Genomic DNA, 57671 nt, shown 5'->3' on the forward strand with positions numbered 1-57671 from the left:
CTGGCGGCTGCATCGGGGCGCCTGCCCCGGGCCCCGGCTGCTCGCCGCAGGGGCAGACCTCTCAGAGAGCCGGGGGCGCTCAACTCCCGGTCGGCAGGTCTAGCACAGCTACTAAGTGGTTATGCGGCGGGCGATCGGGTGGTTACTTCATTCCCAGTGCGGTGCGGACGGAGTTCGCGCAGCCGTTCCTCGGTCCGGGCGGCTGCGGCTGCCCAGGCGGCGTCGCGAGCGAGCTTGCGTCCCCGTGCTTCGGCGGGTCCCGGCTGCGGCCGCGCACGGCTGCCGGTGCTGCAGCTGGCGGCGCGGTGCGCACGAGCGGCGGTTCGGCCGGCGCCGCGTCGTGGGTGCGGGGGCCGGTTCCGGTGGCGGCGGTGGCCTGGGTGCGGCCCGTTCGGGTCGGGCCAGGCGGGTGTGTTCGTCGGCGAGGGCGCAGCAATGGCGCTGCGACTGGCTGGTCCTGCCGTCTCGCTGAGCAGGTGTGCGGAGATGGGCTTGAGTACGTCGTCGCCGACCGTGAGGCCGCTATCGAACACATCAGGGGAACGTCTTTTGTGTCCCCCCTTTGATCGACTGCGCGCATGACTGGTTGTCGTGTACGAATCATGTGGCAGATTTTCGACTAGGTGAGGATACGTTGATGCGAGGTCGCGCGGTTTCTCTCGGTGTGAGCGCAATAATGGCTGTGGGCTTGATCGGCGTCGCTGGCGGTACAGCGACGGCACAACCCGACCTGGAAGCCTGCGCCATCCTCGAATCGACGATCAGAGGTCAGCTGGAAAATCTGAGCCAGGTGGACCCAGCGGTCTACCCTGAGGTCGCTCCGCAAATTCTCGCCTCGGTTCACGCTATCCGGATGAACATGGAGCAACAGGGCTGCCCTGCCGGGCCTTCGATCGAGTCGATGCTTCTGCCGCCAGCGCCGGAGCAGAAGACCTTCTACGACGCCCCTACGGGGAATCGCCGACCGCCGATTACTGAATCTTGTGAAGCACTGGCCGACTCGCTGGGATCCGGGCCAATTATCAATCCGGCAGATTTCATTATGGATCCGCTCTCCGCCGCCGTCCGCTTCACTTGCGGACAGATCGCGGGGCTGGAGGGAGATGCGGAAAAGCAACGCACAGCAGTGTGCCAGTCCTTGGAAACCCTGATCTGGTCCGTTGTTCCCCTCATTGATGTCCAACAGCTGGACCGCCTGTTCGGCAACCCGGCCACATACTGTCCCTAGAGTCGGCCTTTCGCTGGGTATCGGCCTAGCTTGATCGGCTCGGTCGACTATCGTTGCCATAAATCGAATGCGTTTTCGATTGATTGTGGACGGTTTCTAACTTATCCAAACCCGGTGTCGGGGTCTGCAGCGGCGGTCTCGTCCAGCCAATTTATCGAGGCATGAGGCGAACAGAACTCGGATCGAATGCCTTTCGGCCGCGGGGTGCTGGGTTGAGGTGGACCTCGCACAGTAAATCGACAACTGCGCGCCGAGCGGCCAAGTCGGCGCGGCCGAAGGCCTCAACGGGCGAATGGGCAAGCAGAATTTCTGATGCGGCTGTCCCAGCTGCGAGTCCGATCCGCTCGGCCTCCATGGCCGAGATTGCCGCCTCAGCTTCCCTTCTGATCTCTGCGAAGAACTCGCCGTCGATCAGCTCTGCCTTGTAGTCGGCGCGGGCTCGTTTGATCCGGTCCCGTTCGAGGTTCTCCGCGCGCACCAGGTTTTCGACGCGGCCATCGTCCTGCTGCGAGAGCAGGTTCGCGAGATCGGGCTGCGCGAGTCTGTGCTGCACGAACTGCAGCACGACTTCGTCAATCCGGTCTCGGACGCGCATGATGTGTCCGGCGCACCGGTAACGCGCCCCGTGCGCGCGTACCGGTGCACCGCAGATTCCGCAGCGATACAGCCCGGACCCGAGGTGCTTCCGCTCGGTGCCAGCGCGGTTGCTCTTCCGCCGGGGGTCGTCCAGGCGGCGCTGCACGTCGAGCCAAATGCCGTCCGCGACAATAGGCTCCCATTGACCTCGAACCGGTGCGCCGGTCTCGTCCCGAACGATCTTGCCTTCGAGCATGCTCCATCCCGCGTATCGCGGGTTGCGAAGAATCGAGAGCACCGATGTCGGGTTCCATGGCCGGCCGCTCCGGGTCGGCAACGGCGGTACCGATTTCGGAAGGTCCTGGACGGCGGTTCGGTCGCCGACCTTGCGCACGGTGGGCTCGGCGCCCGACAGCGCCGCGGCGATCGCCTTGAGCGATGACCCGTTCGCGAACGACTGGTACACCGCTCGAACAGCCTCAGCCTCGCCGGGGACGAGCTCACCGTCCAAGGTGTAGCCGGTGGCGCGAACGCCGCGCGGTGGCCGGCCTTTCGCGGCGCGCTGCTTCTGCGCGCGACTCTGCCGGGCGCCCTTCCGCTCCATCTCGGCGCGGGCGACCGCGGCCTTGATCCGGGCGTACATCCGCCCGCCGTCGGTCTGCAGGTCGGCCTCGCCGTTGGCGGTGACCAGGCGGAGGCCCTGGGACTCGGCAGCGTCGATCCAGTCCTCCAGCTGGCGTGGCTGGCGGGTGAGCCGGTCGAGGTCCCATGTGATCAGCGCGTTGAACCGGCCCGCCTGGTAGTCGGCGACCATGCGGTCGTAGTCCGGCCGCTGCTTCGCCCTGTTGAAGGCGGAGATGCTGTCGGCGTACCTTTCGACCACGGGCCATCCGCGGGCCTTCGCGATCTCCTCGCAGTCCTCGAGCTGACGTTCGACGGCGAGTCCTTCGCCGGTCTGATCGAGGCTGATCCGCAGGTAGATCGCCGCCCGAACGGGAGTCGTAGCCATGAGGTGATTCTACTGCGGGATGTAGTCGAATTCCGCTTCAACGTATAGACCGCGCCACGGGAGCGAGCGCGGCGCGTTGGGTGCCTCGCCCTGCACTTGGAGCTGTCTGCCCGGTCGCGCGCTACCGAGTGAAGTTTGTCAGCGCACTCACTTGCGATCGCGCCGAATCGCTGTCCGGCATGGCGGTGGAGCGTGCTCTCGCGAAGTGGTGAATCAGGACTTCGGTATCGGTGGAAGCCCAGGCTGCGGCGAGCTCGACTGTCCGCTCGGCGCCGAGGAGTTCGGTCATCTGCTCCGAGAGGAGATAGAGGGCAGCTACGTCGGAGTCGAGCTCGGCCTTTTCGAGGAGGTCGATTCGGCTGCTGTAGAGCAGCTTCTCGATGTCGGAATCCTGCTGGTACCAGCTGCTCAGGGTGGCGATGTCGCCCGCGTCCTTGTAGTCGAAGTTCGCGGAGCGATCAGCCCATGCCTTCAGCTTCAGCACGGCGTAACCCGCGGGCGTTGGCAGCGCTATCCTGCTTCCGCTCGGCAGTCGCAGTTCCTCTGAACGGGCGAAAACTTCTCGGAATCCGAAGACGTCGATCGGCTCTCGTCGGCCAGGCAGGTGGGTGGTACCCGCCGGATTCTCGATGCTGCCGAACGGCACCACGTCGACGGGAATTCCGGCAACGGAGTACCGGACGTCGGTCGTCCCGGAGCGCGTGAGTCTCGAGGTGATGCGGTCGTAGTCCGCGGGACTGCTCACCGCCAATGCCACATCGACGTCTTCGGTGGAGCGCACGGCATCCTTGCGGCCGAACGCCTGATGCAGCAGGTCGCGGCAGTGGGCGCCGATGAGCATGAGCGATCGCTCGTCGGCGTCGGTCAGCGACACCATTTCGGCGATGACGCGGTCGATCAGCTCCAGCGAGTCCGGTCCGATTACTTCCAGGTCAAACACGACGCGCCTTCCTGAGGGTTTCGGCGACTTCGGCTTGGCGCGGCTCCTGGGTAGCCAGGAGGTCGGCGTAGACCAGAAGGGGTGGTGCTGCGATGCCCGCGAATTCAGAGAGATCAGGCTGCTCCCAGCCGGGCGGCGTGATCCAGAACTTCCGGCGGATATCGATATTCGGCTCTTTCGATCGCCGCCACCCGCTGCGGGCGCCCACCGCGAAGTCGAAGTCCTCGACGTAGAGGGTGAGCGTCTGCGGATTTCGGATCGCCGTGACCGCCGATTCGCCGCTGATCAGGTAGCCGGGCGGTAGGGACCGGTGCGTGGGATCTCCCGCGAACGAGTGGAGGTGCAGCTTGGGTAGGAGGGATGTTCGGTAGGCGCCGGTCCAGAGGTCGAGGAGTTCGTCGCGCCGGTGCAGCGACCTGCCGATCAGGTAGCCGGAATTCCGCATGATGCCGATCGTCGACTGCGCGAGTCCGATCGAAGCTCCGGCGACTTCGGCAAGGATGCGGACCGGCGCGCCGGCGAGATCGGGCCACGCGAGGAGCGCGAAGATGACTTGCATTCTTCTCGCGCTGAAGAGGTTCGCCTCTCCGGGGACGCGCTGGTTGCGCTCGGTGGACGGTCGCCGCCCCTGAATATCGATCAGCAGAGGGCCGCGCGCGAGGTGCGCGTTTCCCGCGAGATCGGCGTAGTCGATACCAGCTCCGCGCAGCCTGTCGGCGGTGCGAACGCTGATCCGGGGACCGGTGACGAGCAGCGGCGCTTCGTCGGCGCGGCGCTCGAGCTTCGAGACCTCCGACAGGGTCGGGTGGGGGAGCCAAGCGACCCGATACTCGGCTGACGCGCCGGAACGGTCGATCGCGACCCGAACGAGGCCGTCCGTGCTCAGGCCGCGCAGCTCGAACTCGATCGGGAGCTGGGACAGCGCCCGGGACACGGCGAGTTCGACCTCGGCGCGCTGTGTTCGGTCCTGCATGATGTTCAGTTTAACTGAACATAACCGAATATTGAACGCCTGAGCTGGTTGTACTCACCCAACGGCCTTGGCGATCAACTTTCCCAACCGCTCCTCATCCGCCGCCGACAACTCGGTGATGGCGAACGACGTCGCCCACATCGACCCCTCGTCCAACGTCGCGATCCCCTCGAACCCGAACGTCGCGTACCGCGCCTTGAACTTGTCCGCCGCCTGGAAGAAGCAGAGCACCTTGCCGTCCAGGGCGTAGGCGGGCATGCCGTACCAGAGCTTGGGCACCAGTGCGGGGGCATTGGCTTTGACGAGAGCGTGGATGCGCTCGGCGATGACGCGGTCGGCGTCGGGCATCTCGGCGATCTTGGCGAGGACCTCCGGTTCGGTGTCCTTGCCGCGCTTGCGGGACTTGAGTTCGCCCGCGCGCTGCTTCATGGCGTCGCGCTCCTCGGCGGTGAAGCCGTCGTAGCTCTTGGTTTTGTCGGTCATGAGGGGCTCCTGCCTGCGGTGATCCGGTGTGGTCAACGGTAGGGGGCGGCAGGGGCGGGGGGCTTCTCGAAAACTGATCGTTTACGGCAAGCCCCGGAACTGGGGGCGTAATGCCGGTCGGAAGTTTCCGATTTCGCTGGTGTCGGGATTCCGAAAGGGGAGGCAATGAGGAAGATCTTCGGGGCGGCGGTCATGGCGGTCGGGGTGGTCGCGGCGGTGGCCGGGTGTCAGGGTGATACCGGGACGGCGGCGCCGCCGGGAACGACCGTGACGCAGGTGTCGAGCGGGACCCAGCAGCCGGGCGCCACGCAACAGCCGGGTGCCACGCAGCCAGGTGGTACGCAGCCGGGTGGCACGCAGCAACCTGGTGGGACGCAGCAGCCGGGAGGAAGCGGCCCGGGTACACCCGTGCAACCCGCGACAGCGGGCAGCGGAAGGTGCCTCGACCCAACATCACCGGTGGTCACCGCGGCCGTCGCCACCCTCGGCCGCTCCGCGAACGAGGCTCCGTTCCTCGCCGACGGCGCCAGTGACAACCCGCTGGACCAGTGCCCGCGACTCCTGTGGGCGCGGGTGACGGCGGGCGGCTCGGCGAGCTCCCCGTCGCACATCCTGTTCTTCGACCACGCCGGCTACCTGGGCACCGCGACCCAGCGGGAGACCTCCTACGCCTCGGTCACCGGCTCGACCGACGCCGCCGTCCAGGTCCAGTACCGCTGGCTCGTCGGCGACGAACCGTTCTGCTGCCCGCAGGGCGGCCCGGTCACCGTCACCTTCACCCTGAACGGAAAGACGGTGACCCCGGATCGCCCGGTGCCGAGCGAGGTCACCGACCCGTTCCAGCCCGCCACCGGCTGCCCGGTGGACATCCCCACCCTGGTGACCGCGCTCCAGGGCACGGAGGTCGAGAACCGCCTGGCGAAGCCGATCGATCTGGACGACGCGAAGTGCGCGAACGGCTGGGCATCGGCGCGCAGCAACGCGACGCAACCGGCCCGGGTGCTGTTCCGGTTCAGCGCGGACGGGTGGCGCCCGGTCGACCTCGGCAGCGCGCTCCGGTGCGCGGAGTACGGCGCACCGGAGGAGCTCTGCCGGTAGCGGCTCAGCGGCGCAGCACCGCCAGCAGTTCGTGCACGCTCACGAACGCCGGGTGCTGCGCCGTGTCGCCGCCGCCTTCGGCCCACAGCTCGACCCATTCGGAGTCCGCGCCGAGCACCCGCTCCAGCGCGCGGACGGCGAGTTCCGGTGTGCCGTCGCCGATGTCGAGCGAGCCGCCCTCGGTCAGGAAGGTCGGGCCGTAGGCGGAGGTGACGGGGGTGCCGCCGGGCAGGGTGGAGGCGACGACAGCGGCCGCGGCGACGGCGGCGCCCGCCTCGTCGTTGTCCAGGTAGCCGGTGGTGTCCGCCGCTTCGGTGAGCGCGCCGCGGAGCACGGCCTGGCGGGCGCCGGGCTCGGCGTGGTGCAGCCGCGCGCACCAGTCGGCGGCGTGGTCGTTGTCGAACGGTCCGTAATCCCAGGCGCCCATCGGTCCCTCTCTCGTGGTGTCGCGAATCACCGTAGGGCACCGGGCCGACAGGGTGTGCCCGTCGATCGCGGGGTCGTAGCGGGGCGGTTGCCGATGAAACATACGGGGCGGTCGTCCAGTGGAACCCCCGGCGAACCCCGAACGGAGCGGCCCCGGGCGGCGGTCGCGTTCGAGGGCAAGGGTCCTTGGTCCCTATCTCGGTCCAATATCGGAAGTGCTTCCATCGCCAAAACCGAAAGGTCTCTAATGCTGCCGGGAATTTGATACCGAAAGGTTTCTAATACCGTGGAGTCTGAATACCGAAAGGTATATTTTTCGGATCCGGCGGTTGCCCGGGATTATCTGCCGTTCGACGTGCGATCACTCTCGCCGGTGTGTAGCGTCTGGAATTCGTAACCTACGCAAGGAACAGGCCGGGGGATCGGTGATCGGGATCGATGGCTGCCTGCAGCGCATCATGGAGATTCCTGGTGCGCGCAGCGTGACACTGGTGGACGGGGCCAGTGGCTTGGCGATCGCAGCCGCAGGTAGACATGACCTCGTCGACGAGCACGAGGACGCCGCGGGGACCACGGACGTGGTGCGCGCGGTGCTCGGTTGCTCGGCGCTCGCGACCGACGGCGACGACGTCAGCGAGATCATCGTCTACGGCACCAGCGGATATCACCTGCTGAATCTCGTGAACGGCGATTTCGACGGACGACTTTTCGTTCACGTCCTCTTCGACGAGGAAAACGGGAACCTGGCAATGGCGCGATTCCGACTGAAGAATATTCTCACCGAAATGGCCGGCGATCCGGCATGAGCACTGATCTGGAAGTCGAACTGCGGCGGCTGGAAAAAGCGGGGAGCACCGGCGTCCTGCGCGCGAGCGACGGGGAGTTCCACCTGGCCGAGGGCGCGATCGTCTCCGCGGAGTGCCGCTGGACCACCGGGTTGGACCGGTTGGTCGTGGAGGCGGGGGTCGCCACCGAGGAGGACTGGCGCCGCGCGGGCGCGGGCGATCCGACGCCGGTGCTGGGGCGACCCCGGTTGGAAACCCTGGCGTTGCTGTCGGTCTTCGACGCCGCCTACTTCCTGCTCGCCACCGCCGAGCGCAGCGAATTCCACCCGGCGCCCGCGCACTGGCTGGCCCCGGTCTGCCACGTGCCGCCGCAGGCGCTCATGCGCGAGTGCGCGCGCCGCGGCGACCCGCGCTCGGGGCCGTGGCCCGCCGGGCTGGTCGACCGTGCCGCCGTCGTTCCGGTGCGCCGGGTCCGGCGCAGGCGCGTCGTGCTGACCGGCGGCCAGACCGAGGTGCTCGCCATCGCCGACGGCCACCGCACCATCGCCTCGATCGCGCGGTCGCTCGGGCGCACCGCCTACGGGGTGCTGGAGGCCGTGCGCGAGTTGACCGCCGCCGAGCTGATCGAGCACCCGGTGGTGCTGCCGGAGCCGCTCGTCACCGAGACCCCGACGCTCCCGGTGGCCGCGCTGACGATGACTCCGGCGCCGCTCCCGGCGCCCCCGGCGCTGCCGGTCACCGCGCTGCCCCGCCGCGTCGCCCAGCCGGTCGAGCCGCTGGCCCCGTACGACCGGCTGGAGCCGGTCGACGCCGAGGTGCTGGTCCGGCTGAAGGCGGCGCTGGAGGAGCTTCAGTGGTGACCCCGGGGAAGAAACTGCTCGGCGACCTGATGGGAAGGAAGAGCAAGGTGTCGATGTCCGGACCCGAACCCGACGCCGTGGTGCTGGCGGAGCTCAAGGCGCTGCGCGAGCGGGTGCCGCGGCTGACCGGCTCGCTGGTCGCCTCCAGCGACGGCCTGCTCGTCGCGCACGACCTGCCCCCGCACATCGAACCCTCCAGGATGGCGGCGCTCGCCGCCTCCCACCTCTCGCTCTCGCACCGGCTCGCGACCACCGCGCACGGCGGCGGGTTCCACGAGGTCGTGGTGAACGGCACCGGCGGCCACGTGGTCATCTACGCGGCAGGCTGGACCTCGCTGACCGTGCTCGCGGGCCCCGAGGTGAACGTCGGGCGGCTGCACCTGGAGAGCCGCCCCGTCGCCCGCGCCATCGCCGACCACCTGACGGCGATCACCAACGATCCCGGAAAAGACCGGGCAACGAAAACCCAGTGAAAGGAAACCTGTGTCCACCACCATGGATCTCGCCCTGAAGGACATGATGGTCATCGACGGCGCTGTCGGCGCCGCGGTGGTCGACTACAACAGCGGCATGGCGCTCGGCATGCTCGGCAGCTCCAAGGCGCTCGATCTGCAGGTCGCCGCCGCGGGGAACACCGAGGTGGTGCGGGCCAAGATGCGCACCATGGAGCAGCTCGGGCTGAACGAGGACATCGAGGACATCCTCATCACCCTGCAGGGGCAGTACCACATCATCCGCCCGATGACCGGGCGCAAGTCCAAGGGGCTCTTCCTCTACCTCGCGCTCGACCGCAACCGGGCCAACCTGGCGCTGGCGCGGCACCGGCTGCGCGGAATCGAGGAGGACCTCGAGGTCTAGCACCTCGCCGCTCGCGGAGCCCGGCCGTTTGGGCCGGGCATCGCGGGAATGAATCGGCACCCCGTGGCGCTGCAGTCGGTATATTTGAACTTTGAAATACCGACGCCCGAGGTGACCCGTGACCACGTCCCGCCTGCTCGATCCGTCGGCGTCGCGCACCGCGGCGGCCGACGCGCTCGTTCCCGCCGCGCACCCGTTCGCCGGACACCTGCGCTACGCCGCGGGCCACACCGAACCGCACCGCGCGTGGATGCCTGGCGACGATCCGCTGCCCGCGCTCTACCTCAGCCACGGCGCACCACCGCTGCTCGAGGACACCCCGTGGATGCGGCAGCTGCACGGCTGGGCCCGCGCCCTGCCGAAGCCGCGGGCGATCCTGATCGTCAGCGCGCACTGGGAGTCGGACGCCGTCGGCATCACCAGCACGGCCCCGACCGAGCTGGTCTACGACTTCGGCGGCTTCCACCCGCTCTACTACCGGATGCGGTACGACACCCCGGACCCCGGCGCGCTCGCCGAACGGCTGCGGGCGGTGCTGCCGGACAGCACGCACGTCTTCGAGCACCGCGGCCGCGGGCTGGACCACGGCGCCTGGATCCCGCTCAAGGTCATGTACCCGGAGGCGGACATCCCGGTGCTGCAGCTCAGCCTGCCCACCGCGGACCCGGCCGGGCTGCTCGCGCTCGGCGAGCGGCTGCGCGCGCTGCGCGCCGACGGCGTGCTCGTCATCGGCTCCGGCTACATGACGCACGGCCTGCCCTACGTGGACTGGGCGCACCCGGAGCGGGTGCCCGGCTGGTCGCGGGAGTTCGACGAGTGGGCGGCGACCGCGCTCGCCGCCGGTGACCTGGCCGAGCTCACCGACTACCGGCGCCGGGCGCCCGCACTGGCCTACGCGCACCCGACGGTGGAACACTTCACACCGCTGTTCGTCACGCTCGGCGCCGCGACCGACCCGGCCGCCGCGGCCACCACCGTGATCGACGGCTTCGCCATGGGCCTGGCCAAGAGGTCGGTCCAGACCGCCTGAGACGAGGTGCCCGTGACCGACCCCCGCTGGCTGGACGACCGCGAGATGGCGGCCTGGATGCCGCTGATCAAGCTCATCCACCTGCTCCCGCAGGCGCTGGACCGGCAGCTCCGCGACGAGGTCGGGATCGGGCACAGCTACTACTCGATGCTCGCCTCGCTCTCCGACGCGCCCGAGCGCACCATGCCGATGGGCGAGCTGGCCCGCTACACCGCGACCAGCCCGTCCCGGCTCAGCCACGCCATCTCGGTCATGGAGGAGCGCGGCTGGGTGGAGCGCAGGCCGTCGCCGTCGGACCGGCGCATCCAGTACGCCACCCTCACCGCCACCGGGCTCGACGTGCTGCGCGAGGTCGCGCCGCGGCACGTCGCCGAGGTGCGCAGGCTGATCTTCGACCGGCTCACCCCGGAACAGGTGGACCACCTCCGCGACCTGGGTACCGCGTTGCTCGACGGGCTCGACGGCGCCGGAGCGGCCGGGCGCTGAACGCACTCCGTCCGCGACCGAACCCCGGCGAACGCGAACCGGCCCGCGAATTCGATTCGCGGGCCGGTTCTTCCGTGCGGGGTCAGTTGCCGAGCGTGAGCAGCTTCTGGAAGAAGGTGCGGTAGTCGCGCAGCGCCTGGCGCAGGTTCTCGGTGTCGCTGTCGGTGCCGCGGGACCAGCGGCCCTGCAGCTGCTGCTGGTGTTCGGTCCAGCGCGCGGTGATCTGCTCCAGTGTCTCGGCGACGAGCAGGTCCGCCCTGGTGACGGCGTCGTGCGGGTTGTCGACGAAGGAGCCCTGAACCTCCTTCCAGCGGGTCTCGAGGACGTCGAGCAGGTCGCGGTCGAAGAGCGGCCGGTCGGTGTCGGCGGACTCGGGGGTGGTCGCGGTGGTGGCGGGGACGGCGGGTTCCCGGGAGACGGTGGCCGAGTGCGGCTCCGCGTCGTGGGCCTGCGTGGTGTCGTGGGTCGTCGCCGCGGTACCGGAGTCCGTAGGGCCCGCGGTGATCGTCGGTTTGCCGGAGAGGCCGTCCGCGGTCGCCGCGTCCTCCGTCGCCACGGTGTGCGACTTGTCGTGCGCTCGGTCTGCGGTGTCGTCGGCCGGATCGTGCGCGGAGCCGGTCGACGAGTGCGTTCCGCCTGCGTGCGGCTCGGTCGCGGTGTGCGTCCCGTCGGTCCCCGGATCGGTCGGCGCGTGCCGCGCCTCGGTGCCGAGATCGTCCACCCGCTGCGCCGAAGGCTCGGTGACCGCGGTGTTCTCGCCGGGCGCACCCGGCCCGCCGCTGATCCGGACCTGGTCCCTGGAGCGGTCGCGGGTGCTGTTCTGGTCGGTGCTCATGCGTTCACGTCCTTGGTGCTGTAGTGGCCATCGTCGAGCAGGTCGCGGAAGATTTCGCGGAAGTGCACGATGGCGGTGCGCTGGTCCTCGGTGGAGGCGTCGCGGCCCGCGATCTCGTGGCCCTTCCGGTAGTGCTCGAGCACCGCGGTGTGCCGCACCGAGAGGTGCGCGGCCTGCTCCTCGTAATCGCCGGTGGGGTAGCCGCGTTCGGCCATCACCTCGGTGACCAGGCGGTCCGCCTCGCGCACCGCGGCGGCGGGGTCGTCGACGAACTGTTCCTGCACGCCGTTCCAGCGCTCCGAGTACCGCGCGGTGCGCGCCGGATCCAGCGGGCGCAGTTCGAGTTCCGCGTGCTTGCGCTCGCGGTCGAGTAGTTCGTGCTCACCGCTGCGCTTGTCCGGGGCCGCGGTCACCACGCGGTCGTACTCCGGGCCGAATCTGCGCTTCAGCTTGTTGCTCCGCAGCGTGGGGCGCACGAGTAGGGCGATCCCGACCGCCGCGATGATCACCACGAGCACCACGATGGCCAACACTCCAGCAGACACCCGATTCCTCCTTCGCCGAACCCGATGTGTCGCAAACGGGAATGCCTCGCTCGCGCGATCCGAAACGGTGGTGTCCGCGGCGGATCCGATGCGGGCGGCGAGTTTTCGCCGGGCGGCGGAGAATTTACGGTCGCGGCCCCGCTTCGGCGATCGATTCGGCAGCGGGGCGCGGCCACGGATTCTCCTCGCGCGCCTCGATGTCCCGGTTGAACCGGGAGATCAGCGCGCCCAGCTGGGCCAGGTCCGGTTCGGACCACTCGGAGACCACCGAGCGCAGCCCCTCCCGCCCGAGCGCGCGGTCGGCGGCGAGCAGCGCCAGCCCCTTGGCGCTGGCCTGCACCTTGCGCGCCACCCCGCCGTCCGGGTCCGGCACCCGCACCACGAGCTGCTGCCGCGACATCGCGGCCACCTGGCGGTTCAGCGTGGAAATGTCGAGCCGGAACGCCTCGGCGAGCTCGCGCAGGCTGAGCGCGTGCTCCAGCTCCAGCCGGGTCAGGATGAGAAAGGCGGAGCGCTCGAGCTGGTGCCCGGCGCGCCGCGGCGTCGCCCCGGTGTAGTGCCTGGAGAGCAGGGTGAGCTCGAACGCGAGCCTTCCGAGCGCATCGAACTCGTACTCGCCTGCACCGGAATCGGACATTCGACCACTATGTCCCGCGGCACCCGCCAGCGGCAAATTGTGCACGATGCACATGGTGTGTACCGTGCACATGTGAGTATCACCGCCGAACCGGGCACCGAGTCCGCGAGCGACGAGCGGCGCCTGCCGTCGCCCGCCGTCCTGATCGCCACGCTGAGCATGGTCGGCGTCGTGGTCTCGCTCATGCAGACCCTGGTCATCCCGATCGTCCCGCTGCTGCCCGAGCTGCTCGGCACCTCGGCCACCAATGCCTCCTGGGTCATCACCGCGACGCTGCTGGCGGGCGCGGTGGCGATGCCGATCAGCGGCAGGCTCGGCGACATGTTCGGCAAGCGCCGGATCCTGCTGGTCTCGCTGCTGCTGCTGGTGGCAGGCTCGCTGGTCTGCGCGCTCGCCTCCTCGCTGGCCCCGGAGATCGTCGGCCGGGCGCTGCAGGGCGCGGCCACCGGCGCCATCCCGCTCGGGATCAGCATCATGCGCGACGAGCTGCCGCCGCACCGGGTCGGCTCGGCCATCGCGGTGATGAGCGCGACGCTCGGCGTCGGCGGCGCCGTCGGGCTGCCGCTGGCCGCGGTGATCGCGCAGAACGCGGACTGGCACGTGCTGTTCTGGACCTCCGCCGGGCTCGGCGCGCTCTGCGCGGCGCTGGTGTTCCTGCTGGTCCCGGAGTCCGCGGTGCGCACGCCCGCGCCCTTCGACTTCCTCGGCGCGCTCGGGCTCAGCGTCACCCTGGTCGCGCTGCTGGTCGCCATCACCAAGGGCACCGACTGGGGCTGGACCAGCGGCAGCACCCTCGGGCTGCTCGCGCTCGCAGTGGTCGCCGGGCTCGTCTTCGGCTGGTACGAGCTGCGCAGGAAAGCGCCGCTGGTCGACCTGCGGGTCTCAGCCCGCCCCCGGGTGCTGCTCACCAACCTGGCCTCGATCGCCGTCGGCTTCGCGCTCTACGGCATGTCGCTGACCTTCCCGCAGCTGCTCATGGCGCCGGAGGCCACCGGCCACGGCTTCGGCCTCTCAATGGTCGCGGCCGGGCTGGCGCTGGCGCCGGGCGGGCTGATGATGCTGCTGCTCTCGCCGGTCTCGGCGCGGATCTCGGCGGCGCGCACCCCCAAGCTGACGCTCGGGTTCGGTGCCACGGTGGTCGGGCTCGGCTACCTGAGCGCGGCGGTCTGGATGGGCGCGGTCTGGCAGATCGTGCTGGCCGCGAGCATCGTGGCGGCGGGCGTCGGGCTGGCCTACGCGGCCATGCCCGCGCTGATCATGGGCGCGGTGCCGATCAGCGAGACCGGCGCCGCCAACGGCCTGAACGCGCTCATGCGCGCCATCGGCACCTCCACCTCGGCGGCGGTCATGAGCGTGGTGCTCGCGCACATGACGATGGACCTCGGCGGGCACCGGCTGCCGTCGAAGGACGGCTTCCTGCTGACCTTCTACATCTCGGTCGCCGCCGCCGTGGTCGCGGTGCTGATCACCGTCTGCATCCCGATGAAGCGCACCGCGGACGCCGCTACTCCTTCGTGACGAAGCCCTGCTCGACCATCCAGTCCCGGGCCACCTCGGCGGGCTCCCTGCCCTCCACGTCGACGAGCCGGTTCAGCTCGGTCACCGTCTCGTTGGTGAGCAGCTCCGTGATCGGCTCCAGCACGGTGATCACCGCCGGGTGCTCGGCGGCGTAGGCGTCGCTGAGCACCAGCGCGGCGTTGTACTTGGGGAAGAAGGCGCGGTCGTCCTCGAGCAGCAGCAGGTCGAGCGCCGGGATCCGGCCGTCGGTGGCGGCCACCGAGCCGAATCGGCAGGAGGAGCCGTCGGCGACCGCGTTGAAGACCACCGCGTCCTGCACGATCTGCTTGGGCGCGCTGCCGTTGTCGATGCCGTAGGCGCGGGCCATGCCGGGGTAGCCGTCCTGCCGGACATTGAACTCGGTGCCGACGCAGGTCACCGCGGCGCCGGGGTCGGAGTTCAGCAGCTTCGCGTAGTCGGAGAGGCTGCGCACCCCGGTCTGCTCCGCGTAGGCGGCGCTGGTGACCAGCGCGTAGGTGTTGTTCACCGGGGCCATGGCGGCCCAGCGCATGCCGTTGGCGGCGAGGTCGGCGTCGCGCACCGCCTCGAACTGCCCCTGCGAGTCCGGGATCGGCTTCTCGTTGCCGAGGTAGTTGATCCAGCCGGTGCCGGTGTAGTCGAAGGCGATGTCGATCTGGTCGTTGAGCTGGGAGTCGCGCAGGCTGTTCGAGCCCTGGATATTGGTGAGGTCGCGGACCTCCATGCCCGCCGCGGTGAGCGCGAACTCGATGATGTAGCCGAGGATGAGCTGCTCGGTGAAGTCCTTGGAGCCCACGGTGACCGCGACCCCCTCCAGCTCCGGCACCGGCTGGATGCTGCCCGGCCCGACGCTCAGCGGCACCGCGCCGCCGGACTCCAGCCCGCACCCGGTCAGCGCCACGACCGCCGCGAACAGCAGCGCCGCTCCGCGCCTGCGACAGCAGCCCGCCGTCATCGCAGGCCCTTGGGCCCCAGGTACTGCTCGGCCAGCGCGCCGAGCCAATCCACCAGCAGCGCCAGCGCGACCGCGAGCACCGCGCCGAGCACCAGGGTGACGTTGTCGCGCAGCTTGTAGCCGGTGTCGATGAGGATGCCGAGCCCGCCCGCGCTGACCAGGAAGGAGAGCGTGGCGGTGCCGACCGCGAGCACCAGCGAGGTGCGCAACCCGGCCAGGATGTACGGGATGGCGAGCGGGAACTCGATGCGCCGCAGCACCGCCCACTGCGACATGCCCTGCCCGCGGCCCGCGTCGATCACCGCGGGGTCCACCTGCTGGTAGCCGAGGATGGTGTTCCGCAGTACCGGCAGCAGCGAGTAGAACGCGATCGGCGCGACCCCGATCCAGAACCCGGTGGTGCTGGTGACCAGGTAGAACAGCACGATCAGGCCGATCGCGGGCGCGGCGGCGCCGACATTGGCGATGCCGACGAAGACCGGGGCCAGCCTGCGCCAGCCCGGCCGGGTGACCAGGGTGCCGATCGGCACCGCCAGCGCGACCACGATCAGCACGACGGTCGCGGTGATCAGGATGTGCTGCCAGGTCACGGTGGCGACATTGGAGACATTGACGCTGGCCTCCTGGGTCGCGGTGAGATCCCGATTGAAGGCCCAGATCAGCACCCCCGCGACCAGGACCGCGACCAGCAGCGGCTGGGCCAGCAGCCGCAGCCGCTCGGCCCTGCGCTCCGCGCCGGTGGAGACCGCGGTGCTCACGATGGCTCCGAACTGCCACCGGCCGGCCTGCCGGTGCCGCCGTCGCCCTTCGCGGGTTCGGCCGCGCCCGTGCTGTCCGCCGCGTCGCTCGCGGTGCCGCCCGCCGCGGGCGCGCTGCCCGCGGTTGGCTCGGCGGCGTCGCCGGGCGCGTTGCCCGCGGGGACCTTCGCGGCCTCGTGCTCCGGCGACTCCACCGCGTGCCGCACCGTGGCCAGGTGCGAGACCAGGGTGTCGACCGCGATGGTGCCGAGGTACTCGTTCCGGTCGCCGGTGACGATCGCGGTCGCGGTCGGCTCGGCGAGCAGCGCCTCCAGCGCGTCCTGCAGCGTCGAGCGCCGCGCGACCCAGTCCGCCACCGGGGTGCCGACCGAGGCGAGCGAGGCGGCCCGGTTCAGCTGGTCGGCGGTGACCCAGCGCAGCGGCCTGCGCCTGGTGTCGAGCACGAGCGCCGCCGGGTCCCCGCTGCGGTCGAGTTCGGCGCGCAGCGCGGCGATGTCGTCGGTCTCCAGCGCCGCGGGGGTCGGGTGCAGCTCGATGTCGGCCACCCGGGTGAGCGTGAGCTGCCGCAGCCCGGCGCCCGCGCCGACGAAGCCCGCCACGGTCTCGTCGGCGGGCGCGGCCAGGATGGCCTCCGGGGTGTCGTACTGCAGGATGCGGGACTGGTTGCCGAGCACCGCGATCCGGTCGCCCAGCTTGACCGCCTCGGCGAAGTCGTGGGTGACGAAGACGATGGTCTTGTGCAGCTCGGACTGCAGCCGCAGCAGCTCGTCCTGCAGGAACCCACGGGTGATCGGGTCGACCGCGCCGAACGGCTCGTCCATGAGCAGCACCGGCGGGTCGGCGGCGAGCGCGCGGGCCACTCCGACGCGCTGCTGCTGCCCGCCGGAGAGCTGGCGCGGGTAGCGGTCGCGGAAGGTCGCGGGCTCCAGCCCGACCAGGTCGAGCATCTCCTCGACCCGAGCCGTGATCCGCTTCTTGTCCCAGCCGAGCAGCCCGGGCACGGTGGCGATGTTCCTGGCGACGGTGAGGTGCGGGAAGAGCCCGGACTGCTGGATGGCGTAGCCGATCTTGCGGCGCAGCTGGTCGCCGTTGATGCTCTGCGCGTCCTCGCCGCCGATGGTGATCTTCCCCGAGGTGGGCTCGATCAGCCGGTTGATCATCCGCATGGTGGTGGTCTTGCCGCAGCCGGACGGGCCGACGAAGACCACGATCTCGCCGGGCGGCAGCGTCATCGACACATTGTCGACGGCGGGCTTCTCGGTGCCGGGGTACCGCTTGGTCACGGAGTCGAGGACGATCTCGACGCCGGAGACCGCGTCGGTGCCCACGGACTTGCGGAGGTCGGAGTCGGTCACGTCGTTCCCCTCGAGATGGTGAGTCGTCCGACGAGGACGAGGATCCCGTCGAGCAGCAGGGCCAGGATCACGATCAGCACGGTGCCGGTGAGCGCCATCGGCACCGCGGTCGGGCTGCCGAGCCTGGCCAGCCCGGAGAAGATCAGGTTGCCGAGGCCGGGGCCCTTGGCGTACGCCGCGATGGCGAGGATCCCCATGATCATCTGGGTGCTGACCCGCATGCCCGCGAGAATGGCGGGCCAGGCCAATGGCAGCTCGATCCGGGTGAGGACCCCCATCGAGCTCATCCCGACGCCGCGCGCCGCGTCGGTCACCGCGGGATCCACCGACGCCAGCCCGACGATCGTGTTGCGCAGGATCGGCAGCAGCGCGTAGAGCACCAGCGCGATCACGGTGGGCACGACGCCGAGGCCGAAGATCGGGATCAGCAGCCCGAGCAGCGCGAAGGACGGGATGGTGAGGACCGCGCTGGCCAGCGCGGTCGCCACCGAGGAACCGAACGGGCTGCGATACACCAGGATCCCGATCAGCACGGCGATCAGGGTGGCCAGGAACACCGACTGCACCACCGCCGAGACATGCAGATAGGAATCGGTGAGCAGCTGCTCGCGCCGGTTCACCACGAAGGTCCACAACGTGTCCAGGGTTACCTCCCACGGCCCGGGTTCGGGAAGCAGACTAACCCCTCCGACCCCGCCGAGCGGGTGGTTTCCCGCCGCTCGGAGCGTCGCGGCCGAGGTCGGCGGCGCGCGGCGGGTTCCGATCACCGTGCGGAAATCTCTTGCCGCCCAACCTGTGTGGCGCAAGCCGGGGTGGCGCGGCTGCGCAGGCGGGCTACCATGGGGGCCGCGGCGCCCGGCAGCGTCGCTTCCGGGCCCTGTCCTGCCTCCCCCTCATCGGCAGGACAGGGTTCCCCCTCGGTCGCGTAGCGTGTTCGGTGTCCGCTGCCCAGGTGAGGTTTTTCGGGAAGACGAGATGCGACCGACCGACGAGACACCGCACACCCCCGCCCTGCCCGCGGAGCGCGAACCCGCCCCCGAACAGCAGTGGCTGGAGTACGCCGAGTTCGGCGAGCGCTTCGTGGCGCACGCCGCGACCGAGGAGCGGGTGGCGGCCGCGGTCGCCGGGATCACCGGCCGGAAGATCACGTTCGGGCCGTTCTCGCTGGGGCCGGCCGGGCTGGCGGGTTTCGTCGCCGAGGGCAAGGTGGGGGAGCCGCGGATAGTCCGGCGCGGCCCGCACGTGCACTACACCGTGACGGTTCCGGTCTCGCTGGCGCTCAAGGCGCTGCTCGCCGGGCGCAAGCTGCGGCTGGAGGCGGTCGTCTCGGTGGAGGTCGGGCTGCACGCCCGCACCGCGAGCCCGCTGCTCGTGGTCATCGACATCCCCGCCATCAGCCCCGACGATGTCAGCGTCGTGCTGCGCACCCAGGCGGGCACCGCGGTGAACGAGACGCTGCTCGACCCGATCGCGGGCGTGGTCAAGCGCGAGGTCGCCAACCGGGTGAACCCCATGCTCGCCGACCCGCAGACCCGCCGCCGCCGGGTCTTCGACATCGAGGCCATCGTCGGCGGCACCGAGTCGGTGCACCGGCGCAGGGCCGAGGCGGAGTGGGCCTTCGACTGGATCGACTACGCCGAGTTCGGCAGGCGCTTCTTCCCGCTGCTGGTCACCCCCGAGCGGGTGAACGCGGTGCTGGCGGAGCGGCTGGCCGGGCGCCCGATCGAGATCGGCCCGCTGCGCACCGGCCCCGGCCGCCGCGCGACGGTGACCGTGCGCGGTGCCGTCCGGCTGCCGACGCTGCGCCCGCGCGAGCCCGCGCCCGGCCACATCGAGCCGGTGGTCTACGACGTCACCCTGCCGGTCGCGCTGGACATCACCGTCGACGTGCTCAAGGCCAACCGGTACCGGGCCGAACTGGAGGTGCCGCTGGTCCTGGCCGCCCGCGCCGCCGACCCGCTGCTCCTGGTGATCGATGTCGACCCGCCCGAACCCGCCGAGATCCGGCTGGAGCTCGCCGCGGAGGGGGTGCGGGCGGCGACGCTCGGCGCGCTCGCCAAGATCAGGAAGCAGGTGGTGGCGCAGGTCGCCGCCGTGATCCGCCGGGAGCTCACCTCCGGCTCCGGCCGGGTGATCGATGTGGGCGCGCGGATCGGGAAGGCCGTCTGATGCCCACTGTGGCCGGTGTTATGCGTGAGTCTGGCGGTTCGCATGGGGTTGTGGTGAAATGAGTCCACGTTCGAGGCTCCCGGCGCGTATGTGACTTGGGGAAGGTGCGCCGGGCACGCTGTTCATCCAGTTCCACAGGGTGCACGGGGGGTCACGAAGGAGTCCTGCGATGTGCTCGTTCCCGGTGTCTTCCGCTGCCCGCCCCCCGCTTTCCCGGCGCGGCCTGTTCGGCCTCGCGGCCGCGGGTGCCGCCGTCGCCGCCGTCGGGGCGCGCGCGCCCGGCGCCGGCGCCGCTCCGCTCGGCACCCTGATCGACTACTCCGGCGGCGTCCCGTCGGCCGCGGCCATCGCCGAGGCCGGGCACGCGGGGGTCATCCGCTACGTCTCCGACCGCAGGCCGGGCGCCGAGTGGATGGCGGGCAAGCCGCTGCGCGCCGACGAGGTCGCCGAGCTGCGGGATGCCGGGTTGGAGATCGTCTCCTGCTACCAGTTCGGCAAGGGCCCGACGGCGGACTGGCGCGGCGGCCTGGTCGCGGGCCGCGAGCACGCCGAGCGCGGGCTGGAGCTGCACCGCGAGGCGGGCGGCCCGGAGGACCGCCCGATCTACGCGTCCATCGACGACAACCCGACCGCGGTCGAGTTCGCCACCATGATCGCGCCGTACCTGCTCGGCTGGAACGGGGTGGTCGGCAAGAGCAACACCGGCATCTACGCCAATGCCCCGACCATCGAGCTGGCGAGGGCCGCCGGGCTGGCGACCTGGTTCTGGCAGCACGACTGGGGGACGCCGAAGGGCTTCGTGCACCCCGCCGCGCACCTGCACCAGTTCGAGATCGACAAGCGGGCCATCGACGGCATCGGCATCGACCGCAACCACATCCTGCGCCCGCAGTACGGGCAGTGGTGACCGCTCCGCGATCGGCCGCTGCCCCGGCGTTCCGCTCCGACCGCCCGGGGCAGTGGAGCGCCGCCTAGGTCTGGCTGTGCCGCACCGGATCGGGCTCGGCGTCCGGGACGACGCGCAGCACCGGCCTGGCGTCCGGCTCGGCGTGCACCCCGCGCCAGGACAGCAGCGACCAGCGGGAGAGCCCGGAGAAGGCCGAGCCGAGGCTGAGGAACGACCCGGACGAGAGCAGCGACCCGAACGACCCCACCGAGCCGATCGAGAGCACCGACCCCGCGCTGCCGATGGACAGGATCGAGTAGGCGGAGCCGATCGAGAGGATCGACCCCTCGGAGCGGATGGACAGCAGCGACCGCCGGGAGCGGCTGCTGCGGATCGATCGGTTCGCGCTCACCATGCCTGTGGTCTATCACACATCGAAACGCCCCGCGAGCGCGGCTCGCGGGGCGTCTCGATGGCGGGAAATATCAGGCGACGGTAAAGAATCCGAGCGTCGGCAGGAACGAGCAGGTGCGCGGCTCGGCGGCCGGGTCGGCCTGCGTGGTCAGCGAGCCGGAGACGACAGCGGCGACCCGGCCGCGGCCGGTGTCGACGATGGCCGAGAGCGTGGCCGGGCCGTCCGGGTTGATCTTCGCCTCGTTGGTCAGCACCTGGACGCCGGACTGCCTGGTGTCCAGGTTCAGCCACTGCACCGTGAAGGGCGGGTTCTGCACCTCGGTCGGCGCCTTGGTGCCGAGCGCGGTGAAGACGAAACCGGTCTGGCCGGAGGCCGGGCCGGGCGGCGGCAGCTCGGCCGGGCCGGGCACGGCCAGCGCGGTGCCGATCGAGTCGGCGGTGGCGCTGATGCAGCCCTTGCCGATCGAGGGGTAGAGGAACTGCGCGATGACGGGCGCGTTCTCCGGGAGCTCGGGGCCGCCGCCGCCGCTGCCGTCCAGGAACGTGATGATCCGCTCCAGCGTCGAGCGGATCTGCGGCGGCAGGTTCAGGCTGGCCAGCAGGGCCTTGGCCTGGCTCAGGATGGCGGCCTGCGGGCCTTCGGCGATATCCGCCGGGCCGGCGATGGCGCCCGCGATGGCCGGGGCCAGGGCGGCGAGCGCGTCCACCGGGACACCTTCGGGAACCATCGGCACGCTGTAGCCGGCCTCGGTCGCCGCAGGCGCCGGGGCGGCCACCGAGGTGGCGGGCACGGCCAGGGTGGCGCTCGCCGTGAGGGCGAGCGCGGAAAGGGCGATCCGCGATCGGGTGCGAAGCACTGGGCTAGCCGTCCTTACCTTCGGGTACATCGGGGGACGCGAAGGCGAGGACGCCATCGTGTCGGGGTCACTTTAGGGACAACGTCGCCGTGTGTACAGCGCCACCGCCCCGATGCGCGCGTCGAGCTGTCCCCATGCTGGATGAGACACTCGAGCGTCTGTTACCGGAGTTGACAGTGTGACTCATGGTACTGCTGGACCGCGCCGGGCCTGGCCCGCCGCGCCGGACCCGCCCCCGCTAAGGTGAAGGCCGCCCTTACCGCCGTCGCGCCGGACCCCGCCGCGTCTCGATATCGAAAGCTCGCGATGTGAATCGACACCTGCGCTGGGCCGTCGCGGTACTGGGGATCTCCGTGCTGATCCGGCTCGGCTGGCTGCTCCTCGTCCCGAACGGGATGAACGTGGTCGACCTGCACGTCTACGTGGACGGCTCGGCCGCGCTGCTCGACGGCACGCTCTACGACTTCACCTACGCGGAGAAGACTCCCGACTTCCCGCTGCCCTTCACCTACCCGCCGTTCGCGGCGATGGTCTTCCTCCCGCTGCACTACCTGCCGTTCACCCTGGTCGCCGTCGGGTGGCTGCTCGCCATCGTGGCCGGGTTGTACGCCGTGATCCGGATCAGCTTCGAGCTGCTGTTCGGCCGGGAGGTCGCGGCCGAACCGGGGTGGCGCACCGCGGCTGTCTGGTGGACCGCGATCGGGATGTGGACCGAGCCGGTGCGCACCACCATCGACTACGGCCAGGTGAACGTCTTCCTGGTGCTCGGGGCGATGCTCGCGGTGCGCAGCACCCGGTGGTGGGTCTCCGGCGGCCTGGTCGGGCTGATCGCCGGGATCAAGCTGACCCCGGCCATCACCGGGCTGTACTTCGTGGCGCGCAGGCGCTGGCTCGCCGCGGTCTTCTCGGCGGTGGTCTTCGGCGCGACGGTCGGGCTCAGCATGCTGGTGGCCCCGGCGGACGCGGAGCGCTACTTCGGCACGCTGCTCGGCGACGCGGACCGGATCGGCCCGGTGGGGTCGGTGTGGAACCAGTCGCTGCGCGGCATGCTCAGCAGGCTGCTCGGCCACGACGTGCAGAGCGGCCCGGTGTGGATCGCGGCGGTGCTGGTCGCCGCGGCGCTGGCCTTCCTGGCCTGGCGCGCGCTCGCCGCCGACGACCTGCTCGGCACCCTGATCGTGGTGCAGATCTTCGGGTTGCTGGTGTCGCCGATCTCCTGGTCGCACCACTGGGTGTGGCTGGTGCCGACGGTGCTCTGGCTGCTGTACGGGCCGCTGCGGCAGGCGGCGGGGGCGCGGATCCTGGCCGGTTACTGGCTGGTGACCACCCTGGTCGGGGTGCCGTGGATCCTGTCCTTCTTCCAGGACTCGATCTGGACCATCCCGCGCCCGGCCGTGCTCTCCTGGCTCGGGGCGGTCAACGTGATCGGCGCCGTGGCCACCTACCTGTGGGTGATCCGCTCGGGGCGGCTCAGCCGCCGGAGCGAGCCAGCTGATCGATCTCCCGAGCCAGAGCCACGTCCTGTGCCGTGAGCCCGCCCGCGGAGTGCGTGGAGAGGGTGAAGGTGACGGTTCGCCACCGGATGTCGATATCGGGGTGGTGGTCCGCCCGCTCGGCGGCCTCGGCCACCCGGCGCACCAGGTCGATGCCTGCGAGGAAGGACTCGGCCTCGATGGCGCGGGTGATCGCGTCATCGGCGCGGGACCAGCCGGCCAGCTCGGACAGTGCCTCGGTGATCTCGGAATCGGTCAGCAGTGGCGTACCCATGCATCCTGGGTACCCGCCGGACCGGGAAGAAGCTACGCGGCGCGCGCGGCCTTGAGGCCCTTCTTCAGGTCCTTGCCCGAGACGCCCGCGGCCTCCAGCTTCTTCATCCGCATGATGACCACGGGGCACTTCACGCAGCGCGTCTTCTTCCGACAGCACTTCTTCTTGGGTTTCAGCGTGGAAACCTTCTCAACCTTGACGCCCACAGTGGTTAGCTTAGCCTAACTTTGCATGATCCAGAACACCCTGCACGCGACCGCGGGTCCGAGCCGCCCTGCCGGTAGTGTGTTACCCGGCCGTATGCCCGGCGAGTTCTGTCCTCGCCCATATTTTCCGCGCGGCGGCCGGCACCGCACACCAACAGCAGGAGGATCCAGGCGTGTCGTCTGCACGCGATTTTCGCAACGTCGCCATCGTGGCCCACGTCGACCACGGCAAGACGACCCTGGTCGACGCCATGCTCCGGCAGTCGGGAGCGTTCGCCGAGCGCGCCGAGCTCGTCGACCGGGTGATGGACTCCGGTGATCTGGAGCGCGAGAAGGGCATCACCATTCTCGCCAAGAACACCGCGGTGCACCGCCACCACCCGGACGGCTCGGTCACCGTCATCAATGTCATCGACACCCCGGGCCACGCCGACTTCGGCGGTGAGGTCGAGCGCGGCCTCTCCATGGTCGACGGCGTCGTGCTGCTGGTCGACGCCTCCGAGGGGCCGCTGCCGCAGACCAGGTTCGTGCTGCGCAAGGCGCTGGCCGCCTCGCTGCCGGTGATCCTGGTCGTCAACAAGACCGACCGCCCCGACGCCAGGATCGAGGAGGTCGTCGAGGAGAGCCACGACCTGCTGCTCGACCTCGCCTCCGACCTGGACGACGCCGCCGCCGAGGCCGCCGAGCTCGCGCTCGACCTGCCGGTGCTCTACGCCTCCGGCCGCGAGGGCAAGGCGTCCAAGGAGCGCCCGGAGAACGGCAACGCCCCCTCCGCGGAGAACCTGGACGCGCTCTTCGACGTCCTGCTGGAGAACATCCCCGCTCCCAAGGGCGACCCGGCCGCGCCGCTGCAGGCGCACGTCACCAACCTCGACGCCTCCGCCTTCCTCGGCCGCCTCGCGCTGGTCCGCATCTACAGCGGTGAGCTGCGCAAGGGCTCGACCGTGGCCTGGATGCACGCCGACGGGGTCAAGCAGGTGCGGATCACCGAGCTGCTGCAGACCATCGGCGTCGAGCGCACCCCCGGCGAGGTGGCGTACGCGGGCGACATCGTCGCCATCGCGGGCATCCCGGACATCATGATCGGCGACACCCTCGCCGACCCGGACAACCCGGTGGCGCTGCCCCGGATCACCGTGGACGAGCCCGCCATCTCGGTGACCATCGGCACCAACACCTCGCCGCTGGTCGGCCGGGTGCAGGGGCACAAGCTCACCGCCCGCATGGTGAAGTCGCGGCTGGACCAGGAGCTGGTCGGCAACGTCTCGCTCCGGGTGCTCGACATCGGCCGCCCGGACGCCTGGGAGGTGCAGGGCCGCGGCGAGCTGGCGCTGGCCATCCTGGTCGAGCAGATGCGCCGCGAGGGCTTCGAGCTCACCGTCGGCAAGCCGCAGGTGGTCACCAGGAACGTCGACGGCAAGGTGCACGAGCCCTTCGAGGAGCTCACCATCGACTGCCCGGAGGAGTACCTGGGCTCGATCACCCAGCTGCTCGCCGCCCGCAAGGGCAAGATGGTGCAGATGACCAACCACGCCGCGGGCTGGGTGCGGATGGAGTTCATCGTCCCCTCGCGCGGCCTGATCGGCTTCCGCACCGACTTCCTCACCGAGACCCGAGGCACCGGCATCGCCAACGCCGTCGCGCACGGCTACGCGCCGTGGGCGGGGGAGATCCGGGCGCGGCACACCGGCTCGCTCGTCTCCGACCGGGCCGGGACCGTCACCCCGTTCGCCATGATCCAGCTCGGCGACCGCGGGCAGTTCTTCGTCGAGCCCGGCGCCGACACCTACGAGGGCATGGTCGTCGGGATCAACCCGCGCGCCGAGGACCTCGACATCAACGTCACCCGTGAGAAGAAGCTGACCAATATGCGCAGCTCCACCGCGGACGTGATGGAGACGCTGGCCAAGCCGCTGCAGTTGGATCTCGAGGCCGCGATGGAGTTCTGCGCGGCGGACGAGTGCGTCGAGGTCACCCCCGAGGTGGTCCGGGTGCGCAAGGTCATCCTGGGCGCCACCGAGCGCGGTCGCGAGCTGTCCCGCCGCAAGGCCCGGGATCGCGCTGCCGCACAGTAGTGCCCCGCGGCGGCCGCACTTGGAAGTAGTGCGGCCGCCGTCCGCATGCTCTGCCCGTGCGGGCGCAGTGGCCTTCGCTCGCCCGAGAGCCGTGGCGACCCTTGCTCCCGCGGCATTCGCGGCGGTTCCCGCGCGCGTGGAAGTCGCGGCGGCCGCGCCCAGGGCGGGACGTCGTCCCGCGCCGCGCCCGGCCCCGGGCGGCCCAGTAGAGTCCGGGGCGTGGTGATGGGTGGGAGCAAGCGCGTACGCCGTAGTGCGCGAATCCGGCACCGGGGAGCGGCGCGTACCGCGCTCGCCCTCGCGGCCCTCGCGGTGCTGCTCGGCGGCTGCGCGGCGAACCCGCCGCCGCCGATCGAGAGCACCAACAGCCCGCAGACCACGCCGGTGAAACCGGCCGCCACCACGGTGGTCGTCGCGCTGGACAGCATCGGCAGCGCCTTCAACCCGCACCTGCGCGCGGACCAGTCCCAGGCCACCTCGGCCATCGCCTCCATGGTGCTCCCCAGCCCGTTCCGCCCGATCCCGAGCCTGGCCGCGCCCGGCGCGACCGACTGGGTGCCGGACTCCGCGCTGGTCACCGCCGCGGATATCTCCGCCCAGGACCCGTTCACCATCACCTACAAGCTGCGCAACGAGGCCTCTTGGTCGGACGGCGCCCCGATCGCCGCCGAGGACTTCCGCTACCTGTGGCAGGAGATGATCTCCCAGCCCGGCGTCACCGACCCGGCCGGCTACCGCCTCATCGAGGACGTGGAGTCCTCCGCGGGCGGCAAGACCGTGACCGTCACGCTCACCCAGCCCTACCCGGCCTGGCGCGAACTCTTCGCCAACCTGCTCCCGTCGCACCTGCTCAAGGACGCCCCCGGCGGCTTCGCGCGCGGGATGAACGGCGAGGTGAACGGCGTCCGCGTCTCCGGCGGCCCGTTCGGCATCCGCTCCGCCGACCCCGGCCGCGAGGAGATCCTGCTGGAGCGCAACGACCGCTACTGGGGCACCCCCGCGGTCCCGGACCAGATCCTGCTCCGTCGCGGCGGCACCACCGCCCAGCTCGCGGGCTCGCTGCGCACCAACGACACCCAGATGGCGCTGGTGCACGGCGGCGCCGCGACCCGCGCGCAGCTCGCCGCCATCCCCTCGGTGCGCACCGGCATCATGCCGCAGTCCCGCGTCATGCAGATGGTCCTGAACGGCCGCTCCGGCGACCTCGGCGACCCCAGGGTGCGCGCCGCCGTCCTCGCCCTGCTCGACCCGACCCTGCTCGCCACCGTCGGCGCCCAGACCGGCGACTGGTACGAGCCCGCCAAGGCGCAGATCCTGGCCCCCTCCGACCCCGGCTACGTGCCGACCGCCCCGCCCCGCCCCACCCCCGAGCAGGCCTTCGCCATGCTCGCCGAGGCCGGCTTCGGCCGGGCCCCCGAACCACCGCCGAACACCTCGGTCACCTCGCCCGCCCCGCAGCCGCGCACCATCGGCAAGAACGGCAAGGCGCTCACCGTCCGGATCGGCGCCGTGGAGCAGGACGCCAGCACCCTCGCGGTCGCCAATACCGCCGCCGACCAGCTGCGCAGCGCAGGCATCGACGCCACCGTCCGCAGCCTCCCCGCCGACGAGCTGTACGGCAGGGAGCTGGTCGAGGGCAATATCGACGTCATCGTCGGCTGGGAGGTCGCGGGCTCCGACCCCGCCACCGTGCTCGCCTCCCGCTACGGCTGCCCGCCGCCGCGCCCGGTGCTCGGCGACGGCGAGGACGAGCCCGCCGAGGTCGAGGCCGCCAGGCAGGCCCCGAGCAACCTCTCCGGCGTCTGCGACCCCACCCTGCAGCCCGCCATCGACGCCGCCCTGCGCGGCATCGACGTCGGCATGGTGCTCGCCGACGCCGAGCCCAAGCTCTGGGCGCTCAACACCGTGCTGCCGATCATGCAGGACAACGTGGTCGCCGCCGCGGGCCCGCGGGTGGACGGCGCCTCGCTGAGCGGCGCCATCCAGGTCGGCATCTTCGGCGACGCGGCGATGTGGCGGCGGCTCCCGTGATCGCCACCGGCGGGCTGCTGCTGGTGCACGCGCACCCCGACGACGAGACCATCACCACCGGCGGCACCATCGCGCACTACCGCAGGCGCGGCATCCCGGTCGCGGTGGTCACCTGCACGCTCGGCGAGGAGGGCGAGGTGATCGGCGAGCGCTGGGCGCAGCTCACCGCCGAGCACGCCGACCAGCTCGGCGGGTATCGCATCCTGGAGCTCACCCGCGCGCTCGCCGCGCTGGACGCGGGTCCGCCGGTCTTTCTCGGCGGCGCCGGGTGCTGGCGGGACTCCGGCATGGTCGGCACCCCGTCCGCCTCGAATCCCCGCGCCTTCATCCACTCCGGCCGACCCGCGGTGGACGCGCTCACCGCCGAGCTGCTCGAGCGCAGGCCGCGCGTGGTCGTCAGCTACGACCCGCACGGCGGCTACGGCCACCCCGACCACATCCGCGCGCACGAGATCACCACCGCCGCCGTCGAAGCCGCCGCCGAGCAGGGCTGGGACGTGCCCAAGTTCTATTGGACCGTCACCGACGCCGACCTGCTCCGCCAGCACACCACCGCGCTGGCCCGCCGCACCGTCGACGACCTGCCGGGCAAACTGCCGCGCGGCTGGCGGCTCCCCGCCGAGGACGAGCTCCCCGGCGTGCCCGGCAGCACTGTGACGACCGCGATCGACGTCGCCGAGGTGTTGGCCGCCAAGCGGGCGGCGCTGCGCGCGCACGCCACCCAGGTCACCGTGGCCCCGTCGGGCCGGGAGTTCGCGCTCTCCAACGGCGTCGCCCAGCCGATCCTCCCCGAGGAGCACTTCGTGCTGGTCCGCGGCGAGCTCGGCCCGGTCGGCCCGGACGGCCGCGAGGACGACCTGTTCGCGGGATTGTTCCCGGATTCCGCCGAGCAGGCACCGGGCCCGGCGTGACCCGCGCCACCGGGGCATAGACTTCGCCCATGTACAACTGGGATCTCCAGAACGCCATCATCGCCTTCGTCGACACCCTGCGCCCGAACGCCGCGCACCAGCACGAGATGTACATGTCGGCGCTCTACGCCTTCGTCGACATGCAGAGCCACCTGCTCGAGCTGCTCGGATTCCCGCCGGTCCCGTGACCGCGGACACCCGGCCGGTTTTCACGGCCCTCGGCCCCATCATCCTGGTGGTGCTCACCGTCGACGCCGTGATCACCCTGCTGCTCGAGGTGCTCTACCTGCCCACCTACCTCGGATCGGTGGCCTTCCCGATCTCCGCGCTGGTCGCGGGCGCGGTGAACACCGCGCTGGTGTACGCGGCGAGCACGGTCAGCGACCGGACCGTGCTGCAGCTGCTGCCGCTCATCGTCTGGACCCTCGGCTTCCTGGTCTGCGCGACCACCGGGCCCGGGGGAGACATGCTGCTCGGCAGCACCTGGCAGACCCTGCTGCTGCTCCTCTGCGGGCTGGTCGCGCCGCTGGTCTTCCTCTCCCGCCGCGGCCCGGTCAGCGCGCGCCTGCCAGCCCCGGCGTGACCTGCTCGATGATCTCGTGCGCGCGGTCCACCGGCACATCGAGCACCAGGTAGCGCTTCTTGCCCGCCGCGGTGGCCGCCACCAGCGTGGCCAGGCCCGCGCGGCGCTGGAACAGCGTCTGCCGGATGGTCCAGCCGAGGATGCCGGGGGCGGCGAGGCAGTCGCGGTCGCGGTCGAGGGAGCCGGAGCGGGTGACCAGCCAGGTCGGGGCGAGCGGGGTCGCGGGCAGGACGGCGTGCCCCAGCCCGCGGTAGCGATCCTCCGCCAGCGCGACCGCTGCCAGCGTGAGCAGCACCGGGACCAGCCACCACCAGGGGGAGTAGTGCACCCCGGCGATGCTCGCCACCAGCGGGACCAGCGCGGTCGCCGCGGCCGGTTCCACCGCGCGGGTATACCGCCGCCACCGCGCCGCCGAACCGTGCTGCATCAGTACCACTGACCCCGGCGCCCGCGCGGCTTCGGGAGCTGTGCCAGGAAGGACGACTTCGGGTCCACCTGCGCTCGGCGCCACCGACTCAGCCCGCCGGCTCGGCTCGCCCGCGTCAGCGAAATCTGCCGGTTCCCCCGGAACCAAGACCGGCGCGTGCGCCCCGACCCTCCGCGCCGCGGGCGTCAACAGATGCGCCAGCGTGTGATGCACACGCACCCCCGGCGCCTGCGGCAGAATCCGCTGCCGCGGATTCTCCCCGGTCATGATCGCCTCCAACTGCGCCCCGCCCGCCGCGCGCAGCAGCAGCGGCTCCTTCACCGTCGCCCCGCGGAACCGCGCCAGATCCAGCGTGATCTGCCTGGTCGTGAAGAACCCGTGCCGCAGGTGCAGCGTCCGCCCGTCGTCCAGCACCCGCAGCCCGTAGTACGTCGCCAGGTACTGCCCGCACGCCGCCGCACTCACGATGAGCACCACCAGCAGCACCACCACCGCGGTCCCGAGCACCGGGTTCCCGCCGGTCACCCCGTGCGCCGCGGTCCGGTACACCCGCTCTCCGAACCCGTACTGCAGAGCCAACCCCACCATCGGCGCCACGATCGCGAACCCGGTCAGCGAGAGCGGCGCGTACCGCACCCATCCCGCCCGCCAATGCCCGATCTCCCGCCCCGACGGCTCCTCGGCGACCTTGTCCGGTTCCACCGGATCAGCCAGCAGCTCGGCCCGCAGCGCGGGCACCAGCCGGGCGTCCAGCGAATCCAGCTTGAACCGCTCCCCGGCCTCCGCCTGCTGCCCCGTCCCGATCGCGAGCACCGCCAACCCCAGCGCCCGGTGCAGCAGATCCGCCTCGATGTCCACCGACCGAATCCGCGACCGCGGCACCGACAGACTCCGCCGCTGCACCAGCCCGGTCCGCAGCTCCACGTGCGTCGGCCCCACCCGATAGGTCGTGGTGAACCACCGCGTGAGCGCGAGCACCACCACGATCCCCGTCGGAATCAGACTCCACGCGTGGTTCCCGCTGCTCGCCCCCAGGATGACCGACCCGACCAGCACCGGAACGTACTTGACCACCTCGTTCACCGGATGCACCAGCAGCATCCGCTTGTCCAACCGCAGCCACGGATTCACGTGGCGTCCCCCCGGTGCAGCGCCGCGATCCGCGTCAGCCGCGCCACCGCGTCCTCCGCCACCGGCAGGTCGAGCCCGCCGATCGGCACCGCCCCCGCTGAGGACGCCGTCGTCACCGTCACCGTCGCCAGCCCGAACACCCGATCCAGCGGCCCCCGCTCGATCTCCACCGTCTGCACCCGCGAGATCGGCGCCACCCGGCTCTCCTGCGTCAACCACCCCACCCGCGTGTACACCGCCTCGTCGGTGATCTCCCACCGATGCACCGCGTACCGCCACACCGGAATCACCGCCACCGTCGCGACCACCGCGATCGCCAGCGCCGTCCCCACCCCCGCCTGCAACCCCCGCCGCCCGTCGTCCAGCACCACCCACACCCCGAACCCGATCACCGGCAGCAGCCAGCTCAACACCAGTTCGGTACCCCACAGCAGACGAGCGCGCGGGTCGGGTCGCCAGGCGGGATCGGCGAGGATCGTCCCGGTGCCGCGCGTGCCGGCGCCGACGCCGTCCCGGCTACCCGACGCGGCGGACTCGCCCCCGCGGCGAGCGGCGCTGGACGAACTCCCCGCGTCAGCACGAGCTACGGGCGGGGCGAGCGGTTCACCGGCGGGCGACGACCGCGCCCCCGGCCCGTCCCCGGCCGAGCCGGGCAGGTTCGGCGTCATGGCCCCATGGTGGCACGAAAGGGCACGGGGAATACCCGCGCCGGTTCGCCGGGTTGCCACCCGGAAGCACTCGTGTGTCGACGACACGGAGGAGACAGCACGGAATGGGTAGCGCATGATCGAGGACGTGACCGACCTTCCGAACCCCGCCGTCCCGCCCGCCCCGCCCTCGCCGTCGGCGATGCGCCGGGCCCTGCGCCGGGCCCGCGACGGAGTCACCCTGAACGTCGACGAGGCCGCCGTCCTCCTGCACGCCCGCGGCGACGACCTGAAAGACCTCACCACCAGCGCCGCCCGCGTCCGCGACGCCGGCCTGGAGTCCGCGGGCCGCCCGAAGACCATCAGCTACTCCCGCAATGTCTTCATCCCGCTCACCCACCTGTGCCGGGACAAATGCCACTACTGCACCTTCGTCACCGTGCCGGGCAAGCTCCGCGCCGAGGGCAAGGGCATGTTCCTGGAACCCGACGAGGTCCTGGAAATCGCCCGCAAAGGCGCGGAACTCGGCTGCAAGGAAGCCCTCTTCACCCTCGGCGACCGCCCCGAGGCCCGCTGGCCCGAGGCCGCCCAGTGGCTCGACGAGCGCGGCTACGACTCCACCCTCGACTACCTCCGCGCCGTCTCCATCCTGGTCCTTGAGGAAACAGGACTCCTCCCGCACCTGAACCCCGGCGTCATGAGCTGGGCCGAGATCTCCCGCCTCAAGCCGGTCGCGCAATCCATGGGCATGATGCTGGAGACCACCAGCACCCGCCTCTTCACCGAGAAGGGCCAGCCCCACTACGGCAGCCCCGACAAGGACCCCGCGGTCCGTCTGCGCGTCCTCACCGACGCGGGCCGCCTCTCGGTCCCGTTCACCACCGGCATCCTGATCGGCATCGGCGAGACCATCGCCGAGCGCGCCGACTCCATCATGGCGATCCGCAAGCAGCACAAGGAGTTCGGCCACATCCAGGAGGTGATCGTGCAGAACTTCCGCGCCAAGCCGGACACCGCCATGCGCGACACCCCCGACGCCGGCCTGGAGGAGTTCCGCGCCACCATCGCCGTCACCCGCCTGCTCCTCGGCCCCGACGTGCACGTCCAGGCCCCGCCCAACCTGGTCTCCGCCCAGGAGTGCCGCGACCTCCTGGACGCCGGAATCGACGACTGGGGCGGCGTCTCCCCGGTCACCCCCGACCACGTCAACCCCGAGCGCCCCTGGCCCAACCTCGACACCCTCCGCGACATCACCGCGGAATCCGGCTTCGAGCTGGTCGAACGCACCTCCGCACACCCCAAGTACGTCCGCGCCGGCCACCCGTGGACCGACCCCCGCATCGCCGTCCACGTCGCCGCCCTCACCGACCCGGCGACCGGCCTCGCCGACCCCGACGTCCTCCCCGTGGGCCGCCCGTGGCAGGAGCCGGACGAAGCCTGGGATTCCACCGGCCGCACCGACCTGAACACCGCCATCGACACCGAGGGCCGCAACACCGAGTCCCGTAGCGACTCCGGCCTCGGCCAGGAGCTGGTCGGCGCCTTCGGCGACTGGGACACCATCCGCGAGCACGCCGCCGGCCTGCAATCAGCCCCCCAGCGCTTCGACACCGACGTCCTGGCAGCCCTGCGCGCCGCCGAAGCCGACCCCGCCGGCCTCACCGACGACCAGTACCTCGCCCTCGCCACCGCCGAAGGCCCCGAACTGGAAGCCGTCACCGCCCTCGCCGACCGCCTGCGCCGCGACGTCAACGGCGACGACGTCACCTACGTCGTGAACAGGAACATCAACTTCACCAACATCTGCTACACCGGCTGCCGCTTCTGCGCCTTCGCCCAGCGCAAGGGCGACGCCGACGCCTTCACCCTGAGCGCCGAGGAGGTCGCCGACCGCGCCTGGGAGGCGCACGTCGACGGCGCCACCGAGGTCTGCATGCAGGGCGGCATCGACCCCGAGCTCCCCGTCACCGGCTACGCCGACCTGGTCCGCGCGGTCAAGCGGCGGGTCCCGTCCATGCACGTGCACGCCTTCAGCCCCATGGAGATCGTGAACGGCGCCTCCCGCGGCGGCCAGAGCATCCGCGACTGGCTGGTGGCCCTGAAGGAGGCCGGTCTCGACACCATCCCCGGCACCGCCGCCGAGATCCTGGACGACGAGGTCCGCTGGGTCCTCACCAAGGGCAAGCTCCCCGCGTCGGCCTGGATCGAGGTCATCACCACCGCCCACCAGGTCGGCCTCCGCTCCAGCTCGACCATGATGTACGGCCACGTCGACAACCCCAAGCACTGGGTGGGCCACCTCCGCGTCCTCCGCGGCATCCAGGACGAAACCGGCGGCTTCACCGAATTCGTGCTCCTGCCCTTCGTCCACCAGAGCGCGCCGCTCTACCTGGCAGGCGCCGCCCGCCCCGGCCCCACCCAGCGCGACAACCGCGCAGCCCACGCCCTGGCCCGCATCATGCTGCACGGCCGCATCGACAACATCCAGACCAGCTGGGTCAAACTCGGAACCGCGGGCACCCGCGTCATGCTGAACGGCGGCGCCAACGACCTCGGCGGCACCCTCATGGAGGAGACCATCTCCCGCATGGCCGGATCCCAGCACGGCTCGGCGAAGACCGTCACCGAGCTCCGCGAGATCGGCGAGGGCATCGGCCGCCCGGTCCGCGAACGCACGACGGTTTATGGAATCCCCCCGCACCGCCCCGCCGTGCTCCCGCTCACAGTGGGTTGAGCGGCACGAGTTAGGGCAGGCTCACCACGAGTAGCGTTGAGGCAGCCGGGATACTGATGCGGGCGAGATTTCCCCAGTGAGCATGATGAGGAGAGCGGCAGTGACGTACATCATCGCGGAACCGTGCGTCGATGTGAAGGACAAGGCCTGCATCGAGGAATGCCCCGTGGATTGCATCTACGAGGGCGGCCGGATGCTGTACATCCACCCCGACGAGTGCGTCGACTGTGGCGCCTGCGAACCGGTGTGCCCCGTCGAGGCGATCTTCTACGAGGACGACACCCCCGACCAGTGGTCCGGGTACATCAACGCCAACGTCGACTTCTTCGACGAGCTGGGTTCCCCCGGCGGCGCCACCAAGGTGGGCGTCGTCGAGTCCGACCCGCCGTTCATCAAGGCCCTGCCGCCGATGGGCGAATGAGCCGTGGTTCCGCGTAACCGGGTCAGCAGCCTGCTGCCCGACTTCCCCTGGGACACCATCGCCGAGGCCAAGGCTCGTGCTGCCGCGCATCCGGACGGGATCGTCGATCTGTCCGTCGGGACGCCGGTCGACCCGGTCGACCCGCTGATTCGCGAGGCTTTGGCTTCTGTTTCGGATGTGCCCGGTTACCCGACCACGCACGGCGCCCCGGAGCTCCGGGGTGCCGCTGTGGACGCTCTGAAATGTCGCTACGGCATCACCGGGCTGTCCCCGGCTGCCGTGCTCCCGGTGATCGGCACCAAAGAGCTGATCGCCGGTCTGCCCCGGTTGCTCGGCCTCGGCGCTGGCGACTTGCTCGTCATCCCCGAGATCGCCTACCCCACCTACGAGGTCGGCGGTCTCCTGGCCGGTACCGAAATCCTCCGCGCCGACTCCCTAACCCAGATCGGCCCCCGCAACCCGGCCCTGATCTTCATCAACTCCCCGTCGAACCCCACCGGCAGGGTCCTCGGCGTAGACCACCTCCGCAAGGTCGTCTCCTTCGCCCGCGAACGCGGCGCCATCATCGCCTCCGACGAGTGCTATTTGGGCCTCACCTGGGAAGGCCGAGCTCCTTCCCTGCTCGACCCCGAGGTCTGCGACGGCGACCACACCGGCCTGCTCGTGATCCATTCGCTCTCCAAGACGTCGAACCTGGCCAGCTACCGCGCCGGCTTCGTCGCCGGCGATCTTGAGCTGGTGGCCGAACTGCTGGAGGTCCGCAAACACTCCGGCATGATCGTCCCCTTCCCCATCCAAGCCGCCATGACCGCCGCCCTCGGCGATGACGCTCACGAGTCCCGCCAACGTGATCGCTACCGCGCACGCCGCGAGGTCCTGCGGGCGGCGCTTGAAGATGCTGGTTTTCGTATCGACCACTCCGAAGCTGGCCTCTACCTGTGGGCAACTCGTGGCGAATCCGCCCGCGCGACCTTGGACGCGCTGGCCGCCCTAGGCATCCTCGCCGCTCCCGGCGACTTTTACGGTCCGTCAGGTGTCCAGCACGTCCGAGTGGCGCTCACTGCCACCGACGAACGCATCACCGCTGCGGTTGCACGCTTGTCCGCAACCTGAAGTCCTGTCGGAGTAGAGGACAGTAGTAGTAGAACGACGGCGGAATCTCCGTGCGTGGACGTAGCGCGCTGTCATCGAGATCAGAGATATCTCCGCAGCGCTTGGGACGTTGCTGCTCGCCGTGCTGCTGCTGGCACTGGGTGAGCACGGCGCCCTACAGGTCAGGGGTCCGATCCGGGCGAAGCCGGACGCGGAGACCATCAAGCCGCCGGACGGCTACACACACGACCTAGCACAACGAGACCGAAGGGTGCCGCTAGCCCGGGAATCCTGCTCAAGTGCACCAGATCATCTGTTCACCGCCGTGACGGTCGCATCAACTTGCGCGCGGCTATCTCCCATGGTTGGCCTTGGTTCGACCAGGTATCGGCGCGCCGGGCGGGCTGCACCGGGATACTGCCTCGTGCACGCATCGCGCGGATGACGCGTGCGAGTTCGAAGGACGCTCCGCGCAGCCTTGTGTTCGACCGCTTCACCATAACCGTGCGGCAAAGTGCTTTCTCCTGAAAACTTTACTCGGTGAGCGTTGCCCACCCGGCTGTGGCATGCTCAGATTTTGCTGATGTTCGGTCGTGCGCCACACTGTGGAGTGCGACCTGAGGGGGAGATCCGTCTCATACGTACTGACGTGGCGCTATGGCGTCTAAGTTCAGGAGGGTAGCGAGGTTTGCAACCAGGCAGTTTCATCATGCAGCACGGCAGGTGGGACATCGGTCGCGTGGGTGAGGTTCAGGGGAGCCGAGTCCGGATCGAGTACTTCGAGTCCGTTGTCGAACCGGTCGTCGAGGCCGTTGATGCTCTGGTGCAGGACTGTCAACTCGTCACGCTTCCCGTTGGAGTGCGTGTGTTCTGGCGCGACCCCGACACCGGTGACTGGACCGCGGGGAGAGTTACCGCGCGGCAGAATGATTCGTACTTCGTCCGGTTCCCGAACCGCGGCGATGACCGGCGGGTGCGTGGTTCCGATCTCAGGGTGCGGTGGAACCGCCCTGTCCGGGATCCACTGCATGTTCTGACGGCAGGTGGCAGCGAGCCGTGGTACTTCCGAGAGGCTCGTCTGCCGATGTTGAACGCGCTGGTCCGCCAGCGTGCGGCGTGTGCGAATGTTCCCGCGTTCCTGTCCTCGGCGGTCGAATTGTTTCCTCATCAGGTCGAGGCGAGTCTTACAGTCCTGTCCGATCCGGTACAGCGGTACCTGCTGGCGGATGAGGTCGGACTGGGAAAGACGGTCGAGGCGGGCTTCGTCATCCGCCAGACTCTCATCGACAACCCCCTGGCCAAAGTCACGATCGTGGCGCCGGATGTGCTGCGCAGGCAGTGGATTCGCGAGCTGACGGGCAAATTTTTCACTGACGATTTCCCGCGTGCCGAAATCAAGGTCCTCGCGCACGAGAACCCCAAGGGCTGGGCCAAACGTCGGGACAGCGACCTGCTTGTCGTGGACGAGGCGCACGTGCTGGTCCGCGGGGGTGATCCGAACTCGTCGCCGTACCGCGAGTTGGTACCGCTAGCGCACAGCGCAGAGCGACTCCTGCTTCTTTCCGCGACCCCCATCACCTCGAATCTGCTCACCCACCTCGGCCTGCTGCATCTTCTCGACCCCGATGTCTACCGCTGGGAGAACCGTGCGGCGTTCGAGGAGCGCTATGCCCTGCGTGCCGAACTCGCGGATGTCGCCTACGCCATCGATGCCGACTGGCCACCCTTGCTCCCGATGAACATCGACCGCGTACGGGCGGTTCTGCCCGAAGACCAGCGGGTCGAAGAGTTGGGCGCCGCAGTGCTCGCCCTGCTGACCCCGGACGGCGATCTCGCCGATCTCGACGACGAGGGCGAACTGCGGGTGCGCGTCGATGAGTTGCGAGGACACATCAGCGAGACCTACCGGCTGCACCGGCGGACGATCCGCCACCGGCGCTCCCGAGTTCTGGCAGACCGGGCCGACTCCGACTTCGTACCGTACGAGGTGCGCGGGCGGGAACGCCCTCGCCGTCTGACGATCGAGTCCGTTGCCGACGAGCAGCTCCAGGAGTTGGTCGAAGAATGGCGGACCGGCACTCGTGGCGCCTTGCTCGACACGGACGCCGAGGACGAGAGTGCGAGCTACGCCCAGCTTTACGGCATCCTCGTGGCGTATACGGGTATCAGTGGTCGCGACCTGCTTGCGATTTTGCGACTTCGGGTCGAGCAGGTCGAACCGTCCGTCGCTCTGGACCCGGTGGATCGCGGACTCGTGACCGCTCCTCTCGTCCTGGCCCACGAACGCGACATCCTGCGGGCGATCGAAGCTGCCGTGGCTGAGAGTGGCACCGCCGCCTTCGAGGCCGTGATTACGGCACTTCTGCCAGTGCTGAATCGACATCCGCGGACGATCGCGTTCTGCGGTGGCGGTGTCCTTGCCGATGACCTGGTCACTCGTTTGCGGGCACGGTTCCCGAAAGCCCCGCTGTTCCAGCACACGAGGTCCATGAGTGCGGAGAACGCCGAGAAGGCAGTGGCCGGCTGGCGGAAAGCAACGCGCGGGCTGCTGATCTGTGACGACTCCGGTGAAGACGGCCTGAACCTTCAGGTCGCCGATGCGGCGATCCATGTGCGGCTGCCGTGGTCACCCAACCGGCTCGAACAACGACTTGGCCGGGTCGACAGGTTCGTGACCATGGATACGCCACCGGGTCCTGCCGCGCACTACGTCGTGCTGCCTGCGGAAACGGAACTGCCTGCGACGGCCTCGTGGCTGGATCTACTGTGCGACGGCTACCGAATCTTCGACGCTTCGGTGTCGACGCTGCAGGACGCGATCTCACACGGGTTGATCTCCGTGTGGCAGCGAGCCCTCGAGGTCGGCACTGACGGGCTGGTGGAGTGCTCCGAGGAAGTGGAGCAGGCGTTGCGCGAGGCTGCAATCGAGATCGACAAGATGGATATGCTGGAGTCCATTCACCACACCACTATCCATGCCGATGATGTGGCAGATGCCATGAGCGCGTTGGAAACTGAGTGGAAACGGATCCGCGACGCGGTTCTGGGCTATACGTCGGACCGCAACGGCGGGCTCAATATTCGACGGCTGGAACAACTGGTTGATGGTCGGCGCGTGGAGGTCTTCGACATCGCCGGATCCAAGCCGAGGATCGACCCGAGCATCTTGCGCGTCGCCCGTTCTCGCTTCGGTGAGGACTCCGGCAAGGGCGTGTTCAACAGATCAGTCGCTGTGCAGCCCCCCGGCAGGCGGATCTTCCGCATCGGCAACCCGGTCATCGACCTTCTCGCGCACGTCATCGACAGCGATGACCGAGGGCAAGCGACCTGCGTGGCTCGTATCGATCCCGGGTACCGGGGGGAGGAACCCGAAGTCTATTTCGGGTTCGACTTCCTGGTCGAAGCCGACCTTCAGGTCGCGCTGGCAGAAGTTCCCGACGTGCCGGGCGCGATTTTTGCGCTGCGGCGTCGTGCCGACCGATTATTCGCTCCCTTCACGACGCGGGTGTGGATCGAGGTCGATGAGCAATGCGTCGTGGCGAGCCCCGATGCCGTCCGGTGGCTCGAGCGCCCTCTCGACAATCAGCGTGATCGCAGCATCGCCGGACCGAAACTTGACGAGCTCATCGGTCGGCTCGGTGGCTGGGCTGGCTTCCGCAAGGCCGGTGATGAGGCGGAACACCTGGCACGTATCCGACTGACCGAGACCGCGAAGCTAACCGAACGGTCCGCGTCGGCATTGGCACGAGCGACGGCTGGACTGCGCGTGATGCAGGCGCAGGCCAAGGCGCGTGCCTCGGCGGGCCGCCTCGTCAACGACGAGGAGTCGATGGTCATGGACAGCGCCGTGACCTCGAGGCTCATGGAGGGGATTCGCCATCCGAGTGCGCGTGTGGTCGCGGCTGTGTGTGCTGTCCGGATGGGGATTCCGAGGCAGGCCCGGTGAGTTTCGATTCGTGGACGGGTGCCCAGCGGTTGTTTGCCCAGTGGCCCACTGTCCCCTCCGCGGATGGTGCGACCGGGTTGCTCGGCCGATTGACGGACGCCGTTCGCGGGTTGGGTACCCGCCGCGCTTCCAAGGCCGACATTGCCGTGCTGACCAGACAGGTGCTACTGGACGCCGCGGCCCGGGGTAACCATGCAGGATTGGTCATCCCCCTCGATCCGGCGCTTCCCGACGAGTCCGACTGGTCGGATGTGGAGTGCACCGCGGTAGCGACCGCGGGCGGGTTGCGCGTCTGGGCGGTCCCATGGACTCCGGAGCATGCCCAGTCGCCTCCGGCGTCTTTGGCGGCCGCCGAGGACCTCGAGAACGTGCACCTCGGTAGTGAGGCTCGGCAACGCTTCACCCCGGTTCCAGCGCCTGCTGACCCGTTCATGACCAGTGCGTTCGGTCATCGAAGCTACAAGTCGGTCGGCCAGCGGCAGTTGGCTCGTACCGTAGCGCTGGCTGAAGCGGGCGCTACGCTGGTACTCAGCCTGCCCACCGGCCAGGGCAAGACTGCCGTCGCATTGGCCGCGGGGCTGGTTTCCCCAGAACAATCCGGGTTGACCGTCGTCGTCGTCCCTACCGTTGTGCTCGCACTGGATATGGAGCGGCGGACTCGAGAGGTCATGCGCAAGCACGACATCGGTACGTCGCACGATCGTTTCGCCTACCTCGGTGGGCTCGGAGCCGACGACAAGCAACGGATGCGGGACGCAATCAGATCCGGTCGGCAGCGCATCGTGTTCACGTCGCCGGAGGCCTTGGTCACCGGTCTCGCGCCGGCGTTGGCGGAGGCTGCGGCCGCTGGGCACCTCCGATATTTCGTGATCGACGAGGCACACCTGGTAGAGCAGTGGGGTATTCGATTTCGCCAGTCGTTCCAGCTGATGGCCAGGCATCGGGATCAGTGGATCGCCAACGCCCCGGAGGGCAGAGCGCCGGTGACGATCGCGATGAGCGCTACTTTCACCCCTGATCAAATTGACAGTCTGACGTTCATGTTCGGTGAGCCCGCGCGCACCTGGGTGGTCTCGGCGGCACAGTTGCGGCACGAGCCGAGTTACTACGTCACCCACTATACGAACGACGAGGATCGTGCTGCCGCGGTGCTGCGAGCCATCCGCCTACTGCCCAAACCGATGGTGCTGTACGTGACCACGCGCAGCGACGCGCGGTGGTGGCGGGATCGACTGCACGAGGAGGGTCTGCGCCGAGTCACGGCGGTCACCGGAGAGTCCAACGACGAGGCGCGGCGGGACGCGATGACGGGGTGGAGCGGCCGGAGTTCGACGGGAGCGGTCGCGACCGTCTACGACGTCGTGGTCGGGACTTCGGCGTTCGGTCTGGGGGTCGACGTGGGCGATGTCCGGACGATTCTCCACGCCTGTGTGCCGGAGTCTCTGGATCGCTTCTACCAGGAGGTGGGCCGCGGCGGACGCGATGGCCTCCCCTCCCTTTCGGTCCTGATGAGCACCGACAACGACTTCGAGGTCGCCGCGAACCTGGGAGACGAGCGGCTCATCGGTGCAGCTCTGGCCTTCGAACGGTGGCGCGCGATGTTCGTCGAGGCGGAACGGTTGCAGACCGAGGTATACCGTATTGACCTCGATCGTTACCGATCGGATCTGTCGAGAACCTCGAAATCAAACCGGGAATGGAACCTGCATCTCCTTGGGCTCATGCACCGTGCCCGGCTGATCGAGTTGTCGTTGACGGTTCCCCCCGACGTTAACGCTGGCATTTGGGATGATGAACTCGGAACACCGGGACAGCCCGCTGACCGGTTCGTTCAGATCACCCTTTTGGACAGCGCCGCAAACCAAGAGGACCAGTTTTCGCAGCGGATCAAGGATGTCCGCGGAGATATCAAGCGCAGTCGGCGTCACGCAGTCGACGGCATCCGGAACGTACTCAGCGGACGACAGTGTATGGGCCAGGTCCTGGCGGACTACTACAGCACCGATGACATCACGCTCGGTGTGACTTGCCGGGGATGTCCGCGATGTAGGCAGTCGGAAAGGCTCGCGGGAGAGAACTTCTACCGGCTCGCGGCTGAACCGGCGCCGTTCCTTCCAGTTTCGATCCGGGTCGACTGTGATCCACTCATCCGCTTCCGGGGATCGGCGAACTGCCTCAGCATCTCATGGGACAGTGACGCGGAGTTTCAGCGATCAATACCCAGGCTCCTCACCGCACTGGTGCGCAGAGGATTGTCGGTCGTCGGTGGCCCCGGCGCGACCGTCGTGCTGATGGCGGCTCTGCAACGGGAGGTCGGCCAGGTGCCGGTGATCCACGATCAGGACGACGATCTGTTGCGGTCGTATGCGGGGCCGATGGTGTGGGTCGGCGTGCCTGGCACCCAGGTGATGCCGACCGATCTGGTGAGCAGGATCCGGTCCGCTGACACCGTGTATGTCCTCCATCCAGGTACGACCGCGCACCCCGAGAAGGTGTCGGAACCGTTCGCCACAATTCATCGACCGACTGTTTCGGTACAGACAGCGTTGGAGTGTCTCTGATGGCTTTTTTGAACGTCGACCGAGCGTTGCCTCCGCAGTTGTGGGCACTGGTCCGGTTGTTGAGTGCGCGGCAACCCTTGACCGATAGCCAGGCCAAGGCGCTGTTGAGCCCCGACTCGTTGAATGCGGGGATGAAGTCCGACCCTCCGTACCATTCCGCGGTTCGCACGTTGCTCGAACTGGACCTGGTAAACCAGGACGAAAGTGGCAAGATATCGCTGTGTTATGATATTCCCGCCCTGGCGGACTTCCAACACCGCCTCCGCGAGGCTCTTTTCGCTCCCGTACGTAATACCGATCTGGAGTCGGACCCCATCACCGGCAATAGAGACCTGATCATCGTTCTGTGCTACTTCTTGAATTTCGACCCGCTCGACCCGCCGGTCACTCGGGCGAAGGTTGACGAACAAAGCACGGCTCGCTTCTCGGTGGAAAGGAAGAATCCGACACCGAGTAACGTCCGTTGGCCGCGATTCGTCCACTGGGCGCCGATGCTGGGGCTAGGTGCGACACCACTGATATCGGGTGCCGAATCGAGCGCGCTCACCCCGGACTGTACGACGGCAGTGCGGCAGGTACTGGCTGCAACCCAATTGGCTGGAAAAACGGTATCTGCCGTGGAATTGGTGCGGACGATCAGGCAAGCCATTCCTGTGTTGCCTGGCGGCGTCTACTCAACTCGGCTTGGGATTTCGGACCCGGGCGAGCAGGTTGTCGACCCGGCCCTCTCTTTCGCGCTTCTGCGCGGCTGTTACGAGGGCTGGTTGCGGTTCGAACGATTCGCGGACAGCGCAAGGACGGTGACCGTCGCCGACCGGGATGACCCGAATCGCCGGGTGTCCGACATCCTGGTCTCGGAGGGGATCAATGGCTGAGCAATTCATGCTGCATACCTGCTGGCGCGCCGACGAGGCAGCCCAGACGATCAATACCGAGGCGGTGAGCCCCTCGCGCGCCGTATTCCTGGCCACACACGCCACCTTGAGACTGCGGCGCAGCCAGTTGACCGGCGGGACACGCGACGACGCGAAAAATCTGGAGCGTGCAGCGGAGATCGTCGACGAGAATGTGGTTCTGTCCGATTTCCTGACACGACAGTCTGATACCGGCGCACTGCTGATGCCCGTCGTTGGCGGGTCCGGAACCGGCAAATCCCATCTCATTCGATGGGTTCGCGAAAAGGTCAAGGACACACCCAGACGCAAGGTCATCTATCTGGAGAAGGGAAAGACCAGCCTCAAGGCGGTGATCGTCGAGCTCCTCGCCGACCTTGAGTCCCACAAAGCGGCCGAACTCCGCCGCGCCATTGACCAGCTTTCCTCAAGCGTCGAGCCCGATGCGCTCGCCAGAAGGCTGATCAACAGCATTGAAGAAGAACTGTCGGCCACCACCCAGGACGGTATCTCCGGGCCGACCCGAGTCCTGCGGGGTCCCCGCGGAGTGGCCGTTCTGCTGCAGGACCCCCACGTTCGTGGCTACATGCTGGAGCCGACACGATTCATTCCTCAACTGGCATATCAACTCCTGCATGATCGCCGAGACGGCGAACGGCAGCGTCCCGAGCGGTTCACCCGGCAGGATCTGCCGCTAGAATTCGCCGAGATCAAGCAGGTCGCGGGTATGACTGCCAACGTGTTGAAGATGCTCTCCACTACGCCTGCGATGCAGGAAGCCGCAGTGGAATTGTTGAACCAGTGCCTGGAAGACGCAGTCAAGCGAGTCTTCAACATGGGTTCCGGCAGTTTGGTGTCAGCGATGGAGGAGGTTCGTAAGGAGTACGCCAGGCAGGGCCGCGAAATTATTCTCCTCATCGAAGACTTTGCGCTCATTCAAGGTGTGCAACGCGAACTGCTGGATGCCATGATCGAACCCGCACGGCGTGAGGGCGTCGACGTCCTGGCCCGGATCCGAACTTTGCTCGCGGTGACGACGGGCTACTTCCAGTCTCTGCCGGAGACAGTGTTGACCCGTCTGCACGCAACTGTGGGGTACGTCTACGACTTGGACGCGCCGTTCGACGCCGCCGGTCAGGGCGGGGACTATATGGCCTCCTTCGTGGCACGCTACCTCAACGCCGCGAGGCTCGGAGCCGACGCACTCCATATGGTGTCGCAGGGAGTGGAGGTTCCCAACAACTGTGATTCCTGCCCGTTCCAGACTGAGTGCCACGCCGCGTTTGGCGTCTCAGACGAAGGCTTCGGCCTGTACCCGTTCAATAGATCCGCGCTGACCAGAGCCGTGCACTCCACCGCACCCGCGGAGGCGCCGTATCAATTCGTGCCTCGTGCGGTCCTTGGGTCCGTGGTCCACAAGGTCCTGGTGCAGGACGCCAAAGCCATCCGGGAAGGTATCTTCCCGCACCGCGGCTTCAGCGAGCGGTTTCGCCGAGCGAAGATCGACGTTCCCCTCGATAGCGCCCTGCTCGATGAGGTCGAGTCCACCTACCCGACCGAAGTCGATCGATACCGCACCTTCCTGGAGTTCTGGGGTGATGCCGAGTCTCCGTTCGATGGCGAGCCGGGGGTACGGCTCGCATTCGGGCTGGCGGCGTCGGAGGCATCGCCTAACCCTCGGCCTCGGACCCCGGACCGGCCGAAGGTATCGACCGAGCGCGACCGGACTCCTCGATCGGACCACCCCCCCCTGCCGGCGCAACTTCGAAATTCGCTCCAGGAAATTGAAGAATGGGCGACTACGGAGGGTAAAGCAATGCCCAACACCGCACTCAAGTTGCGGGCGATTGCAGCCGATGCGGTAGTCTACCGGTACAGCTGGGCCGATCCGTTGATGGACAGCAGGACAAAGGAAGCCCTCAAGCTGATTTGGGGCGGTAACACCGGTGCGGTGTACATCCGAGGAGCACGGGGTGGGCTGAAGGTCGACCCCGATTCAGCTCCGATTCAGTTCGCGAAGAGTGGACGCAACGCGCAGTTCTTCAAGTCGGTACTGCTCATGAAGGAAGGTCACCCGCCCAACTCGGTGGAGGCCGTGTATCGGCTCGCTGAGTTGGCCGAGTCGAAGGCTCCCAACCTCACGAAAGCCATCCACGACAAGCAGGAGATCACCGATCCGGATCTCGTGCTGGGGTTGCGGGCGTCCTTGATCGGCGCCGCCCTGGCCGGCCGGGCGCGACCGGGTATGCCGGAGGCGGAACTGGTCGACGTGGTCCTGCACGACGGCGAGGGCTGGGCCCGTGCGGACTTCGCTACCCGGGTGCCGCCGTGGAACGAGACATTGACTGGCCACCTGAGCAATCGGCAACCGCTCGTGACGCAGATCAGAAACGCTGTTGGCATTTCACAGGGCGACCGCGGCAAGGTTCGCATGATCGACGCTGCACGCCTGCTTCCCCTGCTCGATGAAGCAGTTCGGGAGTGGGAATGGGAGGTCGGTGACCGCACGGTGCCCTCCTGGATTTCGCCCGCGGTGAAAGGCTTTCTGTTGCTGCCGCGCCTCGTCGACGATCAATTGGAGGCGCTGCGCGACTTGCTGGCGGCCCTCCGGCGCAGAGTCGCCAGGGGGACGCTGAATAAGGGCGTCGTACCCGCCGTTTTCGATGTCATGGACGAAGCCAGGCAACACGGGTTACCGCTGAGTTCTGTGCAGAGCCAGAGATTGAAGACCCTTGGAGCCGAGGTCGAAGGCGTGGATTGGCACGCAATCACCGAGCTTGAGGATGACCTCGCTCGGCTCGCAGGCCCGACGGGTGCGGACCAGGGCAAGAAGACGCTGGCAGCGCTTACCGTCGCGGGCCGGGAACGGGATCCAGCACTGCCCACCATTCGCAACTTCCTGGAAGCGAGTGATACCTGGTTGGACGAAGTGCTCGAGTCGGCCAAGCGCCGCAGTGGTGGGCATGAGACTGAAACCTCGGACAATCTTCAGTCTGTTGTTCGTGAGTGGGCCGAGATCGCGCGCAGCGAGGAGTTAGCCGATGAGTGAGGCAACGGTCTTCGAGAAGGTTGAGCAGTTGCAGAGCGAGATACGCCGCCTGGCGACGGCGGAACAGGGCCTCGACGAGGCGCGCCGGATCGCCAAGAGGGTCGCGAAGCTGAAGACATCGCTGGGTGATCTTCACACCAAGGTCGAGCTCGCGCGCAAGGTGAACAAGACCATCGGTTCGACGAGAGTAGATGTGTCCGCGGCGGGCCGGGGATATCAGGAGTTCGCAGCGACCGTACAGACCGTGACCAACCCCGGAGATGGAGTCTTCGCACGAGCCACCCGAGAGATTTCCGCGGTATCCAAGCGACTTGGCGAGGAGACCTACTCGGCCTGGTCCACCTGGGCCTCGGCCCGCATCTCGAAGTTGCCGTTGGGCCGGATTCCGATGCTCTCACACGCGGACCAACTCGATGCTCGGCGGCGGCGCACCGAGTTGGAGGGGTTGTCCCGGGCGAAAGAGCTGTCCAAAGCCGACGTCAGTCTGTTCAACACTTCGATCGATGGGTTGGCAGACCTGCTCGCCGATGTCGCCGACGTGCCCGCCGAGATGGCGGACCTGCTGTACCGGCTGTCGAGCGATCGACCGCCGACCCTGGCGCAGATCACCGACAGCGAGATTGCCCTGCTGCGTTCGCGGCACCTCGATGAACAGATCACGCTGAAGCGGATCAACAAGTGAGAGAGATGGAACCCAGGTTCGTCAATGACCTGCTGTCCGCACTCGAAGATCGGGAACTCCCTCTGTTGTCCTGGGGAGTGACCACCGGGGTCCTGTCCTGGGACGAGGTCACCGGGACGATCGAGAGCCTGCTCGCCGGACATCGCGATGCGCCGCGTGGAACGACTATCGACGCTCTGGTCGATTACTTGGTCAGTAAGGCTTTGCTGGTGCCCGTGCCGAGCGGTACGCCGAGCTATGGGTCCGCGGAAACGCCCATGTACCGAACTCGGATGGCCGAGGCGCTGCGGCTGACCGTGAACTTGCGGCAACTCTTCGCTCCACGCTGGGGTGCCACTCAGCAGACCGGCTGGTGGCTGAGCGGCCCGCGGCTCGTAGCCGATTACCGACTGCATGTCCGGCCGCGCCGATACCCGAAGCGAGACATCAAGGCCGACCAGGCGTGCACGCAACTGGCAACGCTCCAGGGGTGGGGTGACCCCCAGAAACAGATCGCCAGAGCCCTTGTGGGGGAGAATCTCCTCGCTGCTTTCCAAGTCGAAGCGACCCAACGCATCTTCTCCGCCATCGGCGCACCCCGCAGTCGAGGGATCATCGTCGGTGCGGGTACCGGCAGCGGGAAGACAATGGCCTTCTACCTACCGGCATTCGCTTCGATGGCAGGTAGAGCGCAGAAGGGAATCCACACGCTGGCTATCTATCCGCGTGTGGAACTGCTGCGTGATCAATTGGCGGAGACGATCCGTCTCGCGAATCAGTTGCACGAAACCAGGGTTACGTCTCGGAGGGTCCGGATCGGAGTCCTGTACGGGGATACGCCGAGAGACACCAGCGATGCTTGGCAGTTCGAGAACAAGCGCTCCGCTTGGAAGCAACGCCGGAATGGATTCGTGTGCCCGTACTTCGGTTGTCCGTCATGCAATGTCGGTGAGTTGATCTGGTGGAATTCCGATAGGAGCACCGGCGTCGAGCGGTTGCGATGCGCAAATTGCTCGCACACGATCGCGCCGCCGAGCCTGGCGTTAACACGAAAAAGCATCTCGGATAATCCGCCGGAGATTCTGTTCAGCACCACCGAGATGCTGAACAGAAGCGCGACCGGCCCGCTCTCGCGCCTGCTGGGCTGGCAGGGGGGAGCGCCGCCAGCAGTCGTGCTGTTGGACGAGGTGCATACCTACGTCGGGATGCACGGCGCTCAGGTCGCGCTTCTCCTGCGGCGTTGGCGCAACGCGGCGCGGAGGCCCATCACCTTCGTCGGCCTGTCCGCGACACTGCGGGATAGCGAGCGGTTCTTTGCTGCGCTGACCGGTCTGCCCCCGAGCGCTGTCGACCGCGTCGAGCCCAGGGAACCCGACATGGTGGACGAGGGACGTGAATACTGCATTGCCCTACGCGGCGATCCGATCTCTCAGGCGAGTCTGCTGTCGACCTCCGTGCAGACAGCGATGCTGTTCGGCAGGATCCTCGACAAACAACAGCATCTTTTCGGCACGACCGGTTTCATGTTCACCGACGACCTGGACGTGACCAACCGTTTCTACGACGCCCTCCGCGACGCAGAGGGCGGACAGAACCGCGCCATGCGGAGTAGCAAACAACCGGTTCTGGCTGCGCTGCGTTCGTCTGCAAGAGACTTCGAGGCAGACCGCGAACGCGATGGCCAGGTGTGGCGCGTGACGGAGAAGATCGGATACCCGCTCTCGGCTGACCTGCGACAGGAGCACCTGCGGATCGGCCGGACCTCGTCCCAAGATGCCGGGATGGATCGAGACGCCGACCTAACTGTCGCCTCACCGTCGCTGGAAGTCGGCGTCAACGATTCCAGAGTGGGGTTGGTGCTTCAGCACAAGGCGCCACGCAACCCAGCAGCGTTCATCCAGCGGCGCGGGCGAGCCGGCAGGCTCCGAGCCACCCGGCCGATTACCGTCGTTACGCTCTCGGAGTACGGGCGTGACCGCTTGGCCTATCAGGCCTACGAAACGCTGTTCACGCCAGTCCTGACGGCCCCCACCCTGCCCGTTGGCAACAGGTTCATTCAGAAGATCCAAGCGACTCAGGCCATGCTCGACTGGTTGGGTGGTCGGATGCGAGCCCAGCAGTGCTTTTTCGATCCACGCAAGGTGCTGGAACGCCCGCGGGGCAGGCAATTGATCGACGATTCCACGTATGATCTCGTCGCTGAAATTCTGCGTGCGGTCCTGGAGAATCGTGAGGGTGCACAGGACCACCTGGCGAAACACATCCAGAGTGCGCTGCAGATAGATCCGGAGGATGTCCAGGCGATCCTGTGGGATCCACCGCGGTCACTGCTGCTGGCCGTAGTTCCAACAGCGTTGAGAAGGCTCAGTACCCGGTGGGAGCCAGCTCGCGAAGATTCTGGTGCCAGGCCGGGCGACCTGCTTCCGGAGTTTCTGACGACCTCATTGTTCGCGCCGTTGAACGTCCCCGACGTCCGGTTGGAGTTGCCGTTCGGCGATCAGGGCGACACCGAGTCGCTCGGTATAGCGCAGGCTCTGCGAGAGACCGTACCGGGAAGGGTCAGCAAACGGTACGCATACCGACGTGACGACGATCGAACCTGGATCGCGCCTCCGACCGGCTCCGATGAACTCGATCTGCGGACCATTGTCGGTCCCGGCGCGATGATCGAGGGGGTGTGGGAAGGGGCTGATGGCAAGAAATACCAGGTGGTCCGCCCAACCATCATTCGCATGAAGGAGCCGGACCCCGAGATCCACACGAGGTCTCAGGGCACTGCGCGGTGGGTCAGTCAGGTCGCGGTCGGCGAAAGCACGCCGCCCCACGCTGCCGACATTCCGGACTCGTCGCCGTGGAGCACCCGATTGGTCGAGGTCGGGTTCTGCTCGCATCGGAGCGGCAATCCGGTCGAGGTCCGGCGAATGACGATCGGGGCGGACACTGTGATCGCTCGCGCCAACCAGCGCACCGATGAGCGGCGGAAGATCGCCTACTCACTCGACGGTGGACCGGCGGCACTCGGTTTCCATCTGGAGGTGGACGGAATCAGGTTCGTTCTCAAGCGTCCCGATCTTGAAACCCCTGAATTCCGGACCTATCTCGGCTCGCCGCAGTGGCGATCGCTGGCGTTTCTGGACGCAGTGCGCTCGGATCCGAACCTCGACGATGTGGCGAACAAGTTCCAGCGCGAATGGCTGGCCCAGATCTACCTCACCGCATTCGCCCTCGGAGGGGCGGATGGGCGTTCGGGTTCGACGGTGCACGCGGAACTCGCCGATGGGGCTTGGCGCGAGCAGCTGCCCGAGATCCTCACTGTCATGTATCGGAGCGCTGATACTCCTGGGTCGGGCGCGTCGACGACAGATCGGCTCGTCGAGGGGCTCTCGGCACTTGCAACGCAGCCCGCGGTCATCAGCTCGCTCAACCGCGCAGGCCTGCTTCTGACCGACCCCGACATCGTGGACCGGACAGCGTCGCTGGCGTCGCGCGTCTATACGCACACGGTTGCCGCAGCGATCCTCGCGGCTTCGATCCGTGTCTGTCCCCACGCGCAGGACAAAGACCTCACAGTCGATGTCTTCGAACAGGGGCAGGGCGACCACGACGTGGTGTGGCTGACCGAGACGTCGATCGGAGGTGTTGGCGTGGTCGAGTTCCTGGTCCAGAACTATGCGCAGGATCCCCGAGCATTCTGGACACTTGTCGATTCCATCCTGGCCCCAGCCGAGCACGAGCACGTCGACGCGGCGATGCTCGAGCTGCTGAAAGCAGTGACAGCGGATCCTTCCGGTGCAGCGGCACGCGCCATCGCCGAGTTGCGGCAGGCTCGCTCCACGCAGACCGCCGGAGCGGGACTGCAAGAGTTGCGCGAGGCGTGGACGACGCTCAGCGGGCCACCCCGGCACGCCGCGTTCGCCGCGCTGTCGACCCGCCTGTTGCGCCCCGGCTCGGACACTGCCTTGGACCGCACGGCCTTGAGGCTGGTCGAGGACTGGATGGAGTTGGAGCGACGACTCGGGGTGGAGATCGATGCACGCGTGATGGCCTTCGTGGCCAGTCGTGGATCCTTCGCCGACAGTGAGCGGGAACTGAGCGCCGACCAGGTATTCAGCCTGTTGTGGCCTCGGGGCCACCAGGCTCGAAACCAGCATCTGCAGTACTACCAGGGATTCGGTGCAGAAGCCGTCGTGGACCGGGCTCTGATCAGCGCTTGCCACGCGGAGCAGTTGATCGAGATCGACCTCGGCGAACCGGATTGGACCGTGCGATACCAAGCGGCGCTCACCCGACATGGAAGACTCGACCTGGTCAGTCGCGGCCGGGAAAACCGGGGTGTGGCGGCCGCGCTGGTCCTGCTCCCGGTTCTGCCCATTGACCGGGACACGCTCCGCCTCTACGGCCAGGTCCGAAACGTCGTCAGACACTCGGATCGCACCACCGTACGCGTAGAGATCCGGGAAGCGGTGCAATGACCACTACTGCACGTACGATTCGTATCAGTGAACAGACGCGTATCCGCGTCGCACCGGTCCTTCGCGCCGTGTTGCTGTCCGAGATGCTCGCCCCCAGCCCGCTGATCTGGCTGGTTTCGCCGTGGATCACCGACGTGGACGTGATCGACAACTCCGCGGGCGAGTTCGATGCCGTGTTCGGCGACGACTCGGTCACTGTGTGTCGGCTGTCGGACGCACTGGCCACAATCACCGCGGCAGGAGCGCACCTGCACGTCGTGACCCGCCCCGACGACCACAACGAACCCTTCCTGCACCGGCTCGCCGCCGAAGCCCCGCGTGGGCGATTGAAAATCATGCAGGCGCCAGAGGTGCACGAGAAGACTATGTGTGGGCAGGAGTGGCTGCTCACCGGATCAATGAACTTCACCATCCGCGGTATGACGGTCAACGACGAGGCGGTCACCTACAGCCAGGGCGGGCGGGAACCCGGCCAGGCCCGGATAGACCTGGAACGGCGTTGGGAAGGTACACCGTGACCGAGACAGTGGAACCACGAACACCGGAAGCCACCCGGCGACTGCTGGAAGCGTTCTTCGCGGCGGCCGTCAACGACGCCTGGCCCGACCTGGCCGACACCTACAAATGGGCGGATCGCACACGGCCTTTCGTTACCAAAGCCCTCGATCGACCAGATATCCCACTGGTGCTGCCCGCATTCGAGAAGGCGATGGACCGCTTCACCGTCTATGTGGTGGTGGACAAGCGGGAGGATGTGGTCCCGACCTCGGAACTCATCAAGGCGTTCGCGGGGCCGAGTCATCTCGCTCAAGCGTCCATGGAGCGTCCCGCCCGGCTCGACCCGGAAGTCGAGATCGAGCGGATCCTGCTCGAGACCGTGAATGCCGCTGCTGTGTTCCGTCTCGGCGCGGGGCCGACGGCGAAGCGGTGGCCCGGGCTGACCGATGCGCTGCGGCTGATGCAGGAAGTACTCGCGATGCGGCCGGTGCGGTCATGGCACGTTGCGAAACCTGCGGGTCGGCTCCTGGCCGAATTCGATGCCGCGCTGGCTGCCGGCGGTGAGGCGAGCTCGGCGTTGATTCTCGAGCAACTGCGGGAGACCGGTGGCCTGGACGCCAGCAACTTGGCTTACCTGACGATCAAACGGCTCAACCGGCTGGGCAAAGACGCGGAGATTCAGGAGCTTCCCCGGCTGGCGGATGTCGTTCGCCAGGAGCCGCCGACACCGGTACGTGAGGCTCTGCTGGAATCGCTGTACTTCAGCGCGATCGAGAAATACCTTGCGGCCGACGAGATCGACGGTGCAATCGAGCTGCTGGCGGAAATTGGCACGCACGTGCGGGAGTTGTTGAGTGGGCCGCTGAGGCTCCGTTCGACCGGCGCGTTGACCATCGCGGTGCTCGCGGGAATCATCGGTGATGATCACGAACTGCTCGAACACGCGAAGGCCCGACTGATCAGCCTGCAGCAAATCGAGGAACTACCGGCGGTGGTCCGTGCAGAGTTGCTGAACAGGACCGCGGATGCCTCGAACGACGCAGTGGTTGCGGATGGAACGACACCCACGATCTCGTCCTGGGCCGAGTTGGTGGCCGCGCTATCCGAGGATTTCCCGGCCGCGCGACATGTGCTTCGAGAGTCCAGTTGGCAGGATTGGTCCTCGCCCGCTGACGACGACGAGAAAATCGCCAGCCTGCTGGATGGCCTGCCGGATGAGGGCGCTGAGCAGATATGGAGCGCTGTCGGTGCCTTCCTCGACGCTGTCGGTTACCACGACCCGGCAGGGCACAGCGCCGAGGCATTTATTCTCAACGCCCTCACCTACAACCGATTCCACCCCGGCGACCTGTTGGCGATTCAGGCGCTACTCGGTGTCGCACTGCGCGATGCGCCGAGTGCCGATCGTTACAGCAGCCTATTGCGGGAGATCGGCTCCGAGGCCGACCGCTGGGTTGCACCGGAACGGGCATCGACGGCGCTGGACATGGTCGATTCTCTGGTGCTGGCGGCGTGCCCGGACGAAGCCGAAAGGCGGCAACTGGGCTATAGACTTCTGACTCCGCTCTCGCGGCATTCGAAACGTCTGGAGAAGGTCGACATTGCCTTCGCCCGCGTCCTCGACGACGAACTCGAATTGGGACTGCCATGGCAGACCGAGCAGAACGACGACCAAACGGATTCGGAGAAGTGGTTCGCCGGGGAGGTGAATGTCCTACTCTACTCGCTCGATGAGAAGGTCTTGGGGCGAGTGACCGAGCAATTGCGCTCCGTCGCACCGAACACACGGGTCACGACTTCATCGGACCACGTGGGTAGTCCGCGGCTCCGCAAATGGGTGCAGCACGCTGATCTGGTCGTGTTGATCACGCGATCTGCAACGCACGCCGCGACCGGCTTCATCTCCAACCACGCCAGTAAAGATAAAATCGCCTATGTGGATGGGAGTGGATCTGCTTCATTGCTGCACACCACGTTGACGGAGCTCGAGAAGCGGTTCGGATAGCCGGATTCCATTGAATCTTGGTTCGAATCAGCCGTTGCAGTGACATCGGACAGGCGGAACTTCCACCGGTTCTGACGCCACTGCTCAGCAGTGAGGGCCTTGGGCCCGAAGCCGGGCCGGCGATCAGTAGAGTGGCGTCGGAACCTGGTTGTCGACGACCTGTAGCAGGTAGTTCGTCAGCAGGCGAACATCACTCGGCGTGTTCTGCAGACCATTCCACTTTCGCTCGCCGCTCTCATTGAAAGCCCAGACGCCCTTGGTCCACCGGGCTAAGCCCTCGATCTGTTTCATTGCATCGCCAACCGTTTCCGAATCGACTTTGTCATACGTCAGATGCTCGGTGAGGTGATCCATGACGAAACCCATCGATTGGATGCCTACACCGTGCGTGAGCCGAGAATGGCGGGGGTCGAGCTTCCAGGCATCGGGAAAAGTGTCTCGAACCAAACCCCAGAAAGTGTTGAGGTGCGCGAGCATCTTGTCGATATCGCCGGTTCCATCGGCGGGATTACGGTACTGGTAGAGCGCGCCTTCGTACAAACTGTGCTCGATCATCTTCAGGACGCTGTTGTCCTTGATGTAGCCATCCGGAGCGGTCGGTGTAGCGATGATCCGATAGAATGGGCCCCGGATCGTGCCGTTGAGCCGGGTCATGATCTCGGCCGGAAGTTGCCGACGAGCGTATGCTGGGGGGAGATGCCCCGTAGTGTCCGGCAGCAACTCGTTGACCAAGCCCTTGGGAAGTGGCTTCGTGTTGTTTACAAGAATGAACTGCGAGCGCTGCTCTGCCTCGTCATCGGCAATGAACGCCACTGCGGCTACGGGAAACTCGTCGATGTCGGCGTCCCGGATCGCCGCACTGCGCTGCTGTCCGTCCACCAGCCAGGCCGGTTTGTCTTGTTCGGCGAGGGTCTCGTCGATCGGCACCACCAACTCGCCAGGTACAGAGTATTGAACGGCTGACGGCGATCCCGCCGAGCGCTCGAACGTGACTCGTTTGTCGAACGCAAGGACTACTGCGTTCGGAAGCATCGCACCTTCCGATTCGAGATAACGTTTGATCGCCCGAATGTGACTCGAGACTTCAGGGCGCTGGTAGCCGTGGAGAGCTTCCTCGGCACCCCGGCGGATACGGGAAACTGCTGCGAATTCGTGAATCCGCTTGCCGTCCACTGCGAAACAGTAGATGCGGCGATTCCCCTGCCGAACCTCCAGCGCGGGAAGACGAAGCGTGTAGCGGTCGGCCATTATCTCTCCTCGGCAGACGGTCGGATGGCAATGTCGTGCATTCTCGCACTTAGCACCGACAGATTGTGGAATCCGCGACTCTTGTTGCGCTCGGTACCACGGAAGATGACGATTTCTATGCCGTGCTTTTGGCAGAGTTCACACCGACAGGACTTCCACGGCTTCGCTTCGAGGGTTCGCTGGTAACCCGGAATCCGTGTCTTCTTACTCGGGTCAACGAGTCTCTCGTATTCGGCAAGTGCCGATAAAACCGTCTCCACCGAACTGGCGCCGGAGTCGAATTTCCGCAATTGCTTCAAACACTCACGCTCGGCGGCCTTCACGGTATTCTGGCAGACGGCGCCCGATAAGATCCGGCGTTTGAGTGCAGGATTTCCGTCCGACTGCTGGACCCGAATAGCCGGGAATGTCCCGTCCGATGTATGATAGTTGTCCCGGTCGTCCATGAATGCTTGTTTAAATGGTGACGTGCTATCGAAGCTCGTCACACCTAGCCGTGCGAACTCTTCCATCGATGTCACCCGGGTGATTCCCAGTAGATGAAGTTCGGTCCTTGGGGCACGAACTTCATCGATGCTCTGAAGGCAAGCGAGGATCTCGTTGGTCTTCAGAGGTACCATGCCTCCCAACGCAATTCGCTTGTAACCCATATCCTGCAAACGCTGCACACTGTCGGCGTAGCTCGCTGGACTCCAACCCTGTGCAGAACCTACCGGTTCGATCCTTCGACCGCGCGACTCAACGCCCGCCAGGAATTTCTCGGCGTATCTGAGAGATACCTGCCGCCTCTCCGTCCATGCCGGTTTTGCGTCGGCATCAGAGACATCGGGGGCGTAGCCAAAGATGATGTGATCGATACTGATACCGGCATCGAATCCGCAGCCTTCGTAGAAGTCTAGGACTTCGTCTACAGTGTACGGGGGAAGTTCTTCATCGATATAGTTGAAAGCTCCGCAGTCGCCGAGCGACGCAACACCATCGGGTAAGCGGAAATAATTTTTCACGCCAAGGCGATATAATCGTTCCCGTTGCGGCATCGAATATTTACCGGCACCTTTTATGGAGCCATCGACGATGGCTTTGCTGACCAGTATTCCATCGTAAGGCGGTGGGCTCAGAACCTCATGGGCATATTTGTCGTCACGCTGACGCACTCGAAAGGGGGAGTACTCATCATTGATGAAGTCGTAAGTTGGGCTAACCATATCCTGGCTGTCGGGAAAGAAGAACTTCACATGAGTTCCCTACGTGTTGAGTGGTAGATGCGAATCAAATAATTGGAAAGTTCTTGAACATGCTTCGTGACATTTTCGATTTCATTCCAATTGTGTCCGATATCATCCCAAGTGCCTGCGGTCCAGCGACAATGGGGGACGACAAGGGCGAGGTGCTGGCGTATCCGTTCGGGAGCATCCTCGTGCAGTGGATCTACTGTTCCCAAGATTCGATCCATGAGGCGGCCCATCGCCAAGATTCCGGCTTTGTGCATGAGTCGACTTTTCTCCGGAGGCTTTCCCCAGGCTTCCGGAAAAACGTCTCGAACGGCTGACCAATATATAATCAAAGCCTTGATAATGCTGTCGAAGTCGGTTTCGCCTCGCCCTATATCCCTATACGGGTATAGACAACCCGAAGATGATGTAAGACTCTCCTGAATCATTGCCACGATACCGGTGTCTGTGATGACCGCACGACTCGGCAAGTTGCCTGACATCGAGGCGCGCTTGATCATGCCTACGAACGGCGACGAGTTATCTGTATTCAGGACATCACACAGCTTGGATGGTGCCTGTCGGATTGCAAGCCGTGCAGGGAGTGGGCTGTCAACCTCGGGCAGCAGTTCGGTGACCAATCCTCGTGGCAAAGGCTTCGTGTTATTGATCCGGACGAACTGGTCACGCTGGAGATTGACGGTGTCGGCGACGAACGCTGTAATCGGGACAGGAAAGTCCCGGCGTTGGGCCCGTGACAGCGCCAACGCTCGCTGCTGACCATCGACAATCCAGGCCGGTTTCGTTTTACCCGCTTCTGGCAACGGAATGGTAAGCCTGCCGGTATCGGATACCCCGTCGTCGGGATGGCGATTTCCGCCTCGGGTGCTCCGGAACGTAACCTCCGGTGCCAACGCCATAATGATCGGGTTCGGGAAGATGGGGACGTCACTGTCCAGGTACTCCACGATCTCTTGGATGTGCTTGCGTACCTGAGGTCGCTGATAGCCGATCAGCTTGCCTGCCTCGTCACGACTGACGCGGGATATATCAGCGAAATTCAGGATCTCGTCGGCGCGCAGCATAAATATGTAGAGCGGAGAATCTTTGGCTTGAACAATCCGAAGCGCGCGGACTTCCCGCGTCGGAGTGGCTCTGGTCGATGATGACATCAGAACAACACTTCCCTTGCTGCTGCTTCTTCGGCGAAGAGCGCTTTGAAACGAGCCTGCTCACATGACAGCCCCGAATTCCTAAGCGTGCGCAACAGTTTCGTTGCAGATGACGGTCCATGGGCGATGTGCTGTCGTATGAAGGACCGGACGTCCTCGTCAGCAAGTTTCATGCCGGCCGGTCTCCGGCCCGCATCTGCAGGCGCGGCCGCGGTGGCGTGAGCGATCAGC

50 protein-coding genes (1 of these 50 running past the window's edge) are annotated in these 57671 nt (G+C 67.5%); 28 read left to right on the forward strand and 22 right to left on the reverse strand.

What is annotated here, in order from left to right:
* The first annotated feature begins 682 nt into the window (after positions 1–682).
* Positions 683–1228 (forward strand): hypothetical protein, encoded by a 546-nt coding sequence (locus tag ACFUUZ_RS11755; RefSeq protein ID WP_378695146.1) that lies wholly within the window; start codon positions 683–685, stop codon positions 1226–1228.
* A 151-nt stretch (positions 1229–1379) separates the two neighbouring features.
* Here ACFUUZ_RS11755 and ACFUUZ_RS11760 read toward each other — a convergent pair whose 3' ends face one another.
* From ACFUUZ_RS11760 to ACFUUZ_RS11775, 4 genes are all read right to left on the reverse strand, one after another.
* Positions 1380–2813: a recombinase family protein gene (locus tag ACFUUZ_RS11760; RefSeq protein WP_378695148.1), complete on the reverse strand. Its 1434-nt coding sequence runs from the start codon at positions 2811–2813 to the stop codon at positions 1380–1382.
* 121 nt (positions 2814–2934) lie between these two features.
* The gene (locus ACFUUZ_RS11765; protein WP_378695150.1) at positions 2935–3753 is read right to left on the reverse strand and encodes a hypothetical protein; all 819 of its coding nucleotides are present in this window, start codon (positions 3751–3753) and stop codon (positions 2935–2937) included.
* A complete protein-coding gene (locus tag ACFUUZ_RS11770) occupies positions 3746–4726 on the reverse strand; it encodes a type IV toxin-antitoxin system AbiEi family antitoxin (protein WP_378695152.1) in 981 nt (326 codons plus the stop codon). Before ACFUUZ_RS11770 ends, ACFUUZ_RS11765 begins: the two co-directional genes overlap by 8 nt.
* Positions 4727–4780: 54 nt before the next feature.
* Positions 4781–5209 carry an iron chaperone gene (locus ACFUUZ_RS11775; RefSeq protein WP_378695154.1) on the reverse strand — a complete coding sequence of 143 codons (429 nt, stop codon included), beginning with the start codon at positions 5207–5209 and terminating at the stop codon, positions 4781–4783.
* A 459-nt stretch (positions 5210–5668) separates the two neighbouring features.
* Here ACFUUZ_RS11775 and ACFUUZ_RS11780 point away from each other — a divergent pair, with 459 nt between their 5' ends.
* Entirely contained in the window at positions 5669–6307 is a 639-nt protein-coding gene (locus ACFUUZ_RS11780; RefSeq protein WP_378695156.1) for an LppP/LprE family lipoprotein, read from the forward strand.
* A 4-nt stretch (positions 6308–6311) separates the two neighbouring features.
* Here the strand turns inward: ACFUUZ_RS11780 and ACFUUZ_RS11785 are convergent, their stop codons facing one another.
* Complete coding sequence (locus tag ACFUUZ_RS11785) at positions 6312–6734, reverse strand: DUF4259 domain-containing protein (RefSeq protein WP_378695158.1); 423 nt, start codon at positions 6732–6734, stop codon at positions 6312–6314.
* A 424-nt stretch (positions 6735–7158) separates the two neighbouring features.
* Between ACFUUZ_RS11785 and ACFUUZ_RS11790 the strand changes: the two genes are divergently transcribed.
* The 6 genes from ACFUUZ_RS11790 to ACFUUZ_RS11815 all read left to right on the forward strand — a co-directional run bounded on the left by ACFUUZ_RS11790 (position 7159) and on the right by ACFUUZ_RS11815 (position 10752).
* Entirely contained in the window at positions 7159–7539 is a 381-nt protein-coding gene (locus tag ACFUUZ_RS11790) for a hypothetical protein (RefSeq protein ID WP_378695160.1), read from the forward strand.
* On the forward strand, positions 7536–8378 hold the full coding sequence (locus tag ACFUUZ_RS11795) for a hypothetical protein (protein WP_378695162.1): 843 nt from the start codon (positions 7536–7538) through the stop codon (positions 8376–8378). Before ACFUUZ_RS11790 ends, ACFUUZ_RS11795 begins: the two co-directional genes overlap by 4 nt.
* The gene (locus tag ACFUUZ_RS11800) at positions 8375–8851 is read left to right on the forward strand and encodes a roadblock/LC7 domain-containing protein (RefSeq protein WP_378695164.1); all 477 of its coding nucleotides are present in this window, start codon (positions 8375–8377) and stop codon (positions 8849–8851) included. The genes ACFUUZ_RS11795 and ACFUUZ_RS11800 overlap by 4 nt, the downstream gene beginning before the upstream one ends.
* Positions 8852–8873: 22 nt before the next feature.
* Positions 8874–9236 carry a hypothetical protein gene (locus tag ACFUUZ_RS11805; protein WP_357025549.1) on the forward strand — a complete coding sequence of 121 codons (363 nt, stop codon included), beginning with the start codon at positions 8874–8876 and terminating at the stop codon, positions 9234–9236.
* A gap of 250 nt (positions 9237–9486) precedes the next feature.
* The gene (locus ACFUUZ_RS11810) at positions 9487–10266 is read left to right on the forward strand and encodes a dioxygenase (RefSeq protein ID WP_378695336.1); all 780 of its coding nucleotides are present in this window, start codon (positions 9487–9489) and stop codon (positions 10264–10266) included.
* 12 nt (positions 10267–10278) lie between these two features.
* Complete coding sequence (locus ACFUUZ_RS11815; RefSeq protein ID WP_378695166.1) at positions 10279–10752, forward strand: MarR family winged helix-turn-helix transcriptional regulator; 474 nt, start codon at positions 10279–10281, stop codon at positions 10750–10752.
* A gap of 82 nt (positions 10753–10834) precedes the next feature.
* Here ACFUUZ_RS11815 and ACFUUZ_RS11820 read toward each other — a convergent pair whose 3' ends face one another.
* From ACFUUZ_RS11820 to ACFUUZ_RS11830, 3 genes are all read right to left on the reverse strand, one after another.
* Positions 10835–11587 (reverse strand): hypothetical protein, encoded by a 753-nt coding sequence (locus tag ACFUUZ_RS11820; protein WP_378695168.1) that lies wholly within the window; start codon positions 11585–11587, stop codon positions 10835–10837.
* Complete coding sequence (locus tag ACFUUZ_RS11825) at positions 11584–12132, reverse strand: hypothetical protein (protein ID WP_378695170.1); 549 nt, start codon at positions 12130–12132, stop codon at positions 11584–11586. The genes ACFUUZ_RS11820 and ACFUUZ_RS11825 overlap by 4 nt, the downstream gene beginning before the upstream one ends.
* A 124-nt stretch (positions 12133–12256) precedes the next feature.
* Positions 12257–12769, reverse strand: a complete 513-nt coding sequence (locus ACFUUZ_RS11830; protein WP_378695172.1) for a MarR family winged helix-turn-helix transcriptional regulator — start codon at positions 12767–12769, stop codon at positions 12257–12259.
* A 159-nt stretch (positions 12770–12928) separates the two neighbouring features.
* Here ACFUUZ_RS11830 and ACFUUZ_RS11835 point away from each other — a divergent pair, with 159 nt between their 5' ends.
* A complete protein-coding gene (locus ACFUUZ_RS11835; protein ID WP_378695338.1) occupies positions 12929–14287 on the forward strand; it encodes an MFS transporter in 1359 nt (452 codons plus the stop codon).
* On the opposite strand, the gene ACFUUZ_RS11840 is transcribed toward ACFUUZ_RS11835, so the two are convergent.
* From ACFUUZ_RS11840 to ACFUUZ_RS11855, 4 genes are read right to left on the reverse strand one after another with little or no spacing between them, the layout of a single operon-like run.
* Positions 14274–15260, reverse strand: a complete 987-nt coding sequence (locus ACFUUZ_RS11840) for a glycine betaine ABC transporter substrate-binding protein (RefSeq protein ID WP_378695174.1) — start codon at positions 15258–15260, stop codon at positions 14274–14276. The two genes, ACFUUZ_RS11835 and ACFUUZ_RS11840, sit on opposite strands and share 14 nt — an antisense overlap.
* Positions 15257–16018 (reverse strand): ABC transporter permease, encoded by a 762-nt coding sequence (locus ACFUUZ_RS11845; protein WP_378695176.1) that lies wholly within the window; start codon positions 16016–16018, stop codon positions 15257–15259. The genes ACFUUZ_RS11840 and ACFUUZ_RS11845 overlap by 4 nt, the downstream gene beginning before the upstream one ends.
* The gene (locus ACFUUZ_RS11850) at positions 16015–17373 is read right to left on the reverse strand and encodes an ABC transporter ATP-binding protein (RefSeq protein WP_378695178.1); all 1359 of its coding nucleotides are present in this window, start codon (positions 17371–17373) and stop codon (positions 16015–16017) included. Before ACFUUZ_RS11850 ends, ACFUUZ_RS11845 begins: the two co-directional genes overlap by 4 nt.
* On the reverse strand, positions 17370–18017 hold the full coding sequence (locus tag ACFUUZ_RS11855) for an ABC transporter permease (RefSeq protein ID WP_378695340.1): 648 nt from the start codon (positions 18015–18017) through the stop codon (positions 17370–17372). Before ACFUUZ_RS11855 ends, ACFUUZ_RS11850 begins: the two co-directional genes overlap by 4 nt.
* 331 nt (positions 18018–18348) lie before the next feature.
* Here ACFUUZ_RS11855 and ACFUUZ_RS11860 point away from each other — a divergent pair, with 331 nt between their 5' ends.
* Together ACFUUZ_RS11860 and ACFUUZ_RS11865 are read left to right on the forward strand one after the other, a co-directional pair.
* Positions 18349–19542, forward strand: a complete 1194-nt coding sequence (locus tag ACFUUZ_RS11860; RefSeq protein WP_378695180.1) for a hypothetical protein — start codon at positions 18349–18351, stop codon at positions 19540–19542.
* Between the two features lie 169 nt (positions 19543–19711).
* On the forward strand, positions 19712–20449 hold the full coding sequence (locus ACFUUZ_RS11865) for a DUF1906 domain-containing protein (protein WP_378695182.1): 738 nt from the start codon (positions 19712–19714) through the stop codon (positions 20447–20449).
* 64 nt (positions 20450–20513) lie between these two features.
* On the opposite strand, the gene ACFUUZ_RS11870 is transcribed toward ACFUUZ_RS11865, so the two are convergent.
* Positions 20514–20843: a hypothetical protein gene (locus ACFUUZ_RS11870; RefSeq protein ID WP_378695184.1), complete on the reverse strand. Its 330-nt coding sequence runs from the start codon at positions 20841–20843 to the stop codon at positions 20514–20516.
* A gap of 70 nt (positions 20844–20913) precedes the next feature.
* Positions 20914–21699, reverse strand: a complete 786-nt coding sequence (locus ACFUUZ_RS11875) for a hypothetical protein (protein ID WP_378695186.1) — start codon at positions 21697–21699, stop codon at positions 20914–20916.
* Positions 21700–22007: 308 nt separating this feature from the next.
* Here ACFUUZ_RS11875 and ACFUUZ_RS11880 point away from each other — a divergent pair, with 308 nt between their 5' ends.
* Complete coding sequence (locus ACFUUZ_RS11880; RefSeq protein WP_378695188.1) at positions 22008–23231, forward strand: mannosyltransferase; 1224 nt, start codon at positions 22008–22010, stop codon at positions 23229–23231.
* On the opposite strand, the gene ACFUUZ_RS11885 is transcribed toward ACFUUZ_RS11880, so the two are convergent.
* Together ACFUUZ_RS11885 and ACFUUZ_RS11890 are read right to left on the reverse strand one after the other, a co-directional pair.
* Positions 23170–23466 (reverse strand): 4a-hydroxytetrahydrobiopterin dehydratase, encoded by a 297-nt coding sequence (locus ACFUUZ_RS11885; RefSeq protein ID WP_378695190.1) that lies wholly within the window; start codon positions 23464–23466, stop codon positions 23170–23172. The genes ACFUUZ_RS11880 and ACFUUZ_RS11885 overlap by 62 nt on opposite strands.
* Before the next feature lie 32 nt (positions 23467–23498).
* The gene (locus ACFUUZ_RS11890; protein ID WP_378695192.1) at positions 23499–23672 is read right to left on the reverse strand and encodes a hypothetical protein; all 174 of its coding nucleotides are present in this window, start codon (positions 23670–23672) and stop codon (positions 23499–23501) included.
* A gap of 173 nt (positions 23673–23845) precedes the next feature.
* Between ACFUUZ_RS11890 and typA the strand changes: the two genes are divergently transcribed.
* The 5 genes from typA to ACFUUZ_RS11915 all read left to right on the forward strand — a co-directional run bounded on the left by typA (position 23846) and on the right by ACFUUZ_RS11915 (position 29272).
* A complete protein-coding gene (typA, locus tag ACFUUZ_RS11895; RefSeq protein ID WP_378695194.1) occupies positions 23846–25747 on the forward strand; it encodes a translational GTPase TypA in 1902 nt (633 codons plus the stop codon).
* Between the two features lie 225 nt (positions 25748–25972).
* Entirely contained in the window at positions 25973–27778 is a 1806-nt protein-coding gene (locus ACFUUZ_RS11900; protein WP_378695342.1) for an ABC transporter family substrate-binding protein, read from the forward strand.
* On the forward strand, positions 27778–28689 hold the full coding sequence (mshB, locus tag ACFUUZ_RS11905) for an N-acetyl-1-D-myo-inositol-2-amino-2-deoxy-alpha-D-glucopyranoside deacetylase (RefSeq protein ID WP_378695344.1): 912 nt from the start codon (positions 27778–27780) through the stop codon (positions 28687–28689). The genes ACFUUZ_RS11900 and mshB overlap by 1 nt, the downstream gene beginning before the upstream one ends.
* 29 nt (positions 28690–28718) lie before the next feature.
* Entirely contained in the window at positions 28719–28877 is a 159-nt protein-coding gene (locus tag ACFUUZ_RS11910) for a hypothetical protein (protein ID WP_378695196.1), read from the forward strand.
* On the forward strand, positions 28874–29272 hold the full coding sequence (locus ACFUUZ_RS11915) for a hypothetical protein (RefSeq protein WP_378695198.1): 399 nt from the start codon (positions 28874–28876) through the stop codon (positions 29270–29272). Before ACFUUZ_RS11910 ends, ACFUUZ_RS11915 begins: the two co-directional genes overlap by 4 nt.
* Here ACFUUZ_RS11915 and ACFUUZ_RS11920 read toward each other — a convergent pair.
* Positions 29244–30830, reverse strand: coding sequence for a PH domain-containing protein (locus ACFUUZ_RS11920; protein ID WP_378695200.1), 1587 nt, complete (start codon positions 30828–30830; stop codon positions 29244–29246). The genes ACFUUZ_RS11915 and ACFUUZ_RS11920 overlap by 29 nt on opposite strands.
* Positions 30827–31498: a PH domain-containing protein gene (locus ACFUUZ_RS11925; RefSeq protein ID WP_378695202.1), complete on the reverse strand. Its 672-nt coding sequence runs from the start codon at positions 31496–31498 to the stop codon at positions 30827–30829. Before ACFUUZ_RS11925 ends, ACFUUZ_RS11920 begins: the two co-directional genes overlap by 4 nt.
* Before the next feature lie 115 nt (positions 31499–31613).
* On the opposite strand from ACFUUZ_RS11925, the gene ACFUUZ_RS11930 reads away from it, so the two are divergent.
* From ACFUUZ_RS11930 to dpdD, 11 genes are all read left to right on the forward strand, one after another.
* Positions 31614–34211: a bifunctional FO biosynthesis protein CofGH gene (locus tag ACFUUZ_RS11930; RefSeq protein WP_378695204.1), complete on the forward strand. Its 2598-nt coding sequence runs from the start codon at positions 31614–31616 to the stop codon at positions 34209–34211.
* A 100-nt stretch (positions 34212–34311) separates the two neighbouring features.
* Positions 34312–34632: a ferredoxin gene (fdxA, locus tag ACFUUZ_RS11935; RefSeq protein ID WP_067652843.1), complete on the forward strand. Its 321-nt coding sequence runs from the start codon at positions 34312–34314 to the stop codon at positions 34630–34632.
* 3 nt (positions 34633–34635) lie between these two features.
* On the forward strand, positions 34636–35745 hold the full coding sequence (gene dapC, locus ACFUUZ_RS11940) for a succinyldiaminopimelate transaminase (protein WP_378695206.1): 1110 nt from the start codon (positions 34636–34638) through the stop codon (positions 35743–35745).
* 688 nt (positions 35746–36433) lie between these two features.
* A complete protein-coding gene (dpdE, locus tag ACFUUZ_RS11945; protein WP_378695208.1) occupies positions 36434–39670 on the forward strand; it encodes a protein DpdE in 3237 nt (1078 codons plus the stop codon).
* Complete coding sequence (gene dpdF / locus ACFUUZ_RS11950; protein WP_378695211.1) at positions 39667–42231, forward strand: protein DpdF; 2565 nt, start codon at positions 39667–39669, stop codon at positions 42229–42231. The genes dpdE and dpdF overlap by 4 nt, the downstream gene beginning before the upstream one ends.
* Positions 42231–43106 carry a protein DpdG gene (dpdG, locus tag ACFUUZ_RS11955; RefSeq protein WP_378695213.1) on the forward strand — a complete coding sequence of 292 codons (876 nt, stop codon included), beginning with the start codon at positions 42231–42233 and terminating at the stop codon, positions 43104–43106. The genes dpdF and dpdG overlap by 1 nt, the downstream gene beginning before the upstream one ends.
* On the forward strand, positions 43099–46173 hold the full coding sequence (gene dpdH, locus ACFUUZ_RS11960) for a protein DpdH (RefSeq protein ID WP_378695215.1): 3075 nt from the start codon (positions 43099–43101) through the stop codon (positions 46171–46173). The genes dpdG and dpdH overlap by 8 nt, the downstream gene beginning before the upstream one ends.
* Positions 46166–46855: a hypothetical protein gene (locus ACFUUZ_RS11965; protein ID WP_378695216.1), complete on the forward strand. Its 690-nt coding sequence runs from the start codon at positions 46166–46168 to the stop codon at positions 46853–46855. Before dpdH ends, ACFUUZ_RS11965 begins: the two co-directional genes overlap by 8 nt.
* A gap of 5 nt (positions 46856–46860) precedes the next feature.
* A complete protein-coding gene (gene dpdJ, locus ACFUUZ_RS11970; protein ID WP_378695218.1) occupies positions 46861–51306 on the forward strand; it encodes a protein DpdJ in 4446 nt (1481 codons plus the stop codon).
* Positions 51303–51824, forward strand: coding sequence for a phospholipase D-like domain-containing protein DpdK (dpdK, locus tag ACFUUZ_RS11975; RefSeq protein WP_378695220.1), 522 nt, complete (start codon positions 51303–51305; stop codon positions 51822–51824). The genes dpdJ and dpdK overlap by 4 nt, the downstream gene beginning before the upstream one ends.
* Positions 51821–53809, forward strand: coding sequence for a protein DpdD (gene dpdD, locus ACFUUZ_RS11980; RefSeq protein ID WP_378695222.1), 1989 nt, complete (start codon positions 51821–51823; stop codon positions 53807–53809). The genes dpdK and dpdD overlap by 4 nt, the downstream gene beginning before the upstream one ends.
* Positions 53810–53932: 123 nt before the next feature.
* Here dpdD and dbpB (ACFUUZ_RS11985) read toward each other — a convergent pair whose 3' ends face one another.
* The 4 genes in view from dbpB (ACFUUZ_RS11985) to ACFUUZ_RS12000 are tightly spaced (each overlapping or abutting the next) and all read right to left on the reverse strand, a layout consistent with a single transcriptional unit that may run on beyond the window.
* The gene (gene dbpB / locus ACFUUZ_RS11985) at positions 53933–55057 is read right to left on the reverse strand and encodes a DGQHR domain-containing protein DpdB (RefSeq protein ID WP_378695224.1); all 1125 of its coding nucleotides are present in this window, start codon (positions 55055–55057) and stop codon (positions 53933–53935) included.
* Positions 55057–56292 (reverse strand): tRNA-guanine transglycosylase DpdA, encoded by a 1236-nt coding sequence (dpdA, locus tag ACFUUZ_RS11990; protein WP_378695227.1) that lies wholly within the window; start codon positions 56290–56292, stop codon positions 55057–55059. The genes dbpB (ACFUUZ_RS11985) and dpdA overlap by 1 nt, the downstream gene beginning before the upstream one ends.
* The gene (gene dbpB / locus ACFUUZ_RS11995) at positions 56289–57440 is read right to left on the reverse strand and encodes a DGQHR domain-containing protein DpdB (RefSeq protein WP_378695229.1); all 1152 of its coding nucleotides are present in this window, start codon (positions 57438–57440) and stop codon (positions 56289–56291) included. The genes dpdA and dbpB (ACFUUZ_RS11995) overlap by 4 nt, the downstream gene beginning before the upstream one ends.
* On the reverse strand, positions 57440–57671 hold the 3' end of the coding sequence (locus tag ACFUUZ_RS12000; protein WP_378695231.1) for a hypothetical protein. It continues 734 nt past the right edge of the window; the window shows 232 of its 966 coding nt (coding positions 735–966); the start codon falls outside the window, past its right edge; its stop codon occupies positions 57440–57442. The genes dbpB (ACFUUZ_RS11995) and ACFUUZ_RS12000 overlap by 1 nt, the downstream gene beginning before the upstream one ends.

Origin of the sequence: Nocardia sp. NPDC057353 (assembly GCF_042667085.1) — a bacterium.
Lineage (GTDB): Bacteria > Actinomycetota > Actinomycetes > Mycobacteriales > Mycobacteriaceae > Nocardia.

Excerpts from the sequence above, each read along its gene's own strand:
- ACFUUZ_RS11760 (WP_378695148.1), bottom strand. The coding sequence starts at position 2,813 with ATGGCTACGACTCCCGTTCGGGCGGCGATCTACCTGCGGATCAGCCTC.
- ACFUUZ_RS11770 (WP_378695152.1), bottom strand. The coding sequence starts at position 4,726 with ATGCAGGACCGAACACAGCGCGCCGAGGTCGAACTCGCCGTGTCCCGG.
- ACFUUZ_RS11775 (WP_378695154.1), bottom strand. The coding sequence starts at position 5,209 with ATGACCGACAAAACCAAGAGCTACGACGGCTTCACCGCCGAGGAGCGC.
- ACFUUZ_RS11785 (WP_378695158.1), bottom strand. The coding sequence starts at position 6,734 with ATGGGCGCCTGGGATTACGGACCGTTCGACAACGACCACGCCGCCGAC.
- ACFUUZ_RS11795 (WP_378695162.1), top strand. The coding sequence starts at position 7,536 with ATGAGCACTGATCTGGAAGTCGAACTGCGGCGGCTGGAAAAAGCGGGG.
- ACFUUZ_RS11805 (WP_357025549.1), top strand. The coding sequence starts at position 8,874 with ATGGATCTCGCCCTGAAGGACATGATGGTCATCGACGGCGCTGTCGGC.
- ACFUUZ_RS11810 (WP_378695336.1), top strand. The coding sequence starts at position 9,487 with ATGCCTGGCGACGATCCGCTGCCCGCGCTCTACCTCAGCCACGGCGCA.
- ACFUUZ_RS11820 (WP_378695168.1), bottom strand. The coding sequence starts at position 11,587 with ATGAGCACCGACCAGAACAGCACCCGCGACCGCTCCAGGGACCAGGTC.
- ACFUUZ_RS11830 (WP_378695172.1), bottom strand. The coding sequence starts at position 12,769 with ATGTCCGATTCCGGTGCAGGCGAGTACGAGTTCGATGCGCTCGGAAGG.
- ACFUUZ_RS11835 (WP_378695338.1), top strand. The coding sequence starts at position 12,929 with ATGGTCGGCGTCGTGGTCTCGCTCATGCAGACCCTGGTCATCCCGATC.
- ACFUUZ_RS11840 (WP_378695174.1), bottom strand. The coding sequence starts at position 15,260 with ATGACGGCGGGCTGCTGTCGCAGGCGCGGAGCGGCGCTGCTGTTCGCG.
- ACFUUZ_RS11860 (WP_378695180.1), top strand. The coding sequence starts at position 18,349 with ATGCGACCGACCGACGAGACACCGCACACCCCCGCCCTGCCCGCGGAG.
- ACFUUZ_RS11865 (WP_378695182.1), top strand. The coding sequence starts at position 19,712 with ATGTGCTCGTTCCCGGTGTCTTCCGCTGCCCGCCCCCCGCTTTCCCGG.
- ACFUUZ_RS11870 (WP_378695184.1), bottom strand. The coding sequence starts at position 20,843 with ATGGTGAGCGCGAACCGATCGATCCGCAGCAGCCGCTCCCGGCGGTCG.
- ACFUUZ_RS11885 (WP_378695190.1), bottom strand. The coding sequence starts at position 23,466 with ATGGGTACGCCACTGCTGACCGATTCCGAGATCACCGAGGCACTGTCC.
- ACFUUZ_RS11900 (WP_378695342.1), top strand. The coding sequence starts at position 25,973 with ATGGGTGGGAGCAAGCGCGTACGCCGTAGTGCGCGAATCCGGCACCGG.
- ACFUUZ_RS11910 (WP_378695196.1), top strand. The coding sequence starts at position 28,719 with ATGTACAACTGGGATCTCCAGAACGCCATCATCGCCTTCGTCGACACC.
- ACFUUZ_RS11925 (WP_378695202.1), bottom strand. The coding sequence starts at position 31,498 with ATGACGCCGAACCTGCCCGGCTCGGCCGGGGACGGGCCGGGGGCGCGG.
- ACFUUZ_RS11930 (WP_378695204.1), top strand. The coding sequence starts at position 31,614 with ATGATCGAGGACGTGACCGACCTTCCGAACCCCGCCGTCCCGCCCGCC.
- dpdE (WP_378695208.1), top strand. The coding sequence starts at position 36,434 with ATGCAGCACGGCAGGTGGGACATCGGTCGCGTGGGTGAGGTTCAGGGG.
- dpdG (WP_378695213.1), top strand. The coding sequence starts at position 42,231 with ATGGCTTTTTTGAACGTCGACCGAGCGTTGCCTCCGCAGTTGTGGGCA.
- dpdH (WP_378695215.1), top strand. The coding sequence starts at position 43,099 with ATGGCTGAGCAATTCATGCTGCATACCTGCTGGCGCGCCGACGAGGCA.
- ACFUUZ_RS11965 (WP_378695216.1), top strand. The coding sequence starts at position 46,166 with ATGAGTGAGGCAACGGTCTTCGAGAAGGTTGAGCAGTTGCAGAGCGAG.
- dpdJ (WP_378695218.1), top strand. The coding sequence starts at position 46,861 with ATGGAACCCAGGTTCGTCAATGACCTGCTGTCCGCACTCGAAGATCGG.
- dpdK (WP_378695220.1), top strand. The coding sequence starts at position 51,303 with ATGACCACTACTGCACGTACGATTCGTATCAGTGAACAGACGCGTATC.
- dbpB (WP_378695224.1), bottom strand. The coding sequence starts at position 55,057 with ATGGCCGACCGCTACACGCTTCGTCTTCCCGCGCTGGAGGTTCGGCAG.
- dbpB (WP_378695229.1), bottom strand. The coding sequence starts at position 57,440 with ATGTCATCATCGACCAGAGCCACTCCGACGCGGGAAGTCCGCGCGCTT.